61 protein-coding genes (2 of these 61 only partly in view) are annotated in these 55,307 nt (G+C 66.1%); 30 read left to right on the top strand and 31 right to left on the bottom strand.

What is annotated here, in order from left to right:
* Both KV110_RS15315 and KV110_RS15310 read left to right on the top strand, forming a co-directional pair.
* Positions 1-347, top strand: the end of a protein-coding gene (locus KV110_RS15315; protein ID WP_218476795.1) for a glycoside hydrolase family 5 protein. The gene continues 820 nt to the left of window position 1, outside the view; the window shows 347 of its 1,167 coding nt (coding positions 821-1,167); the start codon falls outside the window, past its left edge; it ends in the stop codon at positions 345-347.
* A gap of 40 nt (positions 348-387) precedes the next feature.
* Positions 388-882: a hypothetical protein gene (locus KV110_RS15310; protein ID WP_218476794.1), complete on the top strand. Its 495-nt coding sequence runs from the start codon at positions 388-390 to the stop codon at positions 880-882.
* Positions 883-924: 42 nt separating this feature from the next.
* On the opposite strand, the gene KV110_RS15305 is transcribed toward KV110_RS15310, so the two are convergent.
* From KV110_RS15305 to KV110_RS15295, 3 genes are read right to left on the bottom strand one after another with little or no spacing between them, the layout of a single operon-like run.
* The gene (locus KV110_RS15305; protein ID WP_218476793.1) at positions 925-1,305 is read right to left on the bottom strand and encodes a hypothetical protein; all 381 of its coding nucleotides are present in this window, start codon (positions 1,303-1,305) and stop codon (positions 925-927) included.
* Positions 1,302-1,544 (bottom strand): ribbon-helix-helix domain-containing protein, encoded by a 243-nt coding sequence (locus tag KV110_RS15300; protein ID WP_218476792.1) that lies wholly within the window; start codon positions 1,542-1,544, stop codon positions 1,302-1,304. Before KV110_RS15300 ends, KV110_RS15305 begins: the two co-directional genes overlap by 4 nt.
* A 42-nt stretch (positions 1,545-1,586) precedes the next feature.
* Complete coding sequence (locus KV110_RS15295; RefSeq protein ID WP_246634554.1) at positions 1,587-1,940, bottom strand: DUF6463 family protein; 354 nt, start codon at positions 1,938-1,940, stop codon at positions 1,587-1,589.
* Between the two features lie 30 nt (positions 1,941-1,970).
* Here KV110_RS15295 and KV110_RS15290 point away from each other — a divergent pair, with 30 nt between their 5' ends.
* A complete protein-coding gene (locus KV110_RS15290) occupies positions 1,971-2,570 on the top strand; it encodes a TetR/AcrR family transcriptional regulator (RefSeq protein WP_218476791.1) in 600 nt (199 codons plus the stop codon).
* A gap of 46 nt (positions 2,571-2,616) precedes the next feature.
* Here the strand turns inward: KV110_RS15290 and KV110_RS15285 are convergent, their stop codons facing one another.
* The 5 genes from KV110_RS15285 to KV110_RS15265 all read right to left on the bottom strand — a co-directional run bounded on the left by KV110_RS15285 (position 2,617) and on the right by KV110_RS15265 (position 7,857).
* The gene (locus KV110_RS15285) at positions 2,617-3,855 is read right to left on the bottom strand and encodes a vWA domain-containing protein (RefSeq protein ID WP_218476790.1); all 1,239 of its coding nucleotides are present in this window, start codon (positions 3,853-3,855) and stop codon (positions 2,617-2,619) included.
* A complete protein-coding gene (locus tag KV110_RS15280) occupies positions 3,852-5,084 on the bottom strand; it encodes an AAA family ATPase (RefSeq protein ID WP_218476789.1) in 1,233 nt (410 codons plus the stop codon). Before KV110_RS15280 ends, KV110_RS15285 begins: the two co-directional genes overlap by 4 nt.
* Before the next feature lie 57 nt (positions 5,085-5,141).
* The gene (locus KV110_RS15275) at positions 5,142-6,536 is read right to left on the bottom strand and encodes a hypothetical protein (RefSeq protein WP_343224182.1); all 1,395 of its coding nucleotides are present in this window, start codon (positions 6,534-6,536) and stop codon (positions 5,142-5,144) included.
* A 101-nt stretch (positions 6,537-6,637) separates the two neighbouring features.
* Positions 6,638-7,009 carry a hypothetical protein gene (locus KV110_RS15270; RefSeq protein ID WP_218476788.1) on the bottom strand — a complete coding sequence of 124 codons (372 nt, stop codon included), beginning with the start codon at positions 7,007-7,009 and terminating at the stop codon, positions 6,638-6,640.
* A 50-nt stretch (positions 7,010-7,059) separates the two neighbouring features.
* Positions 7,060-7,857, bottom strand: coding sequence for an alpha/beta hydrolase (locus KV110_RS15265; RefSeq protein ID WP_218476787.1), 798 nt, complete (start codon positions 7,855-7,857; stop codon positions 7,060-7,062).
* A 216-nt stretch (positions 7,858-8,073) separates the two neighbouring features.
* Here KV110_RS15265 and KV110_RS15260 point away from each other — a divergent pair, with 216 nt between their 5' ends.
* A complete protein-coding gene (locus KV110_RS15260) occupies positions 8,074-8,448 on the top strand; it encodes a DUF1801 domain-containing protein (protein WP_218476786.1) in 375 nt (124 codons plus the stop codon).
* A gap of 93 nt (positions 8,449-8,541) precedes the next feature.
* A complete protein-coding gene (locus KV110_RS15255) occupies positions 8,542-8,739 on the top strand; it encodes a hypothetical protein (protein ID WP_218476785.1) in 198 nt (65 codons plus the stop codon).
* Between the two features lie 27 nt (positions 8,740-8,766).
* On the opposite strand, the gene KV110_RS15250 is transcribed toward KV110_RS15255, so the two are convergent.
* Complete coding sequence (locus tag KV110_RS15250) at positions 8,767-9,327, bottom strand: helix-turn-helix domain-containing protein (RefSeq protein WP_218476784.1); 561 nt, start codon at positions 9,325-9,327, stop codon at positions 8,767-8,769.
* Positions 9,328-9,396: 69 nt separating this feature from the next.
* Between KV110_RS15250 and KV110_RS15245 the strand changes: the two genes are divergently transcribed.
* The 3 genes from KV110_RS15245 (at position 9,397) to KV110_RS41440 (ending at position 11,485) form a co-directional block, all read left to right on the top strand.
* Complete coding sequence (locus KV110_RS15245) at positions 9,397-10,371, top strand: alpha/beta hydrolase family protein (protein ID WP_218476783.1); 975 nt, start codon at positions 9,397-9,399, stop codon at positions 10,369-10,371.
* Positions 10,372-10,526: 155 nt separating this feature from the next.
* Entirely contained in the window at positions 10,527-10,922 is a 396-nt protein-coding gene (locus tag KV110_RS15240) for a PPOX class F420-dependent oxidoreductase (protein ID WP_218476782.1), read from the top strand.
* 116 nt (positions 10,923-11,038) lie between these two features.
* The gene (locus tag KV110_RS41440; protein WP_246634552.1) at positions 11,039-11,485 is read left to right on the top strand and encodes a hypothetical protein; all 447 of its coding nucleotides are present in this window, start codon (positions 11,039-11,041) and stop codon (positions 11,483-11,485) included.
* 83 nt (positions 11,486-11,568) lie between these two features.
* Here KV110_RS41440 and katG read toward each other — a convergent pair whose 3' ends face one another.
* Complete coding sequence (katG, locus tag KV110_RS15230) at positions 11,569-13,794, bottom strand: catalase/peroxidase HPI (RefSeq protein ID WP_218476781.1); 2,226 nt, start codon at positions 13,792-13,794, stop codon at positions 11,569-11,571.
* Between the two features lie 35 nt (positions 13,795-13,829).
* Positions 13,830-14,234 (bottom strand): Fur family transcriptional regulator, encoded by a 405-nt coding sequence (locus KV110_RS15225; protein WP_423710181.1) that lies wholly within the window; start codon positions 14,232-14,234, stop codon positions 13,830-13,832.
* 373 nt (positions 14,235-14,607) lie between these two features.
* On the opposite strand from KV110_RS15225, the gene KV110_RS15220 reads away from it, so the two are divergent.
* The gene (locus KV110_RS15220) at positions 14,608-15,465 is read left to right on the top strand and encodes a DUF4189 domain-containing protein (RefSeq protein ID WP_218476779.1); all 858 of its coding nucleotides are present in this window, start codon (positions 14,608-14,610) and stop codon (positions 15,463-15,465) included.
* Positions 15,466-15,523: 58 nt separating this feature from the next.
* Positions 15,524-15,691, top strand: coding sequence for a DUF4236 domain-containing protein (locus KV110_RS15215; protein ID WP_218476778.1), 168 nt, complete (start codon positions 15,524-15,526; stop codon positions 15,689-15,691).
* Positions 15,692-15,724: 33 nt separating this feature from the next.
* Here the strand turns inward: KV110_RS15215 and KV110_RS15210 are convergent, their stop codons facing one another.
* The 4 genes from KV110_RS15210 to KV110_RS15195 form a co-directional block, all read right to left on the bottom strand.
* Positions 15,725-16,126: a hypothetical protein gene (locus KV110_RS15210; RefSeq protein WP_218476777.1), complete on the bottom strand. Its 402-nt coding sequence runs from the start codon at positions 16,124-16,126 to the stop codon at positions 15,725-15,727.
* Complete coding sequence (locus KV110_RS15205; protein WP_218476776.1) at positions 16,033-16,908, bottom strand: AfsR/SARP family transcriptional regulator; 876 nt, start codon at positions 16,906-16,908, stop codon at positions 16,033-16,035. Before KV110_RS15205 ends, KV110_RS15210 begins: the two co-directional genes overlap by 94 nt.
* A gap of 37 nt (positions 16,909-16,945) precedes the next feature.
* Positions 16,946-17,347, bottom strand: coding sequence for a GtrA family protein (locus tag KV110_RS15200; protein WP_218478483.1), 402 nt, complete (start codon positions 17,345-17,347; stop codon positions 16,946-16,948).
* Between the two features lie 332 nt (positions 17,348-17,679).
* A complete protein-coding gene (locus tag KV110_RS15195; RefSeq protein ID WP_218476775.1) occupies positions 17,680-18,615 on the bottom strand; it encodes an alpha/beta hydrolase family protein in 936 nt (311 codons plus the stop codon).
* 166 nt (positions 18,616-18,781) lie between these two features.
* Here KV110_RS15195 and KV110_RS15190 point away from each other — a divergent pair, with 166 nt between their 5' ends.
* On the top strand, positions 18,782-19,369 hold the full coding sequence (locus KV110_RS15190) for a TetR/AcrR family transcriptional regulator (RefSeq protein ID WP_218476774.1): 588 nt from the start codon (positions 18,782-18,784) through the stop codon (positions 19,367-19,369).
* On the opposite strand, the gene KV110_RS15185 is transcribed toward KV110_RS15190, so the two are convergent.
* Positions 19,349-20,245, bottom strand: coding sequence for a glycoside hydrolase family 113 protein (locus KV110_RS15185; RefSeq protein WP_218476773.1), 897 nt, complete (start codon positions 20,243-20,245; stop codon positions 19,349-19,351). The genes KV110_RS15190 and KV110_RS15185 overlap by 21 nt on opposite strands.
* A 309-nt stretch (positions 20,246-20,554) precedes the next feature.
* On the opposite strand from KV110_RS15185, the gene KV110_RS41785 reads away from it, so the two are divergent.
* Positions 20,555-21,364, top strand: a complete 810-nt coding sequence (locus tag KV110_RS41785) for a helix-turn-helix domain-containing protein (RefSeq protein WP_218476772.1) — start codon at positions 20,555-20,557, stop codon at positions 21,362-21,364.
* Here KV110_RS41785 and KV110_RS15175 read toward each other — a convergent pair.
* Positions 21,325-21,765 carry a YybH family protein gene (locus KV110_RS15175; RefSeq protein ID WP_218476771.1) on the bottom strand — a complete coding sequence of 147 codons (441 nt, stop codon included), beginning with the start codon at positions 21,763-21,765 and terminating at the stop codon, positions 21,325-21,327. The two genes, KV110_RS41785 and KV110_RS15175, sit on opposite strands and share 40 nt — an antisense overlap.
* Before the next feature lie 174 nt (positions 21,766-21,939).
* Here KV110_RS15175 and sigJ point away from each other — a divergent pair, with 174 nt between their 5' ends.
* A complete protein-coding gene (gene sigJ / locus KV110_RS15170; protein WP_218476770.1) occupies positions 21,940-22,881 on the top strand; it encodes an RNA polymerase sigma factor SigJ in 942 nt (313 codons plus the stop codon).
* Positions 22,882-22,917: 36 nt separating this feature from the next.
* Here the strand turns inward: sigJ and bla (KV110_RS15165) are convergent, their stop codons facing one another.
* On the bottom strand, positions 22,918-23,865 hold the full coding sequence (gene bla / locus KV110_RS15165) for a class A beta-lactamase (protein ID WP_218476769.1): 948 nt from the start codon (positions 23,863-23,865) through the stop codon (positions 22,918-22,920).
* Complete coding sequence (gene bla, locus KV110_RS15160) at positions 23,862-24,734, bottom strand: class A beta-lactamase (RefSeq protein WP_423710183.1); 873 nt, start codon at positions 24,732-24,734, stop codon at positions 23,862-23,864. Before bla (KV110_RS15160) ends, bla (KV110_RS15165) begins: the two co-directional genes overlap by 4 nt.
* 243 nt (positions 24,735-24,977) lie before the next feature.
* On the opposite strand from bla (KV110_RS15160), the gene KV110_RS15155 reads away from it, so the two are divergent.
* From KV110_RS15155 to KV110_RS15125, 7 genes are all read left to right on the top strand, one after another.
* The gene (locus KV110_RS15155; RefSeq protein ID WP_218476767.1) at positions 24,978-25,853 is read left to right on the top strand and encodes a LysR family transcriptional regulator; all 876 of its coding nucleotides are present in this window, start codon (positions 24,978-24,980) and stop codon (positions 25,851-25,853) included.
* The gene (locus KV110_RS15150) at positions 25,850-26,806 is read left to right on the top strand and encodes a serine hydrolase (RefSeq protein ID WP_246634551.1); all 957 of its coding nucleotides are present in this window, start codon (positions 25,850-25,852) and stop codon (positions 26,804-26,806) included. Before KV110_RS15155 ends, KV110_RS15150 begins: the two co-directional genes overlap by 4 nt.
* Before the next feature lie 92 nt (positions 26,807-26,898).
* Positions 26,899-27,243 carry a DUF3140 domain-containing protein gene (locus KV110_RS15145; RefSeq protein ID WP_246634550.1) on the top strand — a complete coding sequence of 115 codons (345 nt, stop codon included), beginning with the start codon at positions 26,899-26,901 and terminating at the stop codon, positions 27,241-27,243.
* A gap of 2 nt (positions 27,244-27,245) precedes the next feature.
* The gene (locus KV110_RS15140) at positions 27,246-28,343 is read left to right on the top strand and encodes an Rv2629 family ribosome hibernation factor (RefSeq protein ID WP_218476766.1); all 1,098 of its coding nucleotides are present in this window, start codon (positions 27,246-27,248) and stop codon (positions 28,341-28,343) included.
* A gap of 20 nt (positions 28,344-28,363) precedes the next feature.
* Positions 28,364-28,546 carry a hypothetical protein gene (locus KV110_RS15135; protein ID WP_218476765.1) on the top strand — a complete coding sequence of 61 codons (183 nt, stop codon included), beginning with the start codon at positions 28,364-28,366 and terminating at the stop codon, positions 28,544-28,546.
* 335 nt (positions 28,547-28,881) lie between these two features.
* The gene (locus KV110_RS15130) at positions 28,882-30,333 is read left to right on the top strand and encodes a nitrate/nitrite transporter (RefSeq protein ID WP_218478480.1); all 1,452 of its coding nucleotides are present in this window, start codon (positions 28,882-28,884) and stop codon (positions 30,331-30,333) included.
* A 191-nt stretch (positions 30,334-30,524) separates the two neighbouring features.
* Positions 30,525-30,923, top strand: a complete 399-nt coding sequence (locus KV110_RS15125) for an NUDIX hydrolase (RefSeq protein ID WP_218476764.1) — start codon at positions 30,525-30,527, stop codon at positions 30,921-30,923.
* A gap of 79 nt (positions 30,924-31,002) precedes the next feature.
* Here KV110_RS15125 and narI read toward each other — a convergent pair whose 3' ends face one another.
* From narI to KV110_RS15100, 5 genes are all read right to left on the bottom strand, one after another.
* Entirely contained in the window at positions 31,003-31,743 is a 741-nt protein-coding gene (gene narI / locus KV110_RS15120; RefSeq protein WP_218476762.1) for a respiratory nitrate reductase subunit gamma, read from the bottom strand.
* Entirely contained in the window at positions 31,740-32,420 is a 681-nt protein-coding gene (gene narJ, locus KV110_RS15115) for a nitrate reductase molybdenum cofactor assembly chaperone (protein WP_218476760.1), read from the bottom strand. The genes narI and narJ overlap by 4 nt, the downstream gene beginning before the upstream one ends.
* Positions 32,421-32,490: 70 nt before the next feature.
* Positions 32,491-34,224 (bottom strand): nitrate reductase subunit beta, encoded by a 1,734-nt coding sequence (narH, locus tag KV110_RS15110; RefSeq protein WP_218476759.1) that lies wholly within the window; start codon positions 34,222-34,224, stop codon positions 32,491-32,493.
* Between the two features lies 1 nt (position 34,225).
* Positions 34,226-37,879: a nitrate reductase subunit alpha gene (locus tag KV110_RS15105; RefSeq protein WP_246634733.1), complete on the bottom strand. Its 3,654-nt coding sequence runs from the start codon at positions 37,877-37,879 to the stop codon at positions 34,226-34,228.
* Positions 37,880-38,297: 418 nt separating this feature from the next.
* Entirely contained in the window at positions 38,298-39,287 is a 990-nt protein-coding gene (locus KV110_RS15100) for an NAD(P)H-dependent flavin oxidoreductase (protein ID WP_218476755.1), read from the bottom strand.
* Positions 39,288-39,393: 106 nt separating this feature from the next.
* Here KV110_RS15100 and KV110_RS15095 point away from each other — a divergent pair, with 106 nt between their 5' ends.
* The 6 genes from KV110_RS15095 to KV110_RS15070 all read left to right on the top strand — a co-directional run bounded on the left by KV110_RS15095 (position 39,394) and on the right by KV110_RS15070 (position 45,150).
* Positions 39,394-40,323, top strand: a complete 930-nt coding sequence (locus KV110_RS15095; protein WP_218476753.1) for a cation diffusion facilitator family transporter — start codon at positions 39,394-39,396, stop codon at positions 40,321-40,323.
* Between the two features lie 110 nt (positions 40,324-40,433).
* Positions 40,434-41,372 (top strand): TauD/TfdA dioxygenase family protein, encoded by a 939-nt coding sequence (locus tag KV110_RS15090; protein WP_218476751.1) that lies wholly within the window; start codon positions 40,434-40,436, stop codon positions 41,370-41,372.
* Between the two features lie 145 nt (positions 41,373-41,517).
* A complete protein-coding gene (locus KV110_RS15085) occupies positions 41,518-42,162 on the top strand; it encodes an ABC transporter permease (RefSeq protein WP_218476749.1) in 645 nt (214 codons plus the stop codon).
* Positions 42,159-43,433: an ATP-binding cassette domain-containing protein gene (locus tag KV110_RS15080; RefSeq protein ID WP_218476747.1), complete on the top strand. Its 1,275-nt coding sequence runs from the start codon at positions 42,159-42,161 to the stop codon at positions 43,431-43,433. The genes KV110_RS15085 and KV110_RS15080 overlap by 4 nt, the downstream gene beginning before the upstream one ends.
* Positions 43,430-44,167 carry an ABC transporter permease gene (locus KV110_RS15075; RefSeq protein ID WP_218476746.1) on the top strand — a complete coding sequence of 246 codons (738 nt, stop codon included), beginning with the start codon at positions 43,430-43,432 and terminating at the stop codon, positions 44,165-44,167. The genes KV110_RS15080 and KV110_RS15075 overlap by 4 nt, the downstream gene beginning before the upstream one ends.
* On the top strand, positions 44,164-45,150 hold the full coding sequence (locus KV110_RS15070) for a glycine betaine ABC transporter substrate-binding protein (RefSeq protein ID WP_218476744.1): 987 nt from the start codon (positions 44,164-44,166) through the stop codon (positions 45,148-45,150). Before KV110_RS15075 ends, KV110_RS15070 begins: the two co-directional genes overlap by 4 nt.
* 17 nt (positions 45,151-45,167) lie before the next feature.
* Here KV110_RS15070 and KV110_RS15065 read toward each other — a convergent pair whose 3' ends face one another.
* The 7 genes from KV110_RS15065 to KV110_RS15035 form a co-directional block, all read right to left on the bottom strand.
* The gene (locus KV110_RS15065) at positions 45,168-45,845 is read right to left on the bottom strand and encodes a type 1 glutamine amidotransferase domain-containing protein (protein ID WP_218476742.1); all 678 of its coding nucleotides are present in this window, start codon (positions 45,843-45,845) and stop codon (positions 45,168-45,170) included.
* A 103-nt stretch (positions 45,846-45,948) separates the two neighbouring features.
* Positions 45,949-46,905, bottom strand: coding sequence for a LysR family transcriptional regulator (locus KV110_RS15060; protein ID WP_218476741.1), 957 nt, complete (start codon positions 46,903-46,905; stop codon positions 45,949-45,951).
* A gap of 46 nt (positions 46,906-46,951) precedes the next feature.
* Entirely contained in the window at positions 46,952-47,683 is a 732-nt protein-coding gene (locus KV110_RS15055) for an HAD family hydrolase (RefSeq protein ID WP_218476739.1), read from the bottom strand.
* A complete protein-coding gene (locus KV110_RS15050) occupies positions 47,680-48,219 on the bottom strand; it encodes a DJ-1/PfpI family protein (protein WP_218476737.1) in 540 nt (179 codons plus the stop codon). The genes KV110_RS15055 and KV110_RS15050 overlap by 4 nt, the downstream gene beginning before the upstream one ends.
* A gap of 42 nt (positions 48,220-48,261) precedes the next feature.
* Positions 48,262-49,014, bottom strand: a complete 753-nt coding sequence (locus KV110_RS15045; RefSeq protein WP_218476735.1) for a cupin domain-containing protein — start codon at positions 49,012-49,014, stop codon at positions 48,262-48,264.
* On the bottom strand, positions 49,011-49,694 hold the full coding sequence (locus KV110_RS15040; protein ID WP_218476734.1) for a type 1 glutamine amidotransferase domain-containing protein: 684 nt from the start codon (positions 49,692-49,694) through the stop codon (positions 49,011-49,013). Before KV110_RS15040 ends, KV110_RS15045 begins: the two co-directional genes overlap by 4 nt.
* A gap of 88 nt (positions 49,695-49,782) precedes the next feature.
* Complete coding sequence (locus tag KV110_RS15035) at positions 49,783-50,751, bottom strand: SLAC1 family transporter (protein WP_218476732.1); 969 nt, start codon at positions 50,749-50,751, stop codon at positions 49,783-49,785.
* 622 nt (positions 50,752-51,373) lie between these two features.
* On the opposite strand from KV110_RS15035, the gene KV110_RS15030 reads away from it, so the two are divergent.
* From KV110_RS15030 to KV110_RS15015, 4 genes are all read left to right on the top strand, one after another.
* Positions 51,374-51,622 (top strand): hypothetical protein, encoded by a 249-nt coding sequence (locus KV110_RS15030; protein ID WP_218476731.1) that lies wholly within the window; start codon positions 51,374-51,376, stop codon positions 51,620-51,622.
* Positions 51,623-51,714: 92 nt separating this feature from the next.
* Positions 51,715-53,883 (top strand): MMPL family transporter, encoded by a 2,169-nt coding sequence (locus KV110_RS15025; RefSeq protein ID WP_218476729.1) that lies wholly within the window; start codon positions 51,715-51,717, stop codon positions 53,881-53,883.
* Between the two features lie 5 nt (positions 53,884-53,888).
* Positions 53,889-55,049 (top strand): sensor histidine kinase, encoded by a 1,161-nt coding sequence (locus tag KV110_RS15020; protein ID WP_218476728.1) that lies wholly within the window; start codon positions 53,889-53,891, stop codon positions 55,047-55,049.
* A gap of 1 nt (position 55,050) precedes the next feature.
* Positions 55,051-55,307: the start of a response regulator gene (locus KV110_RS15015; protein WP_218476727.1), read on the top strand. Its footprint extends 385 nt past the window's final position; only the first 257 of its 642 coding nucleotides appear in the window; its start codon is at positions 55,051-55,053; the stop codon falls past the right edge of the window.

Below are 55,307 nucleotides of genomic sequence, written 5' to 3'. Positions count from 1 at the left end.
GCGCCGGATACAACCCCAACGGCACCGCGACCACGCCGAACGCGTCCTCCGACGAAGCCGATTTCCCCGGCTACAACCCGGCGAACAAACCCGACCTCGCCACCCACCTCCAAGTGCAACTCGACCTGACCCGAGACGTCGGCCTGCCACTGTGGATCGGCGAGTTCGGCATCGCCGCAAACAAACCCGGCCACGACCAGTTCATCAAGGACTACGTTGCCCTGTTCAAGTCGAAAAGTCTCGGCTACAGCTGGTGGGAATACAAGGACAACGGCTCCTTCAGCATGATCGATCCGAACAACAACGACCGCTGGCTCCCCTGGGTCGACCTCTTGTTGCCCCGATAGGTTCGGGGCGCTTGCCGGACATTGGGCTAGTGTGGAAAGCGTGAATGACGTTGCCTTGCTTTCTATTTCGCGACTGAGCAGGGCGCGATCAATGGTGTGCTGTCTAACGCTCGCCGGTGTCTTGGCGATAAAATTCTCATCGTTGACCTTTTGGGAATCGCTCCCCGCCTACAATGTTGCGGTGGTCGCGGTGATTGCCGGTTCGATCACGATCGTGACGTTGTCGATAATGCTTTCTCGGCATTCCCGGACCGCGCGTGTACGGTCGATCTTCGTCGCGATTCTCGCAATGTTGTCCTGCGCACTGCAATTCGCAATGCTCTACTTCGCCCATGTGGGTCACGCTGACCTGGTGTTCGAGGGTCATATCCTCGTAATTCCGGAGCACGCGCGGTGGCGCTTGGGGTACTTCAATGTTCCGCTCGGCTTGACCTACCTGGCAGATATGTCGGTACTGGTGTTGTGCTGGGCAATATCGGCGGCGTCCACCTCCGCACTCAAAAGAGCTGCCGCCCAACGCCGTGTCAACTACTGAGTCCGCGAATCTGCCAGGTGGCCCGTGGGCTGCGCAACCCGGTCAAGGGATGATATCGAGTTCCACGGTGCCGTCCAAGGAGCGGATCCAGAGTGCGTCGCTGGTCAGGATCGGGTAGGTGGTGTGGCGGGCGCACCACAGCACATGGCCGGTGTCGACGCGCCCCTGGGCGGTGAGCAGGCCGATTCCCACCGCTTCCGCGGCGGGTAGGTCGCTGATGGTGACGACACTCAGATTCAGCAGGACTGCCAAGTCGTCGCGATGTTGCACCGACAGCACCGAGGACGCTGCGACGAGCGCGGCGGCGGGCACGACGATGCTGTAACCCTCCCGGGCGGCGACATGCAGGATCGCGCGAACGTAGATGCTGCCCCGGTTGGCCACATCGATGATCGCGCTCGTGTCGAGCACCCTGCCGGTCACCGATTCTGGTCAGCGCTGAACGACTTCTCCGCCGCCGCGACGGCGTCGGTCCAACCTTCCGGCTCAGGGCCGTAATGGTTGGCCAGCACTTCCAGGTCGTGATCGCGGGCGGCTGCTCGGCGCAGGGTGTCGGCGATGAATGCCGACCGGGTTGCGGCGTTGCCCGACTCCACCTTGCTTTGAATGTAAGCAGCCAGTTCGGTCGGCAGGCTGATGGTGAACTTCTCCACGCCAGTCATACCGGAATGATAGCGCGGTATTACCAACGAAGGCACCCACCGTTATGCCGCCGCCGGGATTGCGGCGACGCGGCGGTGGCGCATCCATCCGCGGACACCGATGGCCAGGGGCACCAGGACGGTGAGGAACCCGGACACAGGCTCGAATACGAGACCGAACACGGTGAGCACAGCGATCGCGGCGAGGATCGGCGCCGGCACATAGCCGCGGGTTCGCTCCACTTCGATCACGGCGATCCCGAAGCAGACGGCGGCAACTCCGAACGCGGTGAACCAGAACGAGAGCTCGGCCTGCTCGACACCGGCAATCCAGATGGCAACGCCGAGCGCGGTGTGCGCCGATCCGATGAAGGCGAGCAGGGCGCCGGTGAGCGGAAACCTAGTTTTTGAATACACATTCCGAAACTCTGCCTTAAGCTGTCCCGCGTGGCAAGACCGCGGCGATTCACCGATGATCAGGTCCTCGACGCGGCGCGCGATGTGCTCGTCGATCCGGCGACGACCCGGCCGAGCATCGCCGCGATCAGCGCCGCCTCCGGCATCCACGCCGGGTCCATCTACGTGCGATTCGCCTCTCGCGAAGAGCTGCTCGCCCGGCTGTGGCTGCGCTCGATCCGGCGCTTCCAGATCGGGCTCATCGCCGCTCTCGCCGAGCCCGAGCCGCTGCTCGCCGCGGCGATGTACCTGACGCGGTACTGCCGGGAACACCCCACCGAAGCCCGCGCGATGAAGATGTTCCGGCGCGACGAACTGCTCGAAGTGGGCCCCGACGAGCTGCGCGCCGATATCGCCACGGTCAACGACCGCATGAACGACACACTGCGCGCCGCCGTCGTCGCGGAGTTCGGCGACGCCGACGAGCACCGCATGGCGGTCGCGGTGGCCGCGGTCAAGGCGATTCCCTACGGGCTCGTCCGCGAGTACATCGCGGCCGCGGTGCCCATTCCGGACTGGGTCGACGACGTCACCGCCACCGCGACAGCCGCCGTTGTCCACCAGTTACGACCGACTCGCACCGGCCGTTGAATCTGCCAGTGCCGTTGCAGCAGTAGGCGATACGCTGCCAGGGTGCCTACCCGATATCGACCACTCGGGCCCATGCGGGCGGCGCGTCCGGGACGTAATCGGGATCGTCTTCGCTCCACGAATCGGCGTGCTGGCGACGGAACAGGCCAACCACTGTCCGGCACGGTGGCCGTCGGGCCGGCCAGGGCGTCTGGCCGTCGGTCAGGATCACCAGGACATCGGGGTGGGGGTGCGCTCGCAGCGCCTTGGCGACGCCCGTGCGCAGATCCGTGCCCCCGCCGCCGACCAGCGGTATTTGCTCGGCCCGGCACAGCGGATGCACGATCCTGGCCGCCGCGTCGCACGGCAGCACGGTGACCAGGTGGCGGCGGCCACCGACGGCACGGGAGATGGCGGCCACTTCGAGAAGCGCGCTGCCCAGTTCGATATCACTGACCGACCCCGACGTATCGATGACCACCGAAACCCGAGGTGGCGGTCGCCGCGGACTCGGCAGCACCACGCCGGGCAACCCGGCCGAGCGGCGGGCGGGCCTGCCATAGGTGTAGTCGTCGCACCCACCGCCGCCGCTGGCTGCTGAGCGGATGGCCGCTCCCAGCAGGTCGCGCCACGGCTGTGGCGGGTGCAACGCCTCCTCAGCCCAGCGCTGCCACCCGTTGGGCGCGTTCCCCGGCCGACCGATGATGCCTTGCGCCACCCGAAACCGGACCGCGTCTCGTTCCTGTTCGCTGAGTCCGTCCGCGCCGTCCGGTCCCAGCTCCCACTCACGTTCCAGTCCGTCGGCGCCGCTGCCGCAGTCGAGCCAGGCCATGCCGTCAGTACGCGGCCCGAGCCGGAACTCGCGCAGGTAGTCCTCCATGAGCTGCCCTTGGCGCAACCCCAACGTTGCGGGCACGATGGCCCCGTCGGGCTGAATCAACCCGTCGCCGAACGCATCGTCGTTGATCTCGCAGTCCGCGGCGATGTTCATGCGCAGTCGTTCCGCGGGGCCGGTCAGTTCGTGTTGCCGGGCGAAGCGGTCGCTGCGACCGTGATGGTCGCGCAGCAGGTGCGACACCTCGTGCACCCACACCGCGGCCAGTTCCTCCACCGAAGTCCGGTCCACGAACGCCGGCGAAACGTAGCACCGCCAGTGCCGGTCGACACCCATCGTCGGCACTCGGCGCGACTCGACAACGCACAGAGCGAATAGAGCGGTCGCCAGATAGGGCCGGACCCTGGCGGCGTGTAATCGTGCGGCGAAAAGCTTGCCGCGGTCCAACGTCCCCGCTGTGTTCGCGCTCATCGGCCTGCGTTCGCGGCGACACGGGCAGCAGCCTGATCCGCTTCCTGGGATATCGATACCACTCCGGCGAGTTCTTCGATTGCCACCGGAACGTCCCAATTGTCCTGGCGCAGCGTGGCGAGAGTCGTTGCGGGAACGACGATCAGGTCAGGGGCTCCGGTTTCCAGAGCCTTGACCAGCAGCGCCCACGCCGCATCCCATCGAGATCTATTCGGGCGCTTACGAACTGCCGCCACAACGCCGTCGAGCACGGCCTGGCGCAGATCCCCGCGCTCGGGCAAGACGGCGCCCGCCGGATCGGCGAGCAGCACCTCGGGGTCCGGGAGGTCCATCCGATCCATGCTGGCCAGCAGTTCGAAGCCAGGCCCATCGCCAACCGTGCCTCGGACCAGCAGGGAAAGCACATCCCGGGACGAGTCGGCCGCGGTGGCGAAGGCGATCAGCCACAGGGTCATCTCCCAGCTGCGCGGCGACGGCCAAGGACCACCCCGGCGCGTTTCACTGGTGGGGAGTTGATGCACCAGCGCGGGGCGGGCCGCGAGCAGCACACATACCGCGCGCCGGGCGAAGGCCACCGCTTCGGTCAACTTCTCCGGAGCCAGCCGCGGCAGCGTCGCCTGCGGCCAGGTCCCGCCGAGGCCGCGAACGACGACGTCGTGGTCGTGGGTCCACTGCAGGTGCACGAACCGGTTGGCCAGCGGCGGGCTCAGCTCCCAGCCATCGGCCGCCGAGGAGCGCGGGTTGGCCGCAGCCACGATCCGGACACCGGGCGGCAGTCGGAGGTTGCCGATTCGTCGCTCCAGAACCAGACGGAGCAGGGCGGCCTGCACGGCGGGCGGCGCAGTGGACAGCTCGTCCAAGAACAGCAGACCGCGGCCGGCCCGGACGAGTCGTACGGCCCAGTCCGGCGGAGCCATCGGGACTCCGTGTTCCGCGGGATCGTCGCCGATGATGGGCAGGCCCGAAAAGTCCGACGGCTCATGGACACTCGCGATTACTGTGGTCAGTGGCAGGTCGAGGTCGGCGGCGAGCTGGGTCAGGGCCGCGGTCTTTCCGATTCCTGGCTCACCCCATAGGAGGACCGGCAGGTCGGCGGCGACGGCCAGCGCCAAGGCCGCCAGCTGGGTGTCGGGGCGTGGTTCGGTGGATACCTCGCGCAGCAGGGACAGCAACTCGGCGGCAACGTCGAGTTGGGCGGGAGCAGCGGACGTGCGAGTAGCAGCAAGCATGTGTGATCACCTTGTGAGTCAGCAGATTTGAATGGATGCGGGACGAACGTCGTCGGGTCAGTAAGAGGCCGCGCTACGCGGGTGCGCGCGGTGGTTGCGGTGACGGCGACGACCCGGTGGCATGCGGTCTATTGCGGGTCCGGTCAGGCCTGCCCGGAACAGGCCGTAGACGATCCGTCGCCGCGCGGACGCCTCGAGTTCGTCGCGCAGAGCGCCGTCACGCAGCGACGCGTCGGCACCGAGTAGTCCGTCGACGACGGCCAGCGCGCCTGCGGTGTCGCCATGGTCCAGACGTTCACGGACGCCGACGAGACAGTCCGGCTGGCGGTGCGCCTCGTCAATGGCCCGCAGACAGGGCAGCGGAGTGCCGGTCAGTGCTACCAGCAGTTCCTCCCGCCGGATCTCGGCCTGATCGTGGTCCAATGCGACCAGGACCCCGTTGACCAGTCCGATTCGGTGCTGTTCTCCCCTGCATTCCACGAGGCGTGGTTGCCCGGCCCGGTCGGGAGTCCGGGGCGCATTCGCGGTCGAATAATCGGGGACCAGCGCCGAGGCGACCAGCGGATGAAGCCGATCGACCGCTATCGCACCGGTGCGGATCAGTTCCAGATCTGGCAGTACCCAAGTCGCCGCGTCGGGCAGAACCGGTAGCGCGGAGACGCCACCAACCGGGTATTCCGACGCGATCCGCACCGTTGGCGGCCCGACACCGTCGCTGTCCACGTCCAGAACCAACCGTTGTTTGGCCCCGAATCGCACGACGAAAGTGCTGGTACGTCGTCCCTCGGCGTGGCGCAGAATCTCTGCTTCGGCCGCGCATCGGTCGACGGCGCAGCGGCGGCCCTGCGGCACCGTCGCGAGCAGCTCGGGGTCCAGCGTCGGGCGGTTGTCCACCGGCCGTTCGGCTCCGGACCGTATCCGCAGCTCGTCGGCCCTGCGCGCATCCCATAGGTGGCGGTGCAGATCCAGGCGGAACCGCCGGTTGGGACGAGGATGCGGATGCGGGCTGGTACCGGCGGATCCGTCCCACAGCGCGAGGCTGATCCGCTGACCAGCGTCGGCCCAAGCCGGTGCGGTCCGAACCACGAGGTGCATGGGAGGTGCGCCGCCGCATTGGTCCGGTGCCGTGTCGTACCGCGCCAGGGCGATGGTCAGACCTGGTCGCAACAGTCCGTCCGGAGCGACCCTCGGCAGATGCCAGCGCAACAGGTCAGGGGCCAGATGGCGGAGGTCGGCCCGGATTCGGGCCGCGAGTTCGTGCCCGCGAGTACGCGCCACGGACCGCATGGTGAAATCGATATCGAAGCCTGCCGCGGCGCACGCGCCCGCCCAGTCCCCCGCGCGACGGCGGGTGGTGGCAGTTTCGATCATGGAGGGCGGCACGGCGAATTCACGCACACGCGGCCAGAAGGAGGGGCGGGAGTCGTTCCCATCCGTGATGTCAGTGAGCATCAGCACTCACCTTGCACGAATGGAACCCCCAATCTTTGAACAGAATGAGTCGTCATCGGGTTGATCATATCGTCCCGCACCCACACCGGCCAGCCGAGGGATCACCAAGGGCCGATGAAGAATTCGAGCACGGCCAGCGTGATCGCGGCGAGAAGTGCCACCACTGCTGCTGCGACGAGGACCCGAACGCGACCGGTACCACGCCGCGCGGACCGAGCCGCGACGAAACCACCTGCGGCTCCGAGGATCGCAACTACCGGGGCACCCCCGAGCACCAGATAGAACAAGCTTCCCAACGCAGCCGAGCCCGCTCCCCCGAACCCATGGGCGTAGCCCGCCAGCGGCACCGGAAACCGGTACACGACCGCGACGATCGCCGCAGCCAACGGCACCATCACGACAGCGGCGACCGCACCCGCAATCGCCGCTTTCAACGCCACCGCGTTCCCGCCGGTCGAGGAAGTATCAGGCACACGTGCAGCTTATGAGCATCGCGCAGGAGTCGGGGAAATGCGGGCGTCGCCTAGTGTGTGTCCGTGAGGTGGCGGCGGAACCACGTGGTCAGGCCAGCGTCTACCTCGCGGGCCGGTGGGAGTTGGGGCGCGGGCTCGATGCCGGGTTCGTCGGCGAGTGGGTGTGCCAAGCCGGGGATCGACAGAAGTTCGGCGCCTTCCCCTACAGTCTTGACCAGGTCGAAGGCGTCGGTTCGTAGCGCCGGGTGATCCAGTTCGCCGCTGACTACCAGCAGCGGCGCGCGACCGGCGATGGCGCCCGCTTTCGCGACGAAATCCAGGCTGTCGACGGCTTTTTCGGACTCGGCGTCGTATGGGTAGTCGCCTGGGAACAGGTCCACGACGGAGCGCATTCGGATGGCGCCGTTCACGATGGCGGCGGCGAAGACCGGAATCTCGGTGTCGGCAAGGATCCGCAACGCGACGGCGCCGCCCAGCGACCCGCCCAGTATGCCGATCGGACCGTCATCGACCGGCAGCTGCGTACGGATCGACGCGAGCGCTGCGGGGAATTCCTCGGTCGCCTGTCGGACGAACGCGTACAGAAACGACATCAGGACGTCCTCGCGGATCAACTCCAGTCCGGCGTCCATGCTGCCGTCGACCATGCGCGCCCCGCACATCGGCATGCCGAGGTGCACCCGCCACGCGGGCACGTCGTTCATCGGCAAGGCGGCGGCGAATGCGGCGTCCGACCTCGGCGCGTCCAGCATGTGCCAGGTGACGATCAGCGGTGCGGGGCCATTGTGGGCCGGTGGCAGCGCGGTGAACGGCACGCCGGCGGCCGTGCCCGTGATCGGTGAGTGCATGCGGGCCACGCTAGCTCCACCGCCGAGTGCCGGGGAATCGGTTACGCCACCAGCGAAATTCAGCGCGGCGGGCCTGACCACGACCTTCCTGACCCCATCCCGGCATAGCCCCGATCCTTGCGCCATCGCAGTTCACGATTCCGGCGGCCGGTTCGAGGTCTTCAAAATTGTCGTACCTCAGCGAGATCATGGCACTGCCAGAAAGGAGATGCGGTCATGATCAATGAATACGGATCGGATATCCAGGCCTGGCTCGCTGAACTCGACGAAGCGCAGCGGGGGCGAGCTGAGGAGCTGGACAGACTGGTCAGCGCCGCCGATTCTCGACTGCAACAGGCCGTGAAGTGGGGACGTATCACCTTTACCGTCAAGAGTCGCTGGCACGACTGGCTATTCGGGATCGCGGCGGCCAAGAAGGGCGTACGGCTCGTCTTTCACAAAGGCGCGCTCCTCGACGATCCCGACGGGCTTTTGAATGGCTCGGCACGCTACGTCCGTGAGCTCACCGCAGAGCAGGCCATCAGGCACCCCGAAGCGGTCCATGCCCTGATCCGCAGTGCTCTCATCCATCAGACCGACCTGCTCGACTGAACTCGGTGGGAGTGGTCAGCAGCCGCGCGCCAGTGCGCTGCCGAAAGCCATTCCGTACCACCCGGTCCGGCACAGACCGATAGCCTGGCGCGCATGGCTTTTACTGTCTACACCCACGACACCGAACACGACCGCCTCGAGTACGGCGACGAAGACCGATTCTGGTTCCACGGCGGTGTCCTGGTGGTGGACAGCAAGACCCACGGCGTCCGGTACTACGCACCCGGCCACTGGCAGGAACTACACGTCGACAGTCACCCCGGCGAGCTGCGTCCCGCGCCGCCGAGCTGAATTCGCTCGGGAAGCCGTTGCAGGCGGCTACCTCGATTTCGAACTTTTCGTCGGCTCGGTGTCGAGCTGCCCACCGGTCGGAAACAGGATCGGGCTCAGCAGGTACTGCGCGCGATCCGGGGCCGGTGGATTCCCCAGACGGGGCAGGATCACCGCGCGCAGGTCATCGATCAGCGCCGCGACCTCTTTGCGGGACAACCACACCGCGTGTTGCCGATATCCGACCAGATCCGTTGCCGGGTCAGCGTTCTCGTCATCGAGATAGGCGTTGAACTCGGCAAGCAAAGTGGCCATCGCGACGGCGAAGATCCCGCGATGCTCCTCGGATGTCGCCGCGGCGGCAGTATCGACTACCGCGCGTTCCCGGCGCAGGCGATAGCTGCGTTCCACTGCGCCACGCACCCGTTGTTCGTCGGCGACCTCGAGAATTCCCGCGGTGGCGAGTATTTCCACGTGCCGATACACAGTGGCTTTCGACACGTCGGGCAGCCGGGCGCACAGCTGCGTGGTCGTACGTGTGCACCCGCCGGACATGGCGTGCACGATTCGCAACCGCACCGGGTGCACCAGCAGCTCCAAGGAATCCATGGCCCCGATCTTCTCACTTGTGATACCGTTCTCAAAGTTGAGAATAGTTGAGACGCTGTGGAGGACATCATGAATCGAGTCGAGCCGGCCGTTGCGACGTGGCAGACACCGGAGTACGTCGACGCGGCCGCATTCGACGAGCACGACGTGACCATCGGCGCCGACCCGATCGCCGTGCCGGGCACCGTGACTCTCCCCCGAGGCGCGGGGCCGCATCCGGCGGCGGTGCTGCTCGCCGGGGGCGGTCCGTTCGACCGGGACGGCACCGCGGGCCCGAACAAGAACCTGAAGGACATCGCGTGGGGTCTGGCCAGTCGCGGTGTGGCGGTGCTGCGGTTCGACAAGGTCACCTACGCACGCCCCGAGTATCTCGCGGCCACAGCCGGTTTCACGCCGACCGACGAGTACGTCCCGCACGCCGTCGCGGGTATCGAGATCTTGCGCGACCTGCCGACCGTCGACGGTAACCGTGTCTTCGTGGTCGGGCACAGCATGGGTGGCAAGTTCGCGCCGCGGGTGGCCGCCACCGAACCCACGGTGGCGGGGCTGGTCGTTCTTGCCGGGGACACAACGCCGATGCAATGGTCGCTGGTGCGCGTCCTCGAGCATCTGGCGAAGGTCGATCCGGCGACCGCGGCGGCGCTACCCACTGTCGAGGCCGCCACCGAACACGCGAAACTGGTTGACAGTCCCGAACTTTCACCAGCCACACCCGCCGAGAAGCTGCCATTCGGGATGCCCGCGCCGTACTGGCTGGACATGCGCGCCTACGATCCGGTAGCGGTGGCGGCAACACTGGATATCCCCATGTTTTTTCTACAGGGCGAACGCGACTATCAGGTGACCGTGGACGGCGACCTGGCCCGATGGCGCGCCGGTCTCGCCACCCGCCCGGACGTGACGATCCGTACCTACCCAGCCGACGACCACATGTTCTTCCCCGGCACGGGACCGTCTATGCCCGAGGACTACACCCACCCACACCACGTCGACCCCAACATCATCGCCGATATCGCCGACTGGCTGACCTCCCAGCGGCCCTAACGACGACTCCCGCGGATGCTTCACATGGTGGAGCCCGCTACCGCGAATCACGTGCACAACCTTTGGTGCTGGTGACGACGTAGTATCGGCGCCAGGTCATTACCGGTGACAGGGCTCATCACCATGGGCCGGTTCTACAGTGCAGGAGTGACATCGTGCCGGTGTCTTTCAATGAACAGACCCGCAAGCTGCTCGACGGAAAGGCGTTCGCCACAGTCGCGACGCTGAACCGGGACGGTAGTCCGCAAACCTCGGTGGTGTGGATTGCCCGCGACGGTGACACAGTGCTGTTCTCCACGACGGCGAGTCGGCTCAAGGGGCGGAATCTGGCTCGCGATCCTCGGATCAGTATCACCGCGTTCGATCCCGAAAACCTCTATTACACAGTCGATATTCGGGGCATCGCCGAGCTGATCGCGGACCCGGACAAGACTTTGCCTCGCGAACTGTGCCAGAAGTATCTCGGCCAAGACCCGCCGCCGGAGCCAGCTGAGGTGGCCCGGGTGATTGTTCGGGTAACTCCGCACAAGATCACAAATTTCGTGGGCTGACTCCGCCCGATATCAACTGGGCCGCATGGGCGTTGCCACACCGGGTATTCGGCGGGCGTACCCCACCTCAGGAGGTTTCTTCCATGACTAATTGGATTACTCGATTTGCTGTATCCGTGGCAACGGCCGGGGCGGCAGTAGTCGCGGCCACAGGGCAGGCAGCGGCAGAACCGGCCAGTGTGACCATCAATGGCAATATGCAGGTGCTCGGCGTAAATATTCTGCACGTCGACGCGCGGGGACAGGGCGACGGTCCGGCCACCGGAACCTATGTGGCCACCGGCAAACTGGGAAATATGGCACTCCCCGTGCGGGTCACCGGCCCCGTGACCTGTCTCAGAGTCACCGGCAACACTGTGTCGCTGGTCTATCCGATCACCACCGTCCAACCGGTGATGCTGTTCGCACCCGACGCGATGGCAATCCAGATCACCGTCACGAAGGGCCAGGCCGGACAGCCGAACATGATCGGCTACGGCGTGCCCATGCCGACGAGCTCGTTCCGCGACTGCTACCCGGGCGCCACACCGCTCATGTTCGACGGGACGATTGATATCCGCTGACCCGGCAGAATTAGATCTACTTCGCCAAGTGTGCAAACGAGTCCAGGCCGCCCCACGGGACGGCCTGGACTCGTCGATATAGATCAGGCGAGGTCGAACCGATCGTTGTTGACCACCTTGACCCACGCCGCGACGAAGTCCTTCACGAACCTCGCACCGGCGTCCTGCTGCGCATACACCTCGGCCACGGCACGCAGCACCGAATGCGATCCGAAGACAAGGTCATTCGCGGTGGCCGTCCATTTGGTCTGCCCGGTGCGCCGGTCGACACCTTCATAGACGTTCTCCGCCGACTCGGCCGCCTTCCACTCCGTGGACTGGTCCAGGAGATTGACGAAGAAGTCGTTCGTCAACGTACCCGGACGGTCGGTGAAGACACCGTGCTCGGTACCGCCGTAGTTGGCACCGAGGGCGCGCAGGCCGCCGATCAGTACCGTCAGCTCCGGAGCCGTCACGTCGAGCATGTATGCCCGTTCGAGCAGCAGGCGTTCGAGCGGAGCCTTCTCGTCGGTCCGCACATAGTTCCGGAACCCGTCGGCCCGCGGTTCGAGCACCGCGAACGACTCCACATCGGTGTTCTCCTGCGTCGCGTCCGTGCGTCCCGGCGCGAACGGCACCGTGATGTCGTGGCCCGCGTGCTTGGCCGCCTGCTCGACCGCCGCGGAACCGGCGAGGATGATCACGTCGGCCAGCGAAACCTTCTTGCCGCCGGCCGCCGAACTGTTGAAGTCCTGCTGGATCTGCTCGAGCACCGGCAGCACCTTGGCGAGCTCGGCCGGTTCGTTGACCTCCCAGCTCCGTTGGGGCTCGAGGCGAATCCTGGCTCCGTTCGCACCACCGCGCTTGTCGGTGCTGCGGAAGCTCGCCGCGGACGCCCATGCGGTCTTGACGAGCTGCGCAACCGACAGGCCGGACTCGAGAACCTTGCTCTTCAAAGCCGCGATGTCCGCCTCGTCGATCAGTTCGTGGTCGACGGCGGGAACCGGGTCCTGCCACAGCTGCGGTTCGGGAACCCACGGGCCGAGGTAGCGGCTGATCGGTCCCATGTCCCGGTGCAGCAGCTTGTACCACGCCTTCGCGAAGGCCTCCGACAGCTCCTCCGGGTGATCCAGCCAGCGGCGGGTGATCTCCCGGTAGATCGGGTCTTCACGCAGGGCCAGGTCCGTCGTCAGCATGGTCGGCCGCCGCGCTGGACCATCGAACGGATCCGGGATGGTCGCCTCGGCGTCCTTCGCCGTCCACTGCCACGCACCGGCGGGGCTCTTGGTGAGCTCCCACTCGTGGCCGTACAAGTTCTGCAGGAAACCGTTGCTCCACTTGGTCGGAGTGGACGTCCAGACCACTTCCAGGCCGCTCGTGATGGCGTCCTTGCCCTTGCCCGTGCCGTGGGCACTCTTCCAGCCCAGGCCCAGCTGCTCGAGCGGGGCGGCTTCGGGTTCGGCGCCGACCAGGTCGGCGTCGCCCGCACCGTGGGTCTTGCCGAAGCTGTGACCGCCGACGATCAGGGCGGCGGTCTCCTCGTCGTTCATTGCCATGCGGCCGAACGTCTCTCGGATGTCCCGCGCGGCCGCCACCGGATCCGGCTGACCGTTGGGCCCTTCCGGGTTCACGTAGATCAGGCCCATCTGGACGGCGCCGAGCGGGCCCGCCAGCTCACGTTCACCGCTGTAGCGCTCATCGCCGAGCCAGGTGTCCTCCGGGCCCCAGAAGATCTCTTCCGGCTCCCAGATATCCGGGCGACCGAAGCCGAAGCCGAAGGTTTGGAACCCCATCGACTCGAGGGCCACGTTGCCCGCGAACACCAGCAGGTCGGCCCAGGAGATCTTGTTGCCGTACTTCTGCTTCACCGGCCACAGCAGTCGGCGCGCCTTGTCCAGGTTCGCGTTGTCCGGCCAGCTGTTGAGCGGCGCGAAGCGCTGTGCGCCCTGCCCGCCGCCGCCGCGTCCGTCGGCGATCCGGTAGGTGCCCGCCGCGTGCCAGCTCATCCGGATGAACAGGCCGCCGTAGTTTCCGTAGTCGGCGGGCCACCAGTCCTGCGAATCGGTCAGCACTGCCGCGACATCGGCCTTGAGGGCGTCGACGTCGAGTTTCTTGAACTCTTCGGCGTAGTTGAAGTCGTCGCCGAGCGGGTTGCCCTTGGGCGAATGGGCGTGCAGCACCGAGACATCGATCTGCTCCGGCCACCAGTCCTTGTTGGTGCTGGGGCGGCGGTCGGTCTTGGGCGTGGGCGACGGGATCGCCGGGTTCTCGCTCTCGCTTGCGCTCAGAGTTCCGGTGTCGGGAACGGGTGGGCGGCTATCGGATGTCACGACATTCCTTCCTGAATAAATGATGCGGGCTGCGGTCAGGGACGTTGTGCTGCCGCGCAGTCGGGACACAGGCCCCAGTAGATGACCTCGGCCTCATCGATCGAGAAGCCACTGTCGTCGGACGCGGTCAAACATGGGGCCTGGCCGATCGCGCAGTCGACATCGGCGATCAACCCGCACGCCCGGCAGACGACGTGGTGGTGGTTGTCGCCGACGCGCGACTCGTAACGCGCTACCGAGCCGGACGGCTGAATACATCGGATCAGGCCCGCGGCGGTCAGCGCGTGCAACGAGTCATATACCGCTTGGTGCGACACCGCCGACAGGCGAGCTCGCACGGCGCGGATGATCGAATCGGTGTCGGCGTGCGGATGATCGTGCACCGCGCTCAGCACCGCGACGCGGGGTGCGGTCACGCGCAGTGAAACTCCCCGCAGCATCTGCTGGAATTCCGTGGCCGTGGGCACGAACGAAAGTCTTGTCCGTTCTCTGGAATGAGTCAAGCATTGATGTACATCCACTTTGCGCCGAGATCATCGGTGCGTCCGCGGCTGCCGCTGATCCGTTGTCGGCCAGCGAGTCCCGGATCAGTAGCGCCAGCGCGCCGATCGCGGGGCTACTCCCCCATTGATGGGGGCAGTCCACAGCGCCCCTGAACAGCTAGGCTGATTCGGCCGATTTTCCACACGATTGTCAGCGGGGCGCATGTCTTATCCATCCGGGCCGTATCCCGGGCAACCGAACGATCCATACGGTCAGCAGAGCTCGGCCGCGCAGGGCGCGGGGCGCTCGGATCCGACACAGTTGAATCCCATGGCCCAGCAAGGCCAGTCGGATCCCACTCAACTGAATCCCATGGCCCAGCAGGGACAGTTGGATCCGACTCAACTGAATCCACTGAGCCCGCAGGGGCAATCGGGTCCGCAGACGCAGTATCCACCCGACGCGCAGACGCGGCACTATCCGTATGACCCCCAGGCCCCGCAATATCCCTACGACCCGCAGGCCCCGCAATACCCGTACGACCCGCAGGCCCAGCAATATCAGCAGGCGCCGACGCAGTATCCCCCGCCGGGCGGGCCGTTCCCGCCGGGCCCCGGCCATCCGTATCCGCCGCAGTACGGGCCGGGTGGGCCCGGCTCGGGTGGCGGCGGCGGAAAGGTCCTCGCCGTAATCGGTTCGATCCTGGTCACCCTGCTGGTGATCGGCGGGGTCATCGGTTTGCGCGTGTACAAGAACATGTCCAAGAACACCGACGACGACGCCCGAGGTCTCGGGACCACCAGCATGATCAGCCCGTCCAGCACGCCGACCACACTGCCGAGCACCACCGTCCGGCCGTCGCCGACCTCGGTGACGCCGGTACAACCTGCCACCGTGTGGATCGCGGCGACTTACAACGAGGCGACCAAGGAAGTCCATTGGGCGCGTAGCTCACTCAGTCAGGAACTCGCCGCCGGACAAGCACTGGCCAGCTGTGGCCCGGGCTGTCAGGAGCCCGTCTGGTCGAACAATGGCTGCGTCGCCATGGCATTCGGCCAGGACGACGGCTGGGGTTCGGCCTGGGGCGGCAACGTCACCGAGGCCCAGAACAAGGCAAGAGCTACCGCCGAAAACAATTGGGACGTGCGCGGGCCCTTCGAATACTGGTCGAAGTGCGCCGAGGAGTAACGAAAACCATGGGGGACAACCTGATCGGTTATCCTGAGGGAGATCAGGGAGGCTAGTCATGCCCATCAAATTCCGCCAGCGCAAGTCCTTCGGGCCGCTGAAACTCAACTTCACCCAATCGGGCCTGTCCTCGTGGGGTATCAAAATCGGCCCCTGGTCGTGGAATTCGCGGAGCAAGAAGAACAGTGTCGATTTGCCGGGTCCGCTGAGCTGGCGCCAGCGCTGAGAAACCCCGACCGCACCGCGACGACACCTGTGGTCAGCAGCTCGGAATATGGTCGGCGGCATGGATGAGGGACAGCATCTGCGCCCACGTCAGCTGCCGACCCGTCTCCTCGGTGACGCGGCGTTCTTCCTCGACCAGGGACCGATCCATCCGTTCGATCAGCTCGGGATGGGCGAATTGCAGATAGCGGCGCGGGTCTGCGCCGACCCGCGCCGAGTGATGCAGGGCAGCCGCGCGCAGCTGGACGGCCAGCTGCGGTGACGCCAGCACCATCAGCGCGTACGCACCGGCGTGGACGGCACCGAGCGCGTCGGAGATGTTGGACTGTTCGGCGAACACGGTCAGCGCTCGGTCGATGGCGGCGATCGCCTCGCGAGCTGCATCGGTGTCGTCCGCGGACACCAGGACCGACCAGGCCAGCACCACGTCGGCCATGCCCTGACACCACAGATGACCGCATTCCGCACTGAGCTGCCGAGCGGTGCGCAACCAGCCGAGCGCACCGATGCGATTGCCTTCCAACAACATCGCGATGCCCTGCCCGAACTGTGCGCAACCCGTACCCGGCGAAGCTCGGCCAGCGCCTGAGCCTGCCGACCACTGCGATACAGGCCAAGCGCGAGCAACTCCCAGCGCCGTTCCCGAAACGGCGTTGCGGTCACCGCCTCGATCAGATCGGCCACCGCCACCGTGGTCTGGCCGCACGCCAATCGCGCCGCCTGTAGCTCTTCGACCGCGACATCACGCAGTTCCATCAACCGTGCTCGCTCGGCCGAAAGCGATTGGGCGTCAGCCAAATCCAGCCACGGTAGGCCCCGCCACAGCGCAAGTGCCGGATCGAAGCAGCGCACCGCACCCTCGGCGTCCGCGGCGGTGAGCAGACGCGTTCCGTGCGCGATCAGGTCCGTGAAGCGGCTGAGGTCGGTCCACTCCGGCCGCACCGCGAGCCGATACCCGAACTCGCTGCGCTGGAGGCAGTCCCGGTCGGCGGGTCCGACCGCAGAGCGCAGCCGCGACGCGATCACCCGCATCGTCGCGACGGCCTGCTGCGGCTGATCTTCGCCCCACACCAGCTCTGCGAGCACAGCGTCGGGTACGGGTGTACCGGCAGTCGTCGAGAGTGCCGCCAGGAATCGCCGAGGTATCTGGCCGCCGAGATCGACAACCCGGCCGTCCACCTCGACCACGATCGGGCCAAGCACCCGAACAAACAGCACGTCCCGAGCGTAACCGGAATGCCTGACGGCCCGGCACCTATGCGGCGACGAGCGCGCGCAGCGCCAGGAAGCGCATACCGCCGACCATCGCCATGATGGCGAGCACGGCGCCCGCCTGTGCGGTCGCGCCGAGGCCGGGGGCCACGGACTCGACACCGGCCAGCGCCGCCGTGCTGATCAGCAGGCCGACCAGCGCCAGACCGCCGCCTTCCCACTGCGCGGTGAACCAGCCGACCCGTCCGGCCGCGTGGAAGGTGAGCCTGCGGTGCAGTTCGTTCGCGATCACGGTGCTGACGATCGAGCCGGCGATATTGGCGAGTAGCGGGCCGATTCCGTTCGCGGCCAGGAACAGCAGAACGTAGGCAATGTTGCTGGAGCCGCCGACCAGTGCGAACCGGATCAGCTGGGCGAAAGCGTGATCACCGCGCAGAAAGCGCATCACCCGGGCGAGTTGGTTGAGCCATTCCGTGAGATCGATGCCATCGAGGACCGCGGTGTCGCCATCCGCCTGCCGCGGCGCGGAAGCTGCGATTGCTGTGCTGTTCACCGGAATACAGTCGCCAACCCGGCTGACACCGACCTGACGCCGCCCTGACACTCCGACTGACATGGGCAGATTCCGCGAATTCGAGTGTCACCGGGAGGGGACACGGCCCACGCCGAGTGCATGCGGAGCGGCTGCTTCGAGGACCCGGACGGCATCAGCTGGGGCGTGCAGCAGATCTCGTCGCGCGGGTGAGCCGAAAACCGGCGTGCAGGCACCGGCGATGGTTACTTGTTGTCGATGACTCCGATCGGCTCGGCGGACTCCATGAGTCCGGCCTGCACCTGCTTCCACGCCGTGTCGTCGATCCCGAGGGCGCTGCGGAGGTAGGCCCAGGAAGCCTCGCGAATCAGCGCGACGCGCTCGGGGCTTTCATCGGTGGTGTCCTTGGCGTTGTAGGCGTGGATTCCGCCGAGCGAGTGTTCGCCGCCGAACACGGTGAGCAGGCTCTGGGCGCCGGGGCTGTGGGTGTATACGTCGGTGAACCAGTCGGGGCCGCGCGTCGAGAGGTGGGACTGGTCGTTGTCACCCGCGATCACGAGGGTCGACGTGGTCAGAGCGTCGAAGTCGGGGTGCATGAAGGGAAAGTTCGCCGCGGCGAACGGCGTCAGGTCGTTTCCACCGATGCCGGTCGTGGCAAGGAGCACACCGGCTTTCACCCGGGCATCGGTCAGGTCGGGGCCGGGCTGCCCGTCCGCGCCGACAACGCGCGCGCCGAGAAGCATGCTGACAGTCTGTCCGCCCCAGGAGTGTCCAGCGACGGCGATGCGGTCGCGATCAACGCGGTCACCGAGACCCGGGACAGCGGCGACGACACGGTCGAGTTCGTCGAGTACGCGCTCGACGTCCTGGACGCGGATGCGCCAGATATCCGAATACCTCGGGTCGGCCGGGGTGATGCCGAGCGTCCGTGAATCGAGGAACGTGGGCTGTATGACAACGAAACCGTTGCCGGACCAGAAATCGACCAGCGGGTCATAGGCGGACATCGAATCGCCGAAGCCGTGCGCGAGGACGACGATCGGGAGGTCGGTTCCGAAGGCGGGTGCCGACACACGCACCTGTAGGTCGTCGCCGCGCTCTGGTGCGGGCAGGACGACCGGCTTGATGCTGATGATCGGAGTGGTCAGGACGGGCACGGCGCTCGCGGCGGGTGTGGACATGGGGATCTTCCCTTCGATTGCGATGAACGCCGAGTCCGTGCAGGGACACGCGGCGCAGGCTCCGACGGCGCGATCCACCGGATAGACTCTTAATCGGAGCACTGTTCCGAATATACGGAGCAGCGCTCCGGTTCGCAAGAGAAGACCATAAGGAGAGGAGTGCCGCATGAGTGCAGCCGACGAGCCACTGCGGACGCCCGCGAACCCCGCCAAGCGCGCGGACGCCCGGCGAAACGAGAAGGCCCTGCTCGATGCCGCGGCGTCGGTCTTCGTCACCGACGGGGTGGATGCACCCGTACGCCGGATCGCGGCCGCGGCTGGCGTCGGCATGGGCACGATCTACCGGCACTTCCCCACCCGCGCGGACCTCGTCGTGGCCGTCTATCGGCACCAAGTCGACGCCTGCGCCGAAGCCGGGCCCACCCTGCTCGCGACAGCGACGTCACCGTTCACCGCGCTGCGTCAATGGGTGGAGCTTTTCGCGGACTTCCTGGTTACCAAGCATGGTCTGGCCGCCGCGATGCGCAACGACCCCGACACCTTCACCGCTCTGCACGCACTGTTTCTCGATCGCCTCGTGCCGGTGCTCGACGAAATCCTCTCCGCCGCAAGGAAAGCGGGCGAGGTCACTGCCGACATTCCCGCCTACCAGCTGCTCCGAGCGATCGGCGATATCTGCGCTGGCGCGGAAATGGTCGATCCACAGTACGACGCGCGCCGCACCATTCGACTGCTACTCGACGGATGCCGGTAGGGCCGGGCCACCACAAATATCGGCCAGGGCTTGGTAGGCGCGCTTGGGAGCAAGAGTGTTGTCCGGCATGACTTTACAGACACCGAAGGAGGCCAGATCGGTGTCGAAGTACGGGTCCGGGTTGTGTGGGAGCTGGAAGCTGGCGAAGGTGTGCCAGAACGCGGTGTCGACCGACTCCGCCTCGAAGAGGTCGAAGAGTTCGCGCATATAGCGGACCGGTTCGTCCTCGTCGCGAAGGTAGTCGCCTTTGACGTGCGGTGGATCGGCGTCGTAATCGATGATGTCCCAACCTATTCCGCTGCGTTCGGCGGCGCCTCGATAGGTGCAGCAGCCGACCTCGGTCACCGCGATCGGCTTACCCAATCCCCGCAACGCTTCCAGGCCCTGTCGGTAGGCGGGGTGTCCGGGATCGCCGTAGGCGTCGATACCGATGATGTCGAAGGGTGCCCAGTCGATGTCTTCCCAGGTTCCAGCGGCGTAGGTGAGCTTGCCGCGGAAGCGCTTTCGCACCTCGACCGCGGCGTCGGCCAGTGCGGCGTTCAGCCGGGCGTTGGCATCGGCCAGGCTGGCCAGTACCCCTAGTTCGCCGCTGGTGAAGGTTTCCAGCCTGGCGAGAGTATGGGCGCCGGGCAGGAAACCGGCGCCGAACAAACTCAGTTCGCAGCCGACGACGAACACATTGGCCCGCACGGCTGCGGCGCGGTCCGCACAGTCGGCGAAGTACGGCAGCAGCTGCTCCGCGGATAGTTCGCAGGGAAATGGCGAGAACCAGACCTCCAGACCGGCGTCGGCGGCATGCCGGGCCGCGACGGTCAGGCGTTCGGGGTCGTCACCGGTGATGCGCACAGCATCGCAGTGCAGGTCCTCGGCGATCATGCGCAGTTCCATTCGCGCTGCGGCAGAGTCGAACTCGGACCGTGTACTTTGCCCGCTAGGGGTGAAGCCGGTGTCGTAAGTGATGCCTCGCGCTCGCATCGGCGTGCTCCTCACAGGTTGTTCACCCAGTTCCTGGGCTGGTCCGAACCTTAGGAGTGGGCCGAAGTTCATATCAATCGATCTCCGGTGTTCGAGACACGCATATCCGCTGGTAAAGACAACTATTCGGAGTTGCAACGACGGTGCCGATTAATGCACGCCAGAGCAGTTACGTTGCAACGATCGTCGGTCGGTATAGATACTGACCGAATGCCAGGACGCAGACTGACCAGAACCGACCGGCAGCAGATTGCCAGCGGTTTGGCGCAGCGTCTGGATCACGCCGAAATCGCCCGGCGGCTCGGCCGTCCCACCTCGACGGTCACCCGCGAGGTCGCGCGCAACGGTGGGCCGGGTCGCTACCGCGCGGACCTGGCACAACTCGCGGCAACCCACCGCGCCCGGCGCAAACCGCGCCCGGCCGAAACGCCGCCGATCAGCGAGAACACCGGCCCCGCACCCGAAGTGGCCGCCGCAACCGTCCGCGATCTCACCGCGGCCCTCATCGCGACCGGCGTACCGCGTACCGCCGCGGGCGTCATGGCCTGCTTGTACACCTCCGAGACCGGCAGCCGCACCGCAGCCGAACTGGCCCAGCATCTCCAGGTCAGCGCGGCCACCGTCGCCCACGCGATCCGACTGCTGGAGGAGCAGGGCATGCTCCTGCGCGGCCATGACGACAACAGCAGACGCCAGCGCTACTTCATCGACGCGGACGCGGGCTTGCGCACCGTCGTGGCCAGCGCCCGCGCCAACCAGCACCTCGCCGCGGCCGCACTGCGTGGCGTGAACGCCTTCGGAGCCGATCACCCCACCGGGGCCCGGCTCGCGGCGGCGGCCGAGTTCCTCGAACAGATCAGCACCGACATCATCCGCTCCGCGGCGCACTGGCATGCCCAGGTCAGTGCGCGCAGCCGAGCTGACCGGCTCGGTGTCCCGGGCCGGTCCGCGCGCGGCGGTCAGGTTGCCGTCCGTCAGGGTCAGGCAGGCTGGTCCTTCTCGGACGCCAACCAGACTTGAAAGTTCTCCGGGTTGATCGGAATCGAGACGTGTTCGTGGGTGATCAGCCAGTCGCCGTTCGATCGCCGCAGGCACACGGTCTCCCGTACCCATATCGACGCTTGGAGCCCGCCTTTGCGGGTTCCCGAGTCCAGGTGCAGCATGTTCGCGAATGCGACATCGCCGCTGGTCACCAGGGTCCGGTCGTGCGTTTCGAGGCTGATCGGGCCCTCGTAGCCGTCGAACCACCGCAGAAAGTTGCGACGTACTTCGTCGAGCCCCGCGAACCGGAGTGGAGGGACGACATCGTAGTAAACGATGTCGGGATCGTAGTGCTCCATGAGTCGATCGATGTCCTTCGACTGCTGGGCCTCGGCGCGGGTTTTCAAGAACGCCCTGAGTTCGGAATCGTTGGTAGTCATCGCATCCTCCGTTCGAGATTCCGACCGCAACCAGATCTGCTGGCGGCGGTCGCTGTCGTTCGGTATTCCGACGACGCCGCCCGCCGGAATGTGAGGCGCCGCGGAAACATCACATTCCGAGTGGCTGTGTCGTCGTATCGGTGTACGGATGCGACAGAGGAGGATCGGCGAGACATGACCATCGAACCCGGGCCGGCGGACGGCCGACACGAGCCGAGCCTGGACGCGATCCTGAGCGAGCGCCGCCAGCTGATCAATCTCGCCTATCGGCTGCTCGGTTCCCTGGCCGATGCCGAGGACGTCGTGCAGGAAACCTATGCCCGCTGGTATGCCATGTCTCGAAAGCAGCAGCAGGACATCGATTCCCCTGGCGGATGGCTGACGAAGGTCGCGGGCCGCATTTGCCTCGATCTGCTCCGCTCGGCACGCGTTCGACGGGAACGCTATGTGGGCGAATGGGTTCCCGAACCACTGCCCGACCGCGGCGAATGGAGCGAGGGACCGCCCAGTAGCGGCGCCGACCCAGCCGATCGGGTCACCCTAGACGAGTCGGTCAACATGGCATTTCTCGTCGTGCTCGAATCGATGACCCCGGCCGAGCGCGTCGCGTTCATCCTGCACGACATCTTTCGCTACCCGTTCGCCGACATTGCCGAGGTCGTCGGGCGCAGCCCGGCGGCTTGCCGCCAGCTGGCCACCTCGGCCCGCCGCCGCATCGACGCCTCGCGGCCTCCCGCGACGCCAACCGCCGAGCAAGCCCGCGTCGTCCGTGACTTCAAGCTCGCCTGGGAAGCCAAGGACATCAACGCGCTCATCGGGCTCCTCGACCCCGCCGCCACGGGAATCGCCGATGGTGGCGGTCTGGTCGATGCCGCGCTGCACCCGATCGAGGGCGGCGAGCAGATCGCCCGCTATCTCGTCGAATTCGCCAGCAGAATACCAGGTTTGACGATCCTGGAGCGCATGGTCAACGGCCAGCCGGGCCTGGTGGTCCAACGGAACCAGACCACATCGTCGGTATTCGCGTTCGACATCGCAGACAATCGCATCATGCGCGTCTGGGCCGTCCGCAACCCCGACAAACTCCGCCAGTGGACCACCGCCCAGAACATCTAGTAATGCTATGGGCGGCTGACGAACCGACCGCGTATTTCACGTGAGCGTGGCCACGACATACGCGGCGGCCTCGGCGAGGAGCGACGGTTCATACTTGGCGTCCCGGTCGGCCTTGTTGGACATGATCGCGATGACAAGGGGTGCGGACTGTGGCGGCCAGACGATCGCGATGTCGTTCAGCGTGCCGTAATCACCGGTGCCGGTCTTGTCCGCGACCGTCCATCCCTGCGGTACACCGGCCCGAATGCGTTGGGCCCCTGCGGGAGTCGCATTGCGTTCCAGCAGATCGCGCAGGAAAGCGCGCTGCTCGGGCGGCAGCGTCTCCCCCAGCAGAATTTTCTGGTAATCGCTGCCGAAGGCGCGCGGGGACGTGGTGTCCCTCGGGTCGCCGGGGACGGCCTCGGCGATTGTCGGTTCGATCCGGTCCATCCGGGTGACCGTGTCGCCGAGGCTGCGCGCGTATCCCGTCAGTTCGGCCGGACCCCCGAGATCGCGCAGCAGCAGATTGCCCGCCGTGCCGTCGCTGTAGCGAACCGCCGCGTCGCACAGCTGGCGAATCGTCATACCCGTGGCAACGTGCTGCCGGGTGATGACGGCGCTCTTCATCAGATCGGCTTCGGTGTAGCGGACGAGAGTGCCCAAGTGCGACAGCGGATTACGATGCAGGACCGCCGCAGCCGCCAGCCCTTTGAAAGTCGAGCAGAACGCGAATCGTTCGTCCGCACGGTGCGCGATGGTCGCGCCGGTACCGGTGGCCAGTGCGAACACCCCTAATCGCGCCTCGTACCGTCCCTCCAACTCGACCAGACGAACATGGCGATCATCCGAGGCAGTGGGCAGAGCCGGGGTATCGGCGCGATCCGATGATGGTGCGGTCGTCGCGCCTCCGGTGCATCCGGCCAATGACCACAGCGCCATCGCCCCCAGTAGCGCACGTCGAGTAATGACCGGTGGTTCAGTGGACGACGGGCTGACACGACTCATCGCGCCCCCGAGGTGACCCCGAGCTCCGCGACCGCGGCCCGGGCTGCTTCGGCGACGAGGGCATTGTCGGGTTCGGCATTCTGCTCGGATTTGGTGGTGAGGACCGCAATGACCAGCGGCGCGCGGCCGGGCGGCCAGGCGATGGCGACGTCGAGAGCGGATCCGTAAGCGGGGCTTCCTGTCTTGTCGCCGATGGTCCAGTCCGCGGGCAGACCGGCGCGGATGCGTTTGCCGCCGGTGGTGTTGGCGATGAGCCACTGCTTCAGTTGCTCGCGTTCGGGTTCGGCGAGAGTGTCCCCGAGGACGAGGGTGCGGTAGTCGGCGGCCAGTGCGGCGGCCGCGGTGGTATCGCGGACATCGCCGGGGATGGCGGTGTTCAACTCGGTTTCCCAGCGGTCCAGCCGCGAGATGTCGTCACCGATCGACCGGAGGAACGCGGTGAAGCCGCCGGGGCCGCCGAGCAGTTTCAGGATCTGATTGCCCGCCGTGTTGTCGGAGACGGTAATGGCGGCGTGGCACAGCTCGGCGACGGTCATCCCGCTATCGACATGCTGCTCGGTCACCGGCGAGTACTCGACGAGATCGGTTCGGGGGTAGTGGATCACCTGATCGAAGTAGCCCGAAGCGAGTGAGTGATCGCGCAGCAGGGCACCACAGGCGAGGCCCTTGAAGGTGGAGGCCATCGGGAACCGCTCGCCGTCCCGATAGACGACGCTGCGGCCGGTGCCGGTATCGATCGCGTACACACCGAGCCGCGCACCGGCTTTCGTCTCCAGGTCGGCGAAGGGCTGGCTGGCGGCGGGTGCGGTAGCGCTGGTCTGGGCGACCGTCGTGTCGGACCGAGAATCGCACGCCGTGGCGAACGACAGCGCGGAGACCGCCAGGATCGCGGCGAGGCATCGTCTGCGGAGGAGCGGGGCACGGTGGGCAGGTGCTGAGAAATTCACCGCCTCAGCACAGCAGCGCCACCGCGTCCGAGACCAATACCCGACCCTGCCGCGGGCGAGTCGATCCGACTATCGTCGCAGGTCACCGCGAACGGGACGGCAGGGACACCGACCGCGTCCCGGCGGCAGCGCCGGCTCGGCGAAACCTGCTGGTTCAATGACCGCATGGATCTGGTCCGCCACCTTCGCTTCTTCGTCGCCATCGCGGACGAGGGACATTTCGGCAGGGCAGCGGCCGCGCTGGAGATGACCCAACCACCGCTTTCGCAGGGACTGCGCCGTCTCGAACGGCAGCTGGGCGTCGAGCTCATCCATCGCACCCGCCAGGGCGCGGTACTCACCTCGGCGGGCCTGCAACTGCTGCCCCGGGCCCGACTGCTCGTCGACGACGCCGAGCAGTTGCTCGCCGAGTCCCAGCGCATCGCGAATGCCCGTGGCGCGGTGCACTGGGGAGCGACCGCCGCCCTGCCGGACCGGGTGATCACGGCCTGCGTGACCGCATTGCGGTCGACGGTCGGCGCGGGCGCGGCGGTGTCCACCACGGTGGGCGCGACCGTCGACCTCGTCACCGATGTCCGCGCGGGACTGCACGACGTGGCGGTGATCGAGCACCCGGCCCTGGTCGACGGCATCGCGACCGGGCCCGTCGTGAAGGTGCCGCGCTGGCTGGTCGTACCGTCGGATCACCGCAGCGCCGTCGCCGAACGCCCCACCTTCCCGATGCTGGCGGGCCTGAGCTTCGCCCACCCACCGCGCGCCACCAATCCGCCCGCCTTCGACACCGTGCTCGACCTGCTGCGGGAACGCGGGCTTGACGCGCCCACCGTGGTAGCCCGCGACGACCGCGCCACGCTCGCCGCGGTCGCCGCCGGTACGAGCTTCGGGCTCACCACGACCCCGCCCTCCCCCACCCCGGGTGTTACCTGGTTGCGCATGGCTCCGCAGGCGATCGCCTTGCGGCTGCGCGTCATCCGCAGGCCCGGGGCCGATGTTCACGCCGACGCGGTCGATCGAGTCCTGTACCGGGAGCGACTGCGATGAGCAGAACATCACGCAGCGATTCGGCGAAGGGCGCCCCGATGGGTGAGCGCACGGCGGTGGACCGCATCCGCGCGGTCTTCGCCGACGCCGGATGCACCGGCTGGCTGCACGCCCGCCGGTGTGACGACTCCGCGGCCGAGATCAGTGTCGACGGCCGAGCCCGCGTGGTCACGGCATCGGTCTACAAGCTGCCACTGTTCGTCGCGTTCTGCCGGTTCGTCGAGACCGGGCGGATCGATCCCCTCGCGCAGCTCACGGTGGATCCCGCCGACTGCACGCCGGGGCCGACCGGAATTGCCGCACTGCTCGACCCGGTGACCCTCAGCCGCCGCGACCTGGCGAAGTCGATGATGACGGTGTCCGACAATGCCGCGGCCGATGTGCTGCTCGGCGAGGTCGGCCTGGCCGCCGTCGATGACCTGCTCACCGAGGTAGGACTCACCGAGACCCGGGTGGTCGGCGGCACCGCCGACGTGCACCACAGCCTGGTTCGCGACACCGACACCCACACCACCGCCGAAGCCTTCGCGGCACTGGCCGACAATGACGCGGCATGGTCGGTATCGGCCTACGATCCGGCGTACGCGAGTGCGACGACACCCGAGGAAATGACCCGCTTCCTGGGTGCCGTCTGGGCCGGGACCGTGCTGTCCACGGAGCAGACAGAATTCGTCCAATCGGTTATGCGCCAGCAGATCTGGCCGCATCGCATCGCCGCCGCGTTCCCACACCGCAGCGTGTCCGTCGCGGGCAAGACCGGCACCATCGGCGCGATTCGCAATGAGGTCGCGGTAGTGGAGTTCCCTGAGGAGCACCCCGTCGCGGTGGCGGTATTCACCCGCGCCGCCCGTGCCAACCCGCACCTGCCCGTCGTCGACGCCGCGATCGCCGAAGCCGCCCGCATCGCCGTCACCGAGTTGCGCCGCCCGCTGCTGAATTCTCCCGGCGGGTAGCCGGATTCCCCACCGGAGCCTCAGGTTTTGCTGCGGATCTTCCGGGTAGTCGACAGGCGCCCGGATGATCTCCGAACGCTATTCGAAACGGGGTGAGCACGTTGGCGGAAACCCACGTCGACGACGATTTGTGGGATGAGTTCCATCGCGTCGTGAACATGTCCTCCCGCGAGTTGCGGGATTGGCTGCGCACCGAAAGCGCCGGTCCGGACGCTGAAGCATTGCCGGACCGCTCGGGGCCACCGCTCGGCCAGCGGGTACTGGCCATTCTCGGTAAACGCCGGACCGATCTGGTCGCCGAGGACATCGAGGCGATGCGAGCGGTGGTGGACGAGGTGTCCGCCGCCCGCCGATCGGATCTGGAACCGGTTGCCGGACAAGCGCATTGGCGGCACCGGCTGATGTCGGTCGGCCACGATCCACTGAAGGGGCCGTGACCATGAACAGTACGAAAATTCGCGATATCGTCGAACGGGACGGTCCGTTCGCTTCGCTGTACATCGACGCCTCGCACAACACCGAGGACGCCGCGCACCAGCACGAATTACGGTGGCGCGCCATCAAGGAGCAGTTGTCCACGGCCGGTGCGGATCGCACTACGGTCGGCCTGCTCGAGGACGCGCTGCTCGCGACCCCGCCGGTGCCGGGCCGATGCGGCCGCGTCCTCATCGCCGACCGCGAGACGTTGCTCGCCGATGAGGTGCTGCCGGAAGTGCCGCCGCGCGATATCGTGCGTGTCGCCCGGCTGCCCTACGTGCTGCCATTGCTGGAGCAGGCGGCCCGACAGGTCGCGCATGTGGTGGCGCTGGTCGATCGGCGGGGCTCAGATATCTACGCGGTCGATTCTTCCAACGCGGTCGTCGGTGAAACCGTGCAGGGTGAAGGCCACCCGCTGCACAAGATCCGTCATGGCGGCGGCTGGTCGGCCTGGTCGATCCAACATCGGGTCGACGAGAAGATTCGCCGCAATATCGACGAGGTGGCGCGCGAGGTCACCAGACTCGCCGAGCAGGTGCGTGCACGCGTCATCATCATCGGCGGTGAAGTCACCTCCCGTGCGGCGCTAGCCGACGCGCTGCCCGCGCACGGCGCCGAGGTCGTCCAGGTCGAGGCCGGTGCCAGGGCCGCGGGCGCGGATCAGACCGAATTCGACGAGCAGGTGTACGCGATCGTCAGCGAGCAGGCCGAGCAGGAACAACACAGCGTACTGGAGAAGTTCGCCACCGAGAGCGGCCGGCCCGAGGGGCTGGCGGTCGCCGGGTTGGCCGCGACGACGGCCGCGCTGGCCGAGGCGAATGTGGACCAACTGCTGATCAACGAGGCCGCGCTCGGGGATCGTCTGGTCCAAACCGAGCCCGCGCCGATCCATCCGGTCGACGAAGTACAGGTGGCCGCAGGCGATACCCGGGCCGCGAGCATCTGCCGGGCCGACGAAGCGCTACCCGTCGCCGCCCTCAACTGCGGGGCCGCGATCACACCGGTCGACGAGGCGGGTGCGATTCCGGAAGGCGTGGGAGCGCTGCTTCGGCACCGATAGGACGAATCCGAGGAGCAGTGATGGAACGAGGAAACAGCAAGCACGGACCCAAACGCGACGACGAACTCGCGCACGAACTCCAAGGCACCTTGCGCGGCAACCGATCCAGCCGGGCCGAGGAATGGCGCGATCCGGAACCGCCCGCCGACGATGACGAGATCACGGGCGATCGCGGCGTGCGGGAACGGAATTCCGGAGGTTAGCAGCGCGGCCGCCGGTCCGAGGAATCCCGCCGCGGACGCGCGCAGTGCCGCAGGACTGTCGTGCTGACTGCATGAGGTGGGACCTCGGGCCTTCGGCCCAGGAACTCTGGCGGGTCATACTCTATGAATCCCGCACCGGTCGATACTTTTCGAGATCGGGGGTTTGTGACGCGCGGAAACCGGTGCGTCACATGCCGGAAACTTAGCGGCGGATTCACGCGGCGCAATTCGTACTCGTGAGCAACCGTTGATCTCCCGGTCATTTCGCGCATCATGTCGGCAATACCCGCTCCCTACCGTCGAAGACAACCGATTGTGGGAGGCCTGAGTTGAGCATGCTGACGCGTAACCGTGACATCGAGAACTGGGATGCCGAGGATGTCACGGCCTGGGAAGCCGGTGGTAAGGACGTCGCCAAGCGGAACCTGATCTGGTCGGTTTTCGCCGAGCATGTCGGTTTCTCGGTGTGGTCGATCTGGTCGGTAATGGTGCTGTTCATGCCGACCGAAACCTATGGCATCGATCCGGCGGGCAAGTTCTTCCTCGTCGCCGTGCCGACCCTGGTCGGTGCGATCCTGCGAATTCCGTACACCGTGGCCACCGCCAAGTTCGGCGGCCGCAACTGGACCATCTTCAGCGCGGTCCTGTTGCTGATCCCGACGCTGCTCACGCTGTATTTCATCAATCAGCCCGGCACTTCGTACACGACGTTCCTGGTGGTAGCCGCCTTCGCGGGCTTCGGTGGTGGCAACTTCGCCTCGTCGATGACCAATATCAACGCCTTCTACCCGCAGCGCCTCAAGGGCTGGGCGCTCGGGCTCAACGCGGGCGGCGGAAACATCGGCGTACCGGCCATCCAGCTGCTCGGCCTGCTGATCATCGCCACCCTCGGCAACGACTACGCCTCGCTGATCTGCGCGGTCTATCTGGTTCTGGTTGGTCTTGCCGCCCTCGGCGCCGCCTTGTACATGGACAACCTGCGCAACCAGAAGGCCGACCTGTCCGACATGGTCGCGGCGCTGAAGGTGCCGCAGTCGTGGGCGATCGCGTTCCTGTACATCGGCACGTTCGGTTCGTTCATCGGCTACAGCTTCGCCTTTGGGCAGGTGCTGCAGATCAGCTTCAAAGCAGGCGGTGACAGTGCCGCGCAGGCCGCGCTACATGCCGCGCAGATCGCGTTCATCGGACCGCTGCTCGGTTCGCTGGCCCGCCCCTACGGCGGTAAATGGGCCGACCGGATCGGCGGCAGCAAGGTCACCATGTATGTCTTCGGCGCGATGATGGTCGCCGCCGTGGTTGTCGCGGCGGCGAGCACCCTGGGTGATCGCAATGGCGGCGTGCCGAGCGGCGCGGCCATGGCCACGCTGATCGGCGGGTTCATCACATTGTTCATCCTGTCCGGTATCGGCAACGGCTCGGTCACCAAGATCATCCCGTCGGTGTTCGAGGCCAAGTCCAAGAGTCTGGCCCGCCCCCGTCATGAGCAGGCCGCCTGGGCGCGTAATACGTCCGGTGCGCTGATCGGTTTCGTCGGCGCGATCGGTGCGCTCGGCGGTGTCGGCATCAACCTGGTGTTGCGTTCCTCGTACGCCTCGACCAACTCGGCGACCACCGCGTTCTGGGTTTTCATGGTCTTCTATGTGGCGTGCGCCCTCGTTGTCTGGGCGGTCTTCCTGCGGCGGCCGAGTTCGCGTCCGGACGCCGACGTGGTGGTCGAGGCGGAGGCATTCGTCCTGGAAGCCGAAGTGGCGGCGAGCGTCGAGGACAACGCCCGCGCTCGGGCCTGACGCCTGAACCGATCCCGCAACTACTGCCCGACGGCACGCTATTCGCCGTCGGGCAGTATCGCGTTCATCGCCCGTACCGCGGCGATGCCACCAGGAGTCGTCGACCTACCTGCGCCGTCTGCTGACCGGCCCTTCGGCCATATGACTATCGTTCGACCAGTCCGGAATTCGAAGGCAGTCGGGAGAACTGTGTGGTCATCGACAAAGTCGCATGGATACATGTGGTCGACGGAAAGGTGCTGAGCACCCGATCGCGTGGCAAGGACGTCTACTACTTGCCGGGTGGTAAGCGAGAACTCGGTGAGAGCGATACCGCGACGTTGGCGCGGGAAGTGTTGGAGGAGTTGACCGTTCGGATCGATCCGACGACCGCGCGGCATATCGGCACCTTCGAGGCGCAAGCGCACGGTCACCCTGACGGCGTTGTTGTGCGGATGACCTGCTACACAGCGGATTTCGAAGGAAGTCTGGCACCGGCAAGTGAGATTGCCGAGATCGTCTGGTTGACGGGGTCCGATCGCGATTCAGTGCCGCCGGTTGATCAGCTGATCTTCACGCACCTGCAGGATCAGGGCCTGCTGGACGGATAGGTCGGGACCGCCCCTGTCATTTCCGACCGCACCGATCAGATCGCCTACCGGAAACGGCGGGGGCCGCGAGGGTGGCGGATCAGCGCCAGTGTTCTGGCGTGACAGGAGCTTCCCAGGCACGCGCGTAACGGCGGGTGTCGGGGGCGTTGGATTCCTTGCGGCGATACACGACGTACGGCCGCGTGAGGTAACCGATGGGGGCGCTGAACATGTGGACCAGGCGGGTGTAGGGCCAGATCCCGATCAGGATGAGCACGACCAAGCCGTGCGCCTGGAAGGTCCACGGTGTGCCGACCATCAGGCCGGGTTCCGGATTCAAGGTGAAAAGGCTTCGGAACCAAGGCGAAACGGTTTCGCGATAGTTGTAGGTGCCCCACAAGAGGTTGCTGCCCCAGGTGTTGAGCAGGCCGGTGATCAACGCCGCCGCCAGCAACACGTACATCAATTTGTCGCTCGCACTCGTCGCCTTGCGCACCGCGGGCACGGTGATTCGGCGATAGAGCAGGATAGCGACGCCGACCAGCACGGCAGCCCCTGCCACGGAACCCGCGGAGACCGCGACCAGGTGATAGGTGTGCTCCGAGATGCCGACGGCGGCGGTCCACGATTCGGGGATCAGGATGCCCATCACGTGACCGCCGATGACCCCGAGCATGCCGAAGTGGAACAGCGGGCTGCCAAGGCGCAGCAGGCGGCTTTCGTAAATCTGGGAAGAGCGTGTGGTCCAACCGAATTGGTCGTTCCGGTAGCGCCAGAGGTGCCCAAGGACGAACGAGGTGAACGCCACGTACGGCAGGGTCAACCACAGTGTGCTGGTCATCGGCGGCCTTCTCCTTGCGCGAACATCGTGGGATCCATGGCGAACGGTTCGAGGCCGACTTCTTCCTCCGGCGGCCCCTGTGCGGCCAGCTCGGCGATGCGCCGCCGGTCCGCCGTGGTCAGCGGCGGCAGCGTGGCGACAACGGCCGCCAGCACAGCGGCGTAGGGAGAACCGTTGTCGGACAGCGAAAGCCGGAGTAGCTCGATAACCGGGAGGTGTTCGCCGAGTAGCCGTTCACCGCCGATCGGGTCGACCGTCGCGGCGAACTCCAGCAGCACAGGCAGGTGATCTGGCAGTTCCTCATCACCCAGTTCGACGCCCGCATGCCGGTAGGCGTGTTTGAACCGGAGCAACGCCATTCCCCGCTTGCGCGTGTCGCCGTAGGCGTAGAAGGTCAGGTGCATGCTCGAACGCCGACGCAGGTCGAAGGTTTCGACGTATTGCCGCGCCAGGTCCAGCGGCGCGGTGGCCCGCAGGTGGGCCAGGAATTCCACCAGCTCGTTTCGCACGGAGTCCGGCAATTCCGCTGCGGCGGCCGCCATTTCGTCCACCATCGCGAGGGTTTCCGGGTGTGGGTAGTCGAGCAGCAAGGCGGCCATGCGCCACACCAAGCGCCGGTCCCGCTCGGCGATCGGCACCGCGGGTTCGGGCCTGCGCCGTACCTTCAGCAGAGCCATGACGACTCACCGCTCGACGCCTGCGGAAAACCGTTCGCGCGTACCGAGCGGCCGGATGGTGCGTTGCGGATCATTGGGGCGCTCCGGTGGGGGTCGGCGTGCTGTCGGGGGCGACACCGTTACCGGCGGTGGCTCGTCCCCCGTTGTTGCCCGCGCCGTTGGTCCCGTTAACCGGCGCGCCGTTGGTGCCGTTCCCGACCGTGCTGTCGGCCGCCGATGGCAGTAATCCGTTGGTGCTCTTGCCGTCCCAGTTGAGCAGGTTGACGCGGTTCGACTTCTCCGCCGGGGCAGCACCGTTGGTGTCGGTCAGATGGAACTTCTCCACCATCGTGTCGAACGCCGTCATGCCCGGCCCCCCGTCATTGTCCAGGCTGCAGCCGGTGGCCAGGGCGTCCAACTGGTGCGCTTCGGAACCCGCACCGGACGGAATCACGTACCGGTGTTCGTATTTCGCGATCGCCAGCAGACGGTACAGCGATTCGATCTCTTCGGGCTCCAGCCGCACCGAGGCAGCGATCGCCGGATCGGGCTCCTCCCCCAGGTTCACCGACCGCATGAACGCTCGCATCCCGGCCAACCGCTGCAACGCGGCACGCACGGGCCCGACGTCCCCGGCGGTGAACAACTCGGCAAGGTATTCCACCGGGATCCGGAGTGCATCGATCGCGCCGAACAAATTCCTGGCGTCCTCGCCATCGTGTCCGGTCTCCGACAGCACATCCACCACCGGCGACAGCGGCGGCACGTACCAGACCATCGGCATCGTGCGGTACTCCGGATGCAACGGCAGCGCGATCTGGTAGTCGACGATCAGTTTGTAGATCGGCGAATCCTGTGCTGCCTGAATCCATTCCGGCGAAATACCGGCCCGTTCGGCCTCGGCGACTACGCGCGGGTCGTGCGGGTTGAGGAAGACGCCCAACTGCGCAGGGTACAGGTCCTTGTCGTCGGTCACCGACGCCGCTTCGAGGACCTTGTCGGCGTCGTAGAGCATCACGCCGATGTAGCGCAGCCGTCCGACGCACGTCTCCGAACAGACGGTGGGGATGCCGACTTCCACTCGCGGGTAGCAGAACGTGCACTTCTCCGCCTTGCCCGTCTTGTGGTTGAAGTAGATCTTCTTGTACGGGCAGCCGGTGACGCACTGCCGCCAGCCGCGGCACTTGTCCTGGTCGACGAGCACGATGCCGTCCTCGGCGCGCTTGTAGATCGCGCCGGACGGGCACGATGCCGCACACGAGGGGTTCAGGCAGTGCTCGCAGATCCGCGGCAGATAGAACATGAACGTCTGCTCGAACTCGAGCTTCACCTGTTCGGACAGCCGCGACAGCAGAGGGTCCTTGCCGACCTGTTCCGGACCGGAGCCGAGATCGTCGTCCCAGTTGGCGCCCCAGGTGATCTTCGTATTCTCGCCGGTGATCAGCGATTTCGGGCGGGCGACCGGGGTGGTGTCCATCGCGGGCGAGGACAGCAGGTTGTCGTAGTCGTAGCTCCACGGTTCGTAGTAGTCCGACACCGTCGGCAGGTCCGGGTTGGCGAAGATGTTGAGCAGGCGCTTGAGCCGGGAACCGGATTTCAGGGTCAGTTTGCCCCTGCGGTTGAGCTGCCACCCGCCCTTCCACTTCTCCTGGTCCTGATACTGGCGCGGATACCCTTGGCCGGGACGGGTTTCCACGTTGTTGAACCACATGTACTCGGTGCCGCCGCGGTTGGTCCACGCTTGCTTGCAGGTGACGCTGCAGGTGTGACAGCCGATGCACTTGTCCAGGTTCATCACCATGGCGAGCTGGGCCATGACGCGCATGTCAGTACTCCACTTCCTGCGAGCGCCGCCGAATCGTGGTGACTTCGTCGCGCTGGTTTCCGGTGGGGCCGTGGTAGTTCAGCGCGAAGGACTGTTGCGCGTAGCCGCCGATGAGGTGCGAGGGTTTGATCATGATTCGGGTCAGCGCATTGTGGATGCCGCCGCGTTTGCCGCGCGCGTCGTTGACCTCGGGCCGGTCCTCGATGCGTGGCACGTCCACCGCCCGGTCCTGCGCGTGATACATGAACACGGTGCCCTCGGGCATCCGGTGCGACACGATGGCCCGCGCGACGACGACACCGTTGCGGTTGACCGCCTCGATCCAATCGTTATCGGCGACACCGATTTTCGCCGCATCCTTTTCCGACATCCAGATCGACTGCCCGCCGCGAGACAAGGTGAGCATGTGCAGGTTGTCTTGGTACGCCGAGTGAATCGACCACTTCGAGTGCGGCGTCAGGTAGCGGACGGTCACGCCCTTTTCGGTCACGGCGCCGACTCCGGGTTCACTGAACAGCGCGGTCATGTCCAGCGGCGGACGGAAAATCGGCAGCTGCTCACCGAGTTCGAGCATCCAGTCGTGGTCCAGGTAGAAGTGCTGGCGGCCGGTGAGGGTGTGCCACGGCTTCAACCGTTCGGTGTTGATGGTGAACGGTGAGTACCGTCGCCCGCCGGTCTCACTGCCGGACCACTCCGGCGAGGTGATCACCGGCACCGGGCGAGCCTGGGTGTCGGCGAAGGTGATTCGTTTGCCTTCGTGTTCGGCGGCCAGGTCGGCCAGCTCGGTGCCGGTACGCCGCTCCAGCGCCTCGAAGCCCTGTACCGCCAGCCTGCCGTTGGTGGTGCCGGACAGCGCGAGGATCGTCTCCGCGGCGTGGGTGTCCTTGGCCAGTGACGGACGACCCTGGGCCACACCGGAAACGACGGTGCCGTTGACGCCCGCGAGGTACTTCACTTCCTCGTCGGGATACGTCGTGACGCCCTTGGTGGTCAGTCCGAGGGTATCGATCAGCGGCCCGAGGGCTGCCATCTTCTCCGCGATCTTCGGGTAATCCCGTTCCACCAGTACCAGTTTGGGCATCGTCTGCCCCGGAATCGGTTCGCATTCACCGGCTTTCCAGTCCAGCACCCGACCGCCCGCCTGCGCCATGGCATCCGGTGAATCGTGTTGCAACGGCACCGCGACAATGTCTTTACGGACACCGAGATGCTTTTCCGCCATCCAGGAGAAGCCGCGCGCGATCCGATGGAAGGCATCGAAGTCGGTCTTGGCCTCCCACGGCGGTGAGATCGCCGGGGAGAAGGCGTGCACGAACGGATGCATGTCGGTGGAGGACAGATCGTGCTTCTCGTACCAGGTGGCGGCGGGCAGCACGATATCGGAGAACAGCGTGGTGCTGGTCATCCGGAAATCCAGGGACAGCAGCAGATCCAGTTTTCCGGTCGGCGCCTGCTCGCGCCAGACCAGCTCCTGCGGCCGGACTCCGGTGACATCGGTGGTCTGCACATTGGAGTCCGCGCCGAGCAGGTGCTTGTGGAAATACTCGTTGCCCTTGCCCGAGGAGCCGAGCAGGTTCGCGCGCCACACCGTCAGGCAGCGCGGGAAGTTCTCCGGCGCGTCCGGATCTTCACAGGCGAATCGCAGGTCGCCGGACTTCAACTCGTCCACGATGTGCTCCGGTGCCGACTTGCCCGCCCGCTCGGCCTCGTCCGCCAAATCCAATGGATTGCGGTCGAATGTCGGGTAGCTGGGCATCCAGCCGAGCCTGCTCGCCAGCGCGATATTGTCGGCGGCGGTGCGGCCGGCGAACCGGCCGTCCCCCAACGGCGAGGCGAAGGTCTGGGCGGTGAACGGATCGTAGCGCCACTGGTCATTGGTCAGGTACCAGAAGACGGTGCCCTGCATCTGCCGCGGCGGCCGCTGCCAGTCCAGGCCGAAAGCCAGCGTGGACCAACCGGTTACCGGGCGGCACTTCTCCTGACCGACGTAGTGGGCCCAGCCGCCGCCGTTGACGCCCTGACAGCCGGTGAGCAGGGTCAGTGTGAAGAACGCGCGGTAGATCTGGTCGGAGTGGAACCAGTGGTTGGTGCCCGCTCCCATCAGGATCATCGAGCGGCCGCCGGAACGATCGGCATTGTCGGCGAATTCGCGGGCGATCCGCGTCGCCTGCGCGGCCGGGACACCGGTGATGGCCTCCTGCCAGGCCGGGGTATACGGCTCGGCGGCATCGTCGTAGCCCGTCGGCCAGTTGCCGGGTAGCCCTTCGCGCGCGACACCGTATTGCGCGAGCAGCAGGTCGAACACGGTGGTAACCCGTTTTCCCGCAACGGTAATCGTCGGCACCCCGCGGGTGAGCACACCCGGCACATCGGTGTCGAAGCGTGGAACCTGAACGGCCGCGGTGTCTTCGGTGCGGCCGTGCAGCGTCAGCAGCGGGTCGACGTCGGCCAGATCGAGATTCCACCGTCCGGTACCGGACGCGCCGAACCGGTCGCCCAGGGACCCGTTGGGCACCACCGGATTCCCGTCCGAATCCAGCAATACGGTGCGGAACTCGTCGCCCTCGGCCCCCTGGGTTCGCGGTTCGGCCGCCCCCTGCGCAACCGAACCGGCCGCCGCGAGATCGGCTGCGGTGAGGAACTTCCCGGGAACGTGAGCGCCGTCGCGCTCGTCGAGGGTGATCAGGAACGGCAGATCGGTGTAGCGCTTGACATAGCCGGTGAAGCGGGCGGTGGTCTTGTCGACGAAGAACTCCTTGAGCATCACGTGCCCCATCGACATGGCAAGGGCCGCATCGGTTCCCGGCCGCGCCGCCACCCACTCGTCGGCGAACTTGGTGTTGTCGGCGTAGTCGGGGGAAACCACGACCACCTTCTGGCCGCGATACCTGGCCTCGGTCATGTAGTGCGCGTCCGGTGTCCTGGTCACCGGCACATTCGAACCCCACATGATGAGGTAGCCCGCATCGAACCAGTCGGCGGACTCCGGGACGTCGGTCTGGTCGCCGAAAACCTGTGGCGAGGCCACCGGCAAGTCGGCGTACCAGTCGTAGAACGACAGCATCGAGCCGCCGAGCAGCGAAATGAAGCGCGCGCCGACGGCGTGGCTGACCATGGACATGGCGGGGATCGGCGAGAAGCCGGCCACCCGGTCCGGGCCGTACTGCTTGATCGTATAGACGTGCGCCGCGGCAGCGATCTCGGCCGCTTCCCACCACTCGGCGCGGACGAATCCGCCTTTGCCCCGAGATGACTTGTAGCGCTTGGCCTTCGCGGCATCTTCGACGATCTCACCCCAGGCCAGTACCGGATCCTTGAGCCGAGACTTGGCCTCCCGGTACATCTCCAGCAGCACGCCACGGACGTAGGGGTAGCGAACTCGGGCGGGTGAGTAGGTGTACCAGGAGAACGAAGCACCGCGCGGGCAACCCCGCGGCTCGTACTCGGGCTTGTCCGCGCCCACTGAGGGATAGTCGGTCTGCTGCGACTCCCAGGTGATCACACCGTCTTTGACATAAATCTTCCAGGAACACGACCCGGTGCAGTTCACCCCATGCGTGGAACGCACGACCTTGTCGTGCGACCAGCGGTCCCGGTAGAACTCGTCGGCACCGCGTCCGCCGGTCTTGTGCAAGGTGCGCTGGTCGGCCGACATCTCGCCGCGGTGGAAATACTTGCCCAATCGCAGGAGTGCGTCACCGGCGTCGGCGGATGGTCGGTCGGTCCGTGAATGCGCCACGACGCCCCCTTCGAGCTGTGAAAATCGGGCTGGTGCTCCGACTGTAAAGAGGTTGGGACCTGCCGCCAAACCATTCCCTCACACCCCGCGATGCCCGGTTGTGCGCTGTGAGGCCGCGGCAATATGCCGGTCATCGTGCGCCGATCACGAATGATCTCTCGCAGCAGCCCGACCTGCACGAAAGGCCGCGGACCAGCCGAAATACCGGCCGGTATACAGTTTTCGACGCATTGCCTGTGATCGCTTGGAAACCGCGGGTTCTCGGGTGATTTACATTTGTTAACACGCTGGCATTCGGCTTCGCGGATCGCGCGTCACGTCAGCGGTCCATCGGTCAGCGCGGTTTCCGGTCGTCGAGCAATCGTGCGGCACCGACACACAACTCCTCGATCGCCTCCCCTACCGGTTGCACCCGGGTGACCAGCCCTACCCCTTCTCCGGCGTCGACCGGAACAACCTTCGGGTCCGCCGCGGCCAGCGCGGTGGCCAGGGCTTGTTTCGCCTGCCGGTCGCCGGACAGCCGCCGTTCCCGGCCGGTCCATCGGTCGGCGAACTCATTGCGCAGCACCCGGGCGGAGTACCTGGCCGGCCACGGCAACTCCATGCCGACGTCGAAGGCTCGCGTCACGATCGTTTCGGTCCCCTCGGCCGCGAGCAGAGCCCGGCGGGCGTCATCGGTCAGCAACGATTCCGAACACGCGGCCAGACTGGTACCGAGCCACGCCCCACTGGCACCCGCGACGAGTATCCCGGCCAGGCTCGCCGGCGACGCGATACCGCCCGCGGCCAGTACCGGAATCGACACGGCACCGATGACCGCATCCAGCAACGGTAAGGTCGCCATCTCCGCCGCGCCGTGCCCACCACCCTCGGCGCCGCGAGCGACGACGACATCGATGCCAGCGTCCTCGGCCCGCCGAGCCTCATCGACGTTGTATACCTGTGTGGCCGTGCGAATTCCGGCATCCCGCACACGATCCACCCAGGACAGGTCGGTTCCGAAGCTCACCGAGATCAACGCCGGGGCGGCGGCCATGGCGAGCTCGAACAGTTCCGGTTCGGCAGCGACCACCCAATCCACCAGTCCGATCCCGAATGGACCACGCACACCCCGCAAATGATGGAGCTCCCGCTCCAATGCCCGCGCCGACCCGGCGCTGCCCATGCCGATCATCCCCAACCCGCCCGCGGCCGTCACCGCGGCGGCGAACCGGCCACCGGCGACTCCGCCCATCGGGGCATTCACCAACGGCACCCGCAGTCCCATGCCCCTCGACCAGGCAGTGGCGAGCCCGCCGAGCGATTCCACTCCAGTCGACGTCATGCCGACTATGGCAACACAGTGCGCCGTGCCACCGCCAGTGGCGAACTGGTGGCGCCGGTCCGTGTCGGCGCGGGATGGCGCGCTGCCGCCGGTAGCGTTGGCGTCCATGTCCACGGGTGGCAGCAGTACCACAGCAATCCTCGCCGCATTGGCGGCCAACGCCGGGATCACGCTCGCGAAATTCGTCGGCGCGGCGCTGACGGGGTCGTCGTCCATGCTGGCCGAGGCCATGCATTCGCTGGCCGACACCGCGAACGAAGGTCTGTTGCTGTTGGGTAAGCGCCGTGCCGCGCATCCCCCGGACGCGGTGCACCAGTTCGGTTACGGCCGCAATCGCTACTTCTACTCGTTTGTGGTCGCGTTGGTGCTGTTCACCATGGGCTCGCTGTTCGCCATCGATGAGGGCATCACCAAGATCCGCCGCCCCGAGGAGCTCAGCTCACCGGTGGTCGCGATCGCCATTCTGCTCATCGCGATGGTGTTGGAGACCTTCAGTCTGCTCACCGCGCGGCGCGAATCCCAGCCGCTCAAGGGACGCGGGAGCTGGTGGCAGTTCATCCGTACCTCGCGCAATCCCGAACTGCCGGTGGTGCTGCTGGAAGACAGCGGGGCGCTGGTCGGTCTCGCGTTCGCCTTCACCGGTGTCGGATTGACCGTGCTGACCGGGGACCCACGCTGGGACGGCGTCGGCACGCTGGCGATCGGCATCCTGCTCGGCGCCATCGCCGTAATCCTCATCGTGGAGATGAAAAGCCTGCTCATCGGCGAGGGCGCCACCCCCGACGAAGACCGCGCGATCCGCGCAAACCTCGTCGACGGCACCCACATCGACCGCGTAATCCACCTGCGCACCGAATATCTCGCCCCCGACGAACTGCTCATCGCCGCCAAGGTCGCCATCCGCCCCGACCTCACCATCAACAACCTCGCCACCGCCATCGACGCCGCCGAAGCCCGCGTCCGCGCCGCCGTCCCCACCGCAAACGTCATCTACCTCGAGCCCGACCTCTACCGCCCCAATCCCGAACCAGCCTGAACGGACTTCCACCCCGCCCGTTCGGATCTGGGTGACCGTAATGGTGGTCGTACCGGAGCCGGGAGTGGTTTCGTCTGAAGCAACTGTCAGGGTGGAGCGAAAGGCCTTGTATGTCTGTCGATTACACAGGTGAGAGCGGGGCCGGTGTGCGGGTGGTCAAGCTCGGGGCGCACATTGGTGCGCGGATCGAGGGGGTCCGGCTGGGTGGGGAGTTGGACGGGGAGACTGTTGCCGCCATCCGTGCGGCACTGCACGAGCACAAGGTGATCTTTTTTCGCGGGCAGCATCAGTTGACGGAGGACGGGCAGTACGAATTCGCGCAGCTGCTCGGCAGTCCGACTACCCCGCACCCGACTGTCACCTCGGCGGGGGTGAAGAGCTTGGCGATCGATTCCCGGCACAGTCGGGCCAATACGTGGCACACCGATGTCACCTTCGTCGATCGGGTTCCGAAGGCATCGATCCTGCGCGCGGTCGCGCTGCCCAGCTACGGCGGCTCGACCACCTGGGCCTCGACCGTCGCCGCGTACAACTCGCTGCCGGAACCGCTGCAGCGGCTGGCCGAGAGTCTGCGCGCGCGCCACACCAACCAGTACGACTACGCCGCCGACGCGGAGGACCACCCAGACGAGAACACCAGGGCCTACCGTCGTGAGTTCGAGTCCAAGTATTTCGAGACCGAACACCCTGTGGTCCATGTGCACCCGGAGACCGGCGAGCGTGCCCTGTTGCTGGGGTGCTTCGTGAAGCAGATCGTCGGCCTGCCGAGCAACGAGTCGCAGGCGCTGTTCCGGCTGTTCCAGGACCGGGTGACGCGCTTGGAACACACCACCCGCTGGAATTGGTCCCTCGGTGACGTCGCCATCTGGGACAACCACGCCACGCAGCACTACGCCATCGATGACTACGACGGCAGCGAGCACCGCAGGCTGACCCGCATCACGCTGGCCGGCAACGTTCCGGTCGGCGTCGACGGCGCGTCGAGCACCGTGATCGCGGGCAACGCCGAGTACTACTCGCCTGTCGACACCCGGACGCGAGCGGCATAACGTTCCGCCGCGCGAAATGAGCGCGACAATCCGACGATTCGCCCGCCGCGCGCCCTCCGCCGCCGAACGCGCCGTATCGATTAATCTTTGACGGCTCGCGCCCGGTTACTACGCGCATACAGGTACGCCTGACGATGGGAATCGCGTGAACTTATGGAGCTACATCCGTGGACGTGGAGAATTTCTGGCGTTTCTCACGTATCAACATGCCTCCCTGGCGTTTCAGACGGTCTTGGTCGGAACTGTTGCCGCTGTCCTCATCGCCGTCGCGGTATATAGGCTCCCGCTGTTGGCCGCACTCTCGCTGACCTCGAGCCGGGTCGCGCTGACGATTCCCTCGCTGGCGCTGTTGGCGTTGCTGCTGGTCCCCTTCGGACTCGGCGTGGTCCCGTCCTTCATCATGCTGGCGTTCTTCGCGGCGTTGCCGGTGATCGGCAACGCGATCGTCGGGTTGCGGTCGGTGCCCGCCTCGATTGTCGAATCCGCCCGCGGCATCGGCTTTTCCCGATGGCGCATTCTGCTCACCGTCGAATTGCCGATTGCCTGGCCGGTGATCCTCACCGGCATCCGGGTGTCCACGCAGATGATTGTCGGCGTCGGCGCCATCGTCGCCTATGTGCTCGGCCCCGGTCTCGGATCGCTGATCTTCAACGGTCTTTCCCGACTCGGTGGCGCCAACGCCCTCGAAATGGCGCTGACCGGCACCATCCTCATCGTCCTCATCGCGTTGGTGTTCGACGCGCTGCTCGTACTGCTCGGCCGGCTCACGATCGCAAAGGGACTGTCATGACCGATGCTGTGACCAGTCAGCCCGCTCCGGAGCGCAATGTGACCGGTGCGCCTATCCACCTGGATTCGGTCGTCAAACGCTATCGGGGCCAGGACAAGCCCGCCGTCGAGCGTCTCGACCTGGAGATCGAAGCAGGCGATATCGTCGCGTTCGTCGGCCCGTCCGGCTGCGGCAAGACGACCACCCTGAAAATGATCAACCGGCTGATCGAGCCGACCGAAGGCCGGATCTTCATCGGCGGTCGCGACGTCACCAGGGAGGATCCCGACAAGCTGCGGCAGTCGATCGGGTACGTCATCCAGTCCGGCGGACTTTTCCCGCACTGGTCGGTTGCCAAGAACGTCGGTGCCATTCCCCGAGTGCTCGGGTGGGACAAGAAGCGGATCGCCGACCGCACCGAGTACCTGCTCGACCTGGTCGGCCTGGACCCGGCAACCTTCGCCGACCGACTGCCGAAGGACATGTCCGGTGGACAACAGCAGCGGGTCGGCGTCGCCCGCGCGCTCGCGGCGGACCCGCCGGTGCTGCTGATGGACGAGCCGTTCGGCGCGGTCGATCCGATCACCCGGGTTCGGTTGCAGGACAGCCTGATCGCGATCCAGCACGAACTCGGCAAGACCATCGTCATCGTCACGCACGACTTCGAGGAGGCCACCAAGCTCGGCGACAAGGTGCTCATCCTGTCCGAGGGCGGTCACGTCGAGCAGTACGCGCGCCCGGAGGAAATCCTCACCGACCCGGCAACGCCGTTCGTGGAGGAGTTCGTCGGTTCCGGCGCGAAGCTGGCGTATCTGACCGTGTCACGGGTGCGTGACGTCGCTTACGACAAGGTGATCACCGCGCGGGTCGGTGAGCCGGCGCGGCCGGTGATCGAACGTGCGAAGGCCGCCGGACACACCTGGGTCGTCGTCGTAGACGAGGCCGGGCGGCCGCGATCGTGGCCCTCCCTCGCGGAAGTGGCGACCAAACCGGAGGTCTCGGACTTCCTCGATCGGCGATTGCCCGTCGTCGCGCGGTCCTCCACCCTCAACGACGCGCTCGACGCCATGCTCGCGGCCAGCCAAGGCGCCGCCCTCGTCACCGATGGCCGCGGCGCGGTCGTCGGCTCGCTCAGCATCGGTTCGGTGACCGAGACGATCCAGACCAAGCTCGCCGACGTGCGCTCCGAAGAGGCGGACCTGTCGTACGAAACGTACGTCGACGGCACCGATCCGGCACCGACGCCGGTGGTCGCCGCCGACGACGAACCCGGATCGGCCGGGCCGTCGTGAATCGGCTGCGCCGCATCCCGATCGACGTGTGGTTCGAGCCGATCATCATCGGTGTCCTGGGTGTCGGATACGCCCTCTGGTATCGGTCGGCGACGTTCACGCCCACCGAGCAGGCGTCGCTGGGTTGGGCCAACTTGCAGACCACGATCCTCGAACACGTCAAGCTGACCGTGGTGGCCACGCTGATCGTGGTCGTCGTCGCTATTCCGCTCGGCATCGCACTCACCCGTCCCGCGTTGAAGCGGCTCGAGCCGATCGCCGTCAATTTCGCCAATATCGGCCAGGCCGCGCCCGCCGTCGGCCTGCTCGTGCTGTTCACCTTCTGGTTGGGCACCGGATTCCGCACGGCGATCGTCGGTCTCGTCGTGTACGCGATCCTGCCGATCCTGCAGAACACCATCGTCGGGCTGCGTCAGGTGGATCAGCGCACGATCGAGGCGTCGCGCGGCATCGGCTTCTCCGGTGCCAGAACGCTGTTCCAGGTCGAGCTGCCGCTCGCGGTGCCGGTGATCCTCAACGGCGTGCGCACCGCGCTGGTCATTCTGGTGGGTACCGCGACGCTGAGCACCTTCATCGGCGCGACCAGCCTCGGCACGCTGATCACCACCGGTGTCACCCTCTTCCTGCCCAAGCTGCTCATCTCCGGTGCGATCCTCGTCGGGCTGCTCGCATTGATCATCGACTGGCTCGGCAGGCTCGTCGAACTCGCCGCGACGCCGCGAGGCATCTCATGAAAACGTCACGCGTCCAACTGGTCACGCTGCTGTGCGCCCTCGTCGTGACAATGCCGACGCTGGCCGGGTGCGGTCTGGTCAGCTCATCCGGAACATTTCACGACGCGCGTCTGCCGGATGGTGCACAGCCACTGGACGGCGCGAAGCTGGTCGTCACCTCGAAGAGCTTCACCGAGGGCGTGCTGCTTGGCAAGATCACCGCAACGTACCTGGCCGCGGCAGGCGCCGAGGTGAAAGACCTGACCGGCGCACCGGGTTCCGCATCGTCTCGACAGGCCCAACTCAACGGCGACGCCGACGTGCTCTGGGAGTACACCGGCACCGGCTGGGTCAACTACCACAACCAGACCGAGACGATCACGGACCCGACCGAACTCTGGCAGCGCGTCCACGACCTCGAACAGCGCGACCACAATCTGGAGTGGCTGCCGCCCGCCAACTTCAACGACACCTACGCATTCGGCGCGTCGACGCCGAATGCCGAACGCCTGCGCGTGCGCTCACTCTCCGACGTGGCGGCGCTGCCGGTCCCCGACCGGACATTCTGCGTCGACGACGAATTCTTCAGCCGCTCCGATGGTTTCATTCCGATGCTGCTGAAATATGGGATCCCCTACAACGATCCGAATGGCGTCCCCTCCGGTAACGTCACTCGAATGGATGCCGGGGTCGTCTATACCGCGACGGCCAAGGGCGCCCCCTGTAATTTCGGCATGATCTACACCACCGACGGTCGAGTCAAAAACCTGAACCTCGTCGTCCTCGATGACGACAAGAAATTCTTCCTGCCCTACAGCGGCACGGCGGTCGTACGCGGCGCCGTCATCGACCGCCACCCCTCGATACGGCCGCTGCTCGGGACTATCTCCGACCACCTCACCGATGAGCTGATGCAGGACCTCAACGGTCGCGTCGACATCGATGGCGAGGACCCCGCCGATGTCGCCTACGACTGGCTGAAGAGCGAAAAGCTCATCGAGTAGGCGGTTTTCACGACCGGTCAGCGATTCGCCAGCGCCTTGACGATCGCCTCACCGAAACTATTGGCGGAGGCGGGATTCTGACCGGTTACCAGGCGGCCGTCCACGACGACGTTGTCGGTGAAGTTGGCGGCCGGCTGGTGGATGGCGCCGCGCTCGGTGAGTGCGGTTTCCAACAGGAGCGGAACGACATCGGTCAGGCCGACGGCGGCTTCCTCCTCGTTGGTGAAGCTGGTCAGCTTCTTACCCGAGACGAGGTAGTCACCTTCGGAAAGCTTGATGTCGAGCAGTCCGGCGGGACCGTGACACACCGCGGCGACAACACCACCGTTTTCATAAACCTTGGCCGAGAACTCGGCCAGCGCCGCGTTGCCCGGGAAGTCGAACATGGTGCCGTGGCCGCCGACGTAGACGACGGCCTCGTAGTCGGCCGGGTCGTAGTCGGCAGGGGTCTTCGTGTCGGCGAGTTGTGCCGCGATGCGCGGGTCGGCGAAGAATTCCTCCTGGCCGGGATCGTCGGGGTCGCGACCGTCCTGCGGCGGCACCCCGCCCTGCACCGAGGCGAGGTCGACGGTATATCCGGCTTCGGTCAGTATCTTCCACGGGCGCGCGGCCTCGTGGACGTAGAAGCCGGTCTTGCGAATTCCGCCGAGATCGTCGTGGCTGGTCAGGAAGAACAGAACGCGTTTGGTGCTCATTGCTGATGGCCCCCGGATGGAGTTGGTGGAATGCGGTTCTAGCCCGCAAAATCCGACTGTAGCGACGAGTGGGCGTGGCGGCCGATCAGATTGTTTATGGCCCTCATCGACCGCTTCGGTTCCCCCGATTGTCGCCGTAACCGACCGACTTCGGGGTAATGGCGTTCTGGTGCTTCTTCACGGCCTCGACGATCAGCGCCGCCGCGTTGCGCAGTCCGGATCTCCGGTTGAGATCGGCCGTCCGGGCGGCGAGGTACAACGTGTTCAACGGTGCGATGTCGGTGGTGTCGAGCCGGACCAGATTTCCGGCGGCCACCTGGTCGTGCACCAGATAGCTCGGCAGCACACTCATTCCGAGGCCGTGCACGACCGCGGCCTGCAACGCGAAAAGGTTCGGCAGGACAGCCCGCAACCGCAGATCCGGCAGCTCACCGAAAATGGTCGTCCAATAGCGGCGCACAATCGGCAGACTGCGATGGTAGGTCACCACCGGCAGCTGCCGGATACTGTCCAGATCCAGGATGGCCGGCGCCAGTTGCGGGGCGCACACCAGCCAGAATTCCTCATCGGCGATCGGCCGGGCCAGCACGGCCTCGTCGCGCGGACGAAGCGTCGAGACCACCAGGTCGAGCCGACCGCTGGTGAGGGCGGCGATGAGCTCGGCGAAATCGCCGAATTCCATCTCGATGCGGGGCAGCTGGTCGCCGTACGGCGCCAGCGCCGGGATCAGGCAACTCGTGGTGAACTCGGCGGGTCCGCCGAGATGAATCGTCCGTACGATTCCGGCCTCGGCGATCTCGTCGAGGAAGAACCGGTCGATCTGGTCGAGCTGGTCACCGAACGCGGCGGCCATCTCGTGCGCGTAGGCGGTGGGGGTCACGCCGACGGCGGTGCGTTCGAACAGCTCCCTTCCGAGCTGGCGTTCGAGCGCACCGATGTGGTTGGTGACGGTGGGCTGGGTAACCGCGAGGAGTTTGGCGGCGCCGGTGAACGTTCCGGTCCGGTAGACCGCGAGGAACGTCCGCAGCACATCCAAGGCCGGTGGCTTGTCCACTGTCATGCCCCCAGTCTCGCCGACCGACGCCGCCTGACTCACCGACTTCACCTCATAGCGTGGCCAATTCCGCCAGCTCCATCGCAACGAGTCCCTGTGCGACCGCGGCGGATTCGTGCTCGGCGGTGGTCCAGCCCCACCGGGCCCACCGGCTCGGCACACCTGCCGACTGAACCCGGGCGACATTGGTCAGGTTGTCGTCGATGAACAACGCCTCCTCCGTCGACACACCACGGCCCAGGCACAGGCACCGCGCCGCGAGCGCCTTGTCGCTGACGTCGCCGATGACGCCGGCGACATGTTTGTCCAAGCCGAAATACTCGAGAATCTCGATGCTCGATTCGGCGTCCTTGGCCGTGATGACGTACACGTTGCCGGAGTAGCGCCGCAACGTGCTCGCGACGCCGTCGAAGACGGTGTGCGCGCCGAGCCACTCGCCACGGCGGGTAGCTCGCCAACGGTGCCGCACCGCGGTGGCCGCGGCGACGAAGTCACTGCGCTCGGCATCCGAAATCGCGGTCTTCAAGCGGTCGAACTCCGCCTGACTGGTGACCGGCTCGTCCGGCGCGGCCTTGGCGACGAAGAAGTCGTCCAAGGTCCGGCTGAACGGGCGTAGCTGGTGGAACCGGTCGACGAACGTCGGCGGGATGGCCTCGAATTGCTGCCGCAGCGACAGCTGTGACGGCTCCTGGTCCGCGAACCAGGTGACGGCGGCACATTCGTCGACCGAGTCAGCGATGACTCCGTCGAAGTCCAGCAGCAACAGGCGCGGCGCGGGGTTCACGCGGCCGCCAATTTCTTGGTGGTCTCGAACACCGCCTGCATGAACCTGCCGACGTAGGCGTAGTACGAGCAGGTGATGATGTTGCCGTCGACAATGACGTCGGCATCGACGACATCGGCGCCCGCATTGATCACGTCATCCCGCAATCCGATGTAGGCGCAGGCCCTGCGGCCGTGCAGGACTCCCGCGCTCACCATGATCCAGGGCCCATGGCACAGCCCGGCGACCACCTTGCCCGTCGCGGCCATGTCGGCGACGAACCCGGTCGCGCGCTTGTCCTGCCGCACCCGGTCGGGGGCTTCGTGGCCGCCGGTGAGCAGCACCGCGTCGTATTCGTCGACATCGAGGTCGTCGAAGGACACCAGCGGTCCGGCGGTCTTGTCCATCGGCAGGGGCGTGCCGTACTTGCCGATGACGGGTCGGCCGTCCTTGGTGGCAATGTCGACGTCCCAGTTCTCTTCTCGGCAGCGATACCAGGTGTAGATGACGTCGTGGTCCTGGAACCCCTGGGCGGTGATGATGACTGCGCGTGGCATCGTTATCGGTCCTACTTTCGTATTTCGTTGAAACAGAAGGGGTTACCGGGCGGAGATCGCCAGGTACGTTTGGTCGGTGAGCACCGGCGTCTTGACTCCGGGCACCACGGGCAGCACCGGATGGCGGGAAATGAACGCCTCGAATCCGGTGGGGACGTAGAACAATTCGTTCGGTCGTGGGGTGTAGAAGATGTCCATGCCGGTGCGCAGGGTGAACTCGAACTTCCCCGCGGTACTGATCCGGCGCAGCTGGGTGTGCGGAACCTGGCGGAGCTCTTTCAGTTTCGATTCCCCGGCGCTGGTGACCTTGGACTCGTAGGTGGTCTTCGATCGGTCGTATCGGTCGCCGAGCCGGAGCAGATCGAACTTGTTGCGCGGGTGCTCGACCTCGATCAGATGCAATTCCGCAGACGTGGAACGGGTTCGGTGGAACGCTCCCGGCCCGATCGTCATCACCGTCCCCGCCGTGACCTCGTAGGACCCACCCAAGGTGTCGAACACGCCGCTACCGGACAGGCACAACAGCTCGGTGGTCTTGCGCAGGTGCGCGTGCATGGACGTTTCGGCGCCGTCGACGATGCACAGATGCCACAGGTCGTAGACCGGATCGGCGTAGACGCGGGACTCATGGCCCCACGGCTTCACGACGACCTGGGACAGGTCGTCGCTGTGCGACTCGTGCAGGATCGGGGTCTCGCTGGTGACCAGATCGCGGATGGCGGCGAAATCGGCGGCCTTGGCGCCGACGACGATATGTCTGGCCTGCAGCGGATGTGGTGCCAGGGCGGTGGTCATTGCATGGTCCTTTCCAGGGCGGCGTGCGTGGCCAAAATGGCGCTGAATTCAGGGAGGGAGGCGGGGTTCTGGGCGGAGATCAACGGGCCGTCGACCACGACGTGGGACTCCCCGTCGCCCGCGCGGGAGTAGTAGGCACCGGTGGCGATCAACGCTTGCTGTAGGGAAAAGGGCAGCAGGTCCAGCACGCCGCGGCTGATCTCCTCGGCGTCGGAGAACGCGGTGAGGTGTCGGCGGGCGGTGAACGCGGTGCCCAGCGTGTCGGTCAGACCGAGAAACGCCGCGGGCCCGTGGCAGATCGAGGCGATCCTGGCGCCCCGGACCAGGGAGTAATGAATCAGCGTGTGCAGGTCGGTCTTGTACGGAAAGTCCCACATGCACCCGAGCCCGCCGACGAAATACACCAGGTCGTAATAGTGTTCGAAGTGCGACCGCACGGTCGACGTCGGGACAGCGAGGTTTTCGCTGAAACTATGGATGAAAGAATTGATGGGATCGGTGATTTCGCCCTTCAGGACACCGTTGGCGGTGCCGCCGAGTAGCGACGCGAACGAGACCTGGTAGTCGAAGTCCTGCAGGACGGACCACACGGCCGCGGCTTCACGGATATCGAATCCCGTGGGTTTTGGGAAGCCAGGAACCCGCTCCACATTGGTGACGACGAATAGTGCACTACGCACGATGTTTCCTTCTCGAATAAACTCAGCGGCACAGGGCGCGCTGCAGGCATTGCTGTAAGCATTTCTGGACGGACACGCGTGGGTGTTGTTATGCGGCAGCGTCGGCTTGTTTCCGAGGCAGCAGCAGCGGTTCCTGTTTCATCGGAATCAGCTGTCCGGCAAACAGACCGGCGACGGTCCGGAAACTCACCCAGGCAACGATGAGTCCGTTCACCACCGCGCCGAAATACACGATGAACCACCACGGCCCGCCCGGCCGGAGCACGGCGGCCAGCGCCAGGACCAGTGCCGAGAACGGCATGGTGAAAGCCCACCAGGACAAACCGAAGGGGCTCGACACCAACCGGTCGATCCGGGCCAACTGCCGCACCAGCACATAGCAGGCGCCACCGAGAATGATCCCGGCGAGCGGGTTTCCCGGGGCGAGCACGACTATGTCGATACACAGCACCGCAGGCACCGCGAGGTCGATCGTGGTTGTCGGCGCCAACTGCGGCGAAAGGACTGCACCGGCCGAACGTGAAACCAGGTGCGACTGCGCCATGCCCGCAACGGCGAGACCGATTATCAGCCAACACAACCGCGCGTCTACATAGGAGTGTGCGGTGATGGGGACCATCAGGACGGCGATCCACGGGATGAGCTGCGGCGGCGTCACCGGCGTGTCCGGCGCTCGAGTCTGCGCCACCGTCAGTCCGGCCGCGGTGAGCACCGCGAGGCCGGTACCAGCGAGCGTCAGCACCGCGGCGAGTCGCGAGGCGGAGGTGTGAAAGACCTCTGCCGCCAAGAGAATCGTTACCGCCGGTTGCGCGTAGAACGACATAAGCGCGGGTGTTCGCAGGTCCTGCAACACGTTCCGTGGATATCGCACATATTTGGTCCCGTGCAACAGGGAAACCGCGAGAAGTAGTATCAGCGAAAACAGCGACATCGCCGTGGCGATCCCATAGAAGGCATCGGATGCGAAGTAGATGACGAGCGCAAATCCTTGAATGCCCATCGCCGGGCCAAAAGTTGCTGGTGGTAATGCCGACAAATCGATGCGATTGGTCGTCATAGGTTCTCCCCCCGGGAGTAATCTATCGATCAATGGTAGAAGCACCGCAACAAGACCGTCTGCAGTACGGCCTTCTATTCCCCCTCGGTAATGCTAGGCGGCGCGGGTGCTCGCCGTCGAGCCCCGATCTTTCGGGGGTACGGCCCAGCAGAATGCGGCAAATCTGAAATACGGACGGGCCATAGTAGTTGTTGTCAGTACCGATGTCCGGTCGGTGTAAAACTATCGACCGTGCGGTATGCATTTGGCTTGCCCGGCAGTCGTACACCGATTCCGAACCTCTTTTCGCGGTCATACCGTGCGCCGCCCTAACTGGACATCTAAGAAGTTACGGAGTTCTGGCTGCGATGGCATCGGATGGAAGTGGTGTCTTCCGTGAAACTCGCTCGGTAGCACCGCAGGTGGGGGTCAACCCGGATCGCAGCCGACGGTGCACCCGCTGAGCCATCCGCCGCCGGTCCGGGCTCAGCGCTGCGCGAAGCCAGTGTGCCCGGACCGTCTCCGAAGCCCATATTTGCAGTGGCACAACGACTCTCACCCCGAAGTTTCGGGGTTACCGGGCAACCGATCGTGGTTCTAGATTTCTGTCAGCCTTCGGAAGCTCCGAAGCCGAAAGGAACAGATGCGACACACCCTTCGAACAACCTTGCGCGTCGGCACCGGCACCGCTGTGGTCGCCGCCGCGATCGTGGCCGGACTCGGCCCCGCCAGCGCGCAGATCCCGCTCGAGGCCCACACTGCCGCGGAGCCGGCACCCGTCGCGGGGCCGCAGTATTGCCTCGACACCAACCCCATGAACCCGGGCATCAACCTCGCTGCCTGTTTGGCGAGTCTGTCGGCATCGATCTCGGGCGCCAAGACCGGCGGCTAGTAGACGAGCGCTCGTGTCCACCGATCGGTGGACACGAAGTTCGACCGGTCGAGGCTGTTGCCGTGGCCTGGTCACCGAGCAGCATTCTCGGCATGCGAAATCGTGTGGTCGCCATAGCTGGTTGGAGCGCTCATCATCCGTGGCGGGCCATTGTCGGGTGGTTCTTGTTCGTGGCGCTGTGCCTCGGAGCCGGGACCGGAATCGGCGGGAAGCCCGCTGCCACTGAGGATTTCCGGATCGGGGAGGCGGGCCGCGGTGAGGCGATCGCCGCGGCCGGTGGCCTACAGCAGCGGCCGATGGAACGGGTGCTCATCAGCGGCGCGGGGCAGTTGGATGCCACCGCCGACCGTGCCGCGCGCGACATCACGGATCGGATTCGAGCGTTACCCGAGGTGGCATCCGTAGCCGCACCGGTGTATTCGGCCGACGGCACGGCGCTCCGGGTCGATGTGACCATGACGGGTGCGGAACTCGACGGCAAGAAACATGTCGCGCCACTGCGCGCGCAGACCGAAGAGGTGCAGCGGACCAACCCGGGCCTCCGGATCGAGCAAACCGGCAGTCCGTCCATCAGTAGTGGTGTGGACGAGCTACGCGGTCGCGACCTGGCCCGCACCGAAATGATCGCGCTGCCGGTAACACTGATCACCCTGCTGGTGGTCTTCCGCTCGGTGGCGATGGCGCTGGTGCCGCTGCTGCTGGCCATCTCGTCGATAGTCGCGGCCATCGGCTTGTCGATGCCCGCCTCACATGTTTTCCCCGACAACGGGATCGGTACCAATATCATCCTGCTGATCGGGTTGGCGGTCGGCGTCGACTACACCCTGTTCTATCTGAAGCGTGCGCGCGAGGAGCGTGCTCGTGGCGGTGGGTTGCTCGGTTCGCGGGCGCTGGTCGAACTGGCCGCGGCGACTTCCGGCCGGGCCGTTGTGGTTTCGGGGCTCGCCGTCGCTGTTTCCACCGCGACGATGTATCTCGCCGATGATGTGATCTTCTCGCCGATCGCGACCGCCGCCATCCTCGTCACCCTGGTCTCGGTGGTCAGCTCGCTCACCGCGCTGCCCGCACTGCTGACGGTGCTCACCGATCGGGCCGAGCGGCGCGCGGCGCGCAAAGCCGCCGGGCGGCCAGCGCCCACGCACCGTGAGCCAACGAAGGGTGGCCGCATCACCGGTTTCCTGCTGCGCCGGACGTCGGCGAATCCGGTTGCCGCACTGGCTATCTCGGTGTTCGCCCTGCTCGCGCTCACGGCTCCACTCCTCGGCCTTCAGCTGTCCGACATGGGGCGGGAGACGCACCCGCGTGTCGTCCCAGCCATGCAAACCTTCGATCGGCTGAATGCCGCCTTCCCGGAACTGAAGTCGATGCACCAGGTGGTCGTCACTGCCGACCCGGCACGGGCCGACGATGTGGCCGGGGCGCTGCGCGCGGTAGCCGAACGGGCGACGACCGACCCAGCGTTCGCGGGCACCGCCGAGCTACGCACCTCCGCCGACGAACGGGTTAGCCTGCTGGAATTAGCGGTGCCACACTACGTCAGCGACCGGGCCGCCCAGCAGTCGCTCGAACGACTTCGCGCGGACTACCTGCCCGCCACGATCGGCACGCTGCCCGATGTGGAATTCGCGGTGACCGGCGATGTCGCCCGCTACGCCGACTACCCGGAGCACCAGAAGCGGAAGCTGCCGCTGATCATCGCGACGCTGCTGCTGGTGACCTTCGCCCTGACCGTCGCGGCCTTCCGCTCCGTCGTCCTCGGCCTGGTCGGTGTCGTGCTGAACCTGCTCTCGGCGGGCGCGTCGCTCGGCTTGCTGACTCTGGTGTTCCAGCGGACGTGGGCCGAAGGTCTGCTCGATTTCGATTCGACGGGCACGATCGGTTCCCGGATACCGCTGCTGCTGTTCGTGATCCTGTTCGGGTTGTCGATGGACTATCAGGTTTTCGTGATCAGCCGGATCCGGGAGATCGCGCTGGCCGGTGTGCCGACCCGCCAGGCTGTGCTCACCGGTGTCGGCGGCTCGGCGGGCGTGGTGACCAGTGCCGCGTTCGTCATGGTCACCGTCTTCGCCAGCTTCGTACCGCTGCACATCATGGAGATGAAGCAGATGGGGTTCGCGCTCGCGGCGGCCGTGCTGCTCGACGCCTTCGTCATCCGGATCGTGCTGCTGCCCGCGCTGCTGCTCCTGCTCGGTGATCGAACCTGGTGGCCAGCCCGGCCCGCCGTCGCCAGCGCGGGCCGCGTGCCGATGAAAGTAGGCTGATCGGAATGGATCAGCCGCCGCGTACCGACGACCGGTTCCGAATACGGGCACTGCGCCGGTGGTACATCGGCTGCTGGGTGCTGTTCGGTCTGTGTCCGCCGGTGATCGCGGTACACGACCGGACCGACGCCACCAAGTACGGAACGTGGGCGCTGGTGGCCTCGCTCGCCGCAGGCTATCTGCTCATGCAGGCGTACCCCCGCAATCCCGTCGTGCGGCCGGGCGGCTTCCTCGCTCTGCTGATCCTGGTACTCGGGGGGTCGGCCATCCTGCTGGACGGCGGCGCGGCGTTCTTCATCGTGTCGCTGCCGCTGTTCTGGATGTACACCGCCAACCCGCAGCGCGCGATCGGCTGGACCGGCGCCGGCGCGGTGGCGACGTTGATCGGGAACATCACCGGGCCACATTTTTCACCGGGCAATGCTGTGTTCACCCTGCTCGGCTTAGCCGGCGGCACCCTGCTCGGACTGTGGATGGACCGGGTGGTCAGGCAGGGCGGCGAACGCGCCCGCGCCCTGAGCGCGGAACTGGAACGCACGCAGTCCGAGTTGGCCGCGGCGCACCAGCGCCAAGGCGCGGCCGAGGAACGTGAACGGCTCGCCCGCGAAATCCACGACACCCTCGCCCAGGGTTTCGCCTCCATCATCGTGCTGGCGGAGGCGGCCCGGGGCGGTATCGACACCGATCCGGGGACGAGTGCCAAGCAGTTGCTCTCGATCGAGCGGACCGCCCGCGAAAACCTCACGGAGGCACGCATTCTCGTCGGCAGCGCGTCGGCGGGCGGTGCGATCGCGCAGTCGCTGCGGCGCGTGCTGGATCGGTTCGTCGAGGACACCGGGCTGATCGTGCACGCGGAATTGCAGGACGTCGACTGTGACCAGCTCACCCGGATCGCGCTGTTGCGCTGCGCCCAGGAATCGCTGGCCAATGTGCGCAAACACGCGGGGGCCAACACGGTGAGCGTTGTCCTTGCCCGCGGCGTCGCCGGACTCGAACTCGAAATCACCGATGACGGAAACGGATTCACCCCGCATGCGGCACGCGGATTCGGCTTGAACGGCATGCGCAACCGCATCGCCGAGCTCGGCGGCGACCTCACCGTGACCAGCTCGCCCGGCGAGGGCACCCGAATCTTCGCCCTGCTACCCGCGAACGATGGGATCTGACATGGCCGTACCCCTGCGCTTGATCCTCGCCGACGACCACATGGTGATGCGGGCGGGCATTGCCGCCCTGCTGGCCGCCGAGCCGACCATCGAGATCGTCGGCGAAGCGGCGGATGGCAGCGAGGCGATCGAACTCGTCGAGCGGCTGGCGCCGGACGTGGCGCTGCTCGATCTGCGGATGCCGGTGCTGGACGGGGTGGCCGCCACCCGAGAGATCGTCGGGCGCAGCGCAACCCGCGTGCTGATTCTCACCACCTA

This window comes from Nocardia iowensis (assembly GCF_019222765.1).
In the GTDB taxonomy this organism is placed as follows: domain Bacteria; phylum Actinomycetota; class Actinomycetes; order Mycobacteriales; family Mycobacteriaceae; genus Nocardia; species Nocardia iowensis.
Note: the sequence above shows the minus strand (reverse complement) of the source record. Positions and strands in the feature narration are given on the sequence as shown.

Bases quoted from the DNA above. Each gene is read 5' to 3' on its own strand.
- KV110_RS15300 (WP_218476792.1), bottom strand. From the start codon at position 1,544: ATGACTGGCGTGGAGAAGTTCACCATCAGCCTGCCGACCGAACTGGCT.
- KV110_RS15285 (WP_218476790.1), bottom strand. From the start codon at position 3,855: ATGAGCGCGAACACAGCGGGGACGTTGGACCGCGGCAAGCTTTTCGCC.
- KV110_RS15280 (WP_218476789.1), bottom strand. From the start codon at position 5,084: ATGCTTGCTGCTACTCGCACGTCCGCTGCTCCCGCCCAACTCGACGTT.
- KV110_RS15275 (WP_343224182.1), bottom strand. From the start codon at position 6,536: ATGCTCACTGACATCACGGATGGGAACGACTCCCGCCCCTCCTTCTGG.
- KV110_RS15265 (WP_218476787.1), bottom strand. From the start codon at position 7,857: ATGCACTCACCGATCACGGGCACGGCCGCCGGCGTGCCGTTCACCGCG.
- KV110_RS15260 (WP_218476786.1), top strand. From the start codon at position 8,074: ATGATCAATGAATACGGATCGGATATCCAGGCCTGGCTCGCTGAACTC.
- KV110_RS15255 (WP_218476785.1), top strand. From the start codon at position 8,542: ATGGCTTTTACTGTCTACACCCACGACACCGAACACGACCGCCTCGAG.
- KV110_RS15250 (WP_218476784.1), bottom strand. From the start codon at position 9,327: ATGGATTCCTTGGAGCTGCTGGTGCACCCGGTGCGGTTGCGAATCGTG.
- KV110_RS15245 (WP_218476783.1), top strand. From the start codon at position 9,397: ATGAATCGAGTCGAGCCGGCCGTTGCGACGTGGCAGACACCGGAGTAC.
- KV110_RS15225 (WP_423710181.1), bottom strand. From the start codon at position 14,234: ATGCTGCGGGGAGTTTCACTGCGCGTGACCGCACCCCGCGTCGCGGTG.
- KV110_RS15220 (WP_218476779.1), top strand. From the start codon at position 14,608: ATGGCCCAGCAAGGCCAGTCGGATCCCACTCAACTGAATCCCATGGCC.
- KV110_RS15215 (WP_218476778.1), top strand. From the start codon at position 15,524: ATGCCCATCAAATTCCGCCAGCGCAAGTCCTTCGGGCCGCTGAAACTC.
- KV110_RS15210 (WP_218476777.1), bottom strand. From the start codon at position 16,126: ATGGCCGACGTGGTGCTGGCCTGGTCGGTCCTGGTGTCCGCGGACGAC.
- KV110_RS15200 (WP_218478483.1), bottom strand. From the start codon at position 17,347: ATGCGCTTTCTGCGCGGTGATCACGCTTTCGCCCAGCTGATCCGGTTC.
- KV110_RS15195 (WP_218476775.1), bottom strand. From the start codon at position 18,615: ATGTCCACACCCGCCGCGAGCGCCGTGCCCGTCCTGACCACTCCGATC.
- KV110_RS15190 (WP_218476774.1), top strand. From the start codon at position 18,782: ATGAGTGCAGCCGACGAGCCACTGCGGACGCCCGCGAACCCCGCCAAG.
- KV110_RS15185 (WP_218476773.1), bottom strand. From the start codon at position 20,245: ATGATCGCCGAGGACCTGCACTGCGATGCTGTGCGCATCACCGGTGAC.
- KV110_RS41785 (WP_218476772.1), top strand. From the start codon at position 20,555: ATGCCAGGACGCAGACTGACCAGAACCGACCGGCAGCAGATTGCCAGC.
- KV110_RS15175 (WP_218476771.1), bottom strand. From the start codon at position 21,765: ATGACTACCAACGATTCCGAACTCAGGGCGTTCTTGAAAACCCGCGCC.
- sigJ (WP_218476770.1), top strand. From the start codon at position 21,940: ATGACCATCGAACCCGGGCCGGCGGACGGCCGACACGAGCCGAGCCTG.
- bla (WP_218476769.1), bottom strand. From the start codon at position 23,865: ATGAGTCGTGTCAGCCCGTCGTCCACTGAACCACCGGTCATTACTCGA.
- KV110_RS15155 (WP_218476767.1), top strand. From the start codon at position 24,978: ATGGATCTGGTCCGCCACCTTCGCTTCTTCGTCGCCATCGCGGACGAG.
- KV110_RS15150 (WP_246634551.1), top strand. From the start codon at position 25,850: ATGAGCAGAACATCACGCAGCGATTCGGCGAAGGGCGCCCCGATGGGT.
- KV110_RS15140 (WP_218476766.1), top strand. From the start codon at position 27,246: ATGAACAGTACGAAAATTCGCGATATCGTCGAACGGGACGGTCCGTTC.
- KV110_RS15135 (WP_218476765.1), top strand. From the start codon at position 28,364: ATGGAACGAGGAAACAGCAAGCACGGACCCAAACGCGACGACGAACTC.
- KV110_RS15130 (WP_218478480.1), top strand. From the start codon at position 28,882: ATGCTGACGCGTAACCGTGACATCGAGAACTGGGATGCCGAGGATGTC.
- narI (WP_218476762.1), bottom strand. From the start codon at position 31,743: ATGACCAGCACACTGTGGTTGACCCTGCCGTACGTGGCGTTCACCTCG.
- narJ (WP_218476760.1), bottom strand. From the start codon at position 32,420: ATGGCTCTGCTGAAGGTACGGCGCAGGCCCGAACCCGCGGTGCCGATC.
- narH (WP_218476759.1), bottom strand. From the start codon at position 34,224: ATGCGCGTCATGGCCCAGCTCGCCATGGTGATGAACCTGGACAAGTGC.
- KV110_RS15105 (WP_246634733.1), bottom strand. From the start codon at position 37,879: ATGTCGGCCGACCAGCGCACCTTGCACAAGACCGGCGGACGCGGTGCC.
- KV110_RS15100 (WP_218476755.1), bottom strand. From the start codon at position 39,287: ATGACGTCGACTGGAGTGGAATCGCTCGGCGGGCTCGCCACTGCCTGG.
- KV110_RS15095 (WP_218476753.1), top strand. From the start codon at position 39,394: ATGTCCACGGGTGGCAGCAGTACCACAGCAATCCTCGCCGCATTGGCG.
- KV110_RS15090 (WP_218476751.1), top strand. From the start codon at position 40,434: ATGTCTGTCGATTACACAGGTGAGAGCGGGGCCGGTGTGCGGGTGGTC.
- KV110_RS15080 (WP_218476747.1), top strand. From the start codon at position 42,159: ATGACCGATGCTGTGACCAGTCAGCCCGCTCCGGAGCGCAATGTGACC.
- KV110_RS15070 (WP_218476744.1), top strand. From the start codon at position 44,164: ATGAAAACGTCACGCGTCCAACTGGTCACGCTGCTGTGCGCCCTCGTC.
- KV110_RS15065 (WP_218476742.1), bottom strand. From the start codon at position 45,845: ATGAGCACCAAACGCGTTCTGTTCTTCCTGACCAGCCACGACGATCTC.
- KV110_RS15060 (WP_218476741.1), bottom strand. From the start codon at position 46,905: ATGACAGTGGACAAGCCACCGGCCTTGGATGTGCTGCGGACGTTCCTC.
- KV110_RS15050 (WP_218476737.1), bottom strand. From the start codon at position 48,219: ATGCCACGCGCAGTCATCATCACCGCCCAGGGGTTCCAGGACCACGAC.
- KV110_RS15045 (WP_218476735.1), bottom strand. From the start codon at position 49,014: ATGACCACCGCCCTGGCACCACATCCGCTGCAGGCCAGACATATCGTC.
- KV110_RS15035 (WP_218476732.1), bottom strand. From the start codon at position 50,751: ATGACGACCAATCGCATCGATTTGTCGGCATTACCACCAGCAACTTTT.
- KV110_RS15030 (WP_218476731.1), top strand. From the start codon at position 51,374: ATGCGACACACCCTTCGAACAACCTTGCGCGTCGGCACCGGCACCGCT.
- KV110_RS15025 (WP_218476729.1), top strand. From the start codon at position 51,715: ATGCGAAATCGTGTGGTCGCCATAGCTGGTTGGAGCGCTCATCATCCG.
- KV110_RS15020 (WP_218476728.1), top strand. From the start codon at position 53,889: ATGGATCAGCCGCCGCGTACCGACGACCGGTTCCGAATACGGGCACTG.